At 70.2% G+C, this 52,743-nt stretch carries 57 protein-coding genes; 14 read left to right on the forward strand and 43 right to left on the reverse strand.

What is annotated here, in order from left to right; all coding sequences use genetic code 11:
• Positions 1–17: 17 nt before the first annotated feature.
• From ACIBK6_RS38000 to ACIBK6_RS38055, 12 genes are all read right to left on the reverse strand, one after another.
• The gene (locus tag ACIBK6_RS38000; protein ID WP_399057338.1) at positions 18–236 is read right to left on the reverse strand and encodes a hypothetical protein; all 219 of its coding nucleotides are present in this window, start codon (positions 234–236) and stop codon (positions 18–20) included.
• A 42-nt stretch (positions 237–278) separates the two neighbouring features.
• The gene (locus tag ACIBK6_RS38005) at positions 279–932 is read right to left on the reverse strand and encodes a M15 family metallopeptidase (RefSeq protein ID WP_399057340.1); all 654 of its coding nucleotides are present in this window, start codon (positions 930–932) and stop codon (positions 279–281) included.
• On the reverse strand, positions 929–1,894 hold the full coding sequence (locus ACIBK6_RS38010; protein WP_399057447.1) for a GNAT family N-acetyltransferase: 966 nt from the start codon (positions 1,892–1,894) through the stop codon (positions 929–931). The genes ACIBK6_RS38005 and ACIBK6_RS38010 overlap by 4 nt, the downstream gene beginning before the upstream one ends.
• A gap of 58 nt (positions 1,895–1,952) precedes the next feature.
• The gene (locus ACIBK6_RS38015; RefSeq protein ID WP_399057342.1) at positions 1,953–3,431 is read right to left on the reverse strand and encodes a phosphotransferase; all 1,479 of its coding nucleotides are present in this window, start codon (positions 3,429–3,431) and stop codon (positions 1,953–1,955) included.
• Positions 3,428–3,931, reverse strand: coding sequence for an NUDIX domain-containing protein (locus ACIBK6_RS38020; RefSeq protein ID WP_399057344.1), 504 nt, complete (start codon positions 3,929–3,931; stop codon positions 3,428–3,430). Before ACIBK6_RS38020 ends, ACIBK6_RS38015 begins: the two co-directional genes overlap by 4 nt.
• A 75-nt stretch (positions 3,932–4,006) precedes the next feature.
• On the reverse strand, positions 4,007–5,326 hold the full coding sequence (locus ACIBK6_RS38025) for an MFS transporter (protein WP_399057346.1): 1,320 nt from the start codon (positions 5,324–5,326) through the stop codon (positions 4,007–4,009).
• The gene (locus ACIBK6_RS38030) at positions 5,310–6,365 is read right to left on the reverse strand and encodes a phosphotransferase enzyme family protein (protein WP_399057348.1); all 1,056 of its coding nucleotides are present in this window, start codon (positions 6,363–6,365) and stop codon (positions 5,310–5,312) included. Before ACIBK6_RS38030 ends, ACIBK6_RS38025 begins: the two co-directional genes overlap by 17 nt.
• 92 nt (positions 6,366–6,457) lie before the next feature.
• Entirely contained in the window at positions 6,458–8,476 is a 2,019-nt protein-coding gene (locus tag ACIBK6_RS38035; RefSeq protein WP_399057350.1) for an ABC transporter ATP-binding protein, read from the reverse strand.
• On the reverse strand, positions 8,473–9,768 hold the full coding sequence (locus ACIBK6_RS38040) for a protein-L-isoaspartate O-methyltransferase (protein WP_399057352.1): 1,296 nt from the start codon (positions 9,766–9,768) through the stop codon (positions 8,473–8,475). Before ACIBK6_RS38040 ends, ACIBK6_RS38035 begins: the two co-directional genes overlap by 4 nt.
• A gap of 158 nt (positions 9,769–9,926) precedes the next feature.
• A complete protein-coding gene (locus ACIBK6_RS38045; RefSeq protein WP_399057354.1) occupies positions 9,927–10,391 on the reverse strand; it encodes an NUDIX domain-containing protein in 465 nt (154 codons plus the stop codon).
• Between the two features lie 697 nt (positions 10,392–11,088).
• Entirely contained in the window at positions 11,089–11,865 is a 777-nt protein-coding gene (locus ACIBK6_RS38050; protein ID WP_399057356.1) for a coenzyme F420-0:L-glutamate ligase, read from the reverse strand.
• A 380-nt stretch (positions 11,866–12,245) separates the two neighbouring features.
• Positions 12,246–12,473, reverse strand: coding sequence for a hypothetical protein (locus ACIBK6_RS38055; RefSeq protein ID WP_399057358.1), 228 nt, complete (start codon positions 12,471–12,473; stop codon positions 12,246–12,248).
• Positions 12,474–13,159: 686 nt separating this feature from the next.
• Between ACIBK6_RS38055 and ACIBK6_RS38060 the strand changes: the two genes are divergently transcribed.
• From ACIBK6_RS38060 to ACIBK6_RS38095, 8 genes are all read left to right on the forward strand, one after another.
• The gene (locus ACIBK6_RS38060; protein WP_399057360.1) at positions 13,160–14,176 is read left to right on the forward strand and encodes an aldo/keto reductase; all 1,017 of its coding nucleotides are present in this window, start codon (positions 13,160–13,162) and stop codon (positions 14,174–14,176) included.
• A 32-nt stretch (positions 14,177–14,208) separates the two neighbouring features.
• Positions 14,209–15,456, forward strand: coding sequence for a class I SAM-dependent methyltransferase (locus ACIBK6_RS38065; protein WP_399057362.1), 1,248 nt, complete (start codon positions 14,209–14,211; stop codon positions 15,454–15,456).
• A 127-nt stretch (positions 15,457–15,583) separates the two neighbouring features.
• Positions 15,584–16,303: a uracil-DNA glycosylase family protein gene (locus ACIBK6_RS38070; protein WP_399057364.1), complete on the forward strand. Its 720-nt coding sequence runs from the start codon at positions 15,584–15,586 to the stop codon at positions 16,301–16,303.
• Positions 16,304–16,397: 94 nt separating this feature from the next.
• Entirely contained in the window at positions 16,398–17,174 is a 777-nt protein-coding gene (locus ACIBK6_RS38075; protein ID WP_399057366.1) for a nucleoside 2-deoxyribosyltransferase, read from the forward strand.
• A 148-nt stretch (positions 17,175–17,322) separates the two neighbouring features.
• Positions 17,323–19,107: an AMP-binding protein gene (locus ACIBK6_RS38080; RefSeq protein ID WP_399057368.1), complete on the forward strand. Its 1,785-nt coding sequence runs from the start codon at positions 17,323–17,325 to the stop codon at positions 19,105–19,107.
• On the forward strand, positions 19,104–20,237 hold the full coding sequence (locus tag ACIBK6_RS38085) for a beta-ketoacyl synthase N-terminal-like domain-containing protein (protein ID WP_399057370.1): 1,134 nt from the start codon (positions 19,104–19,106) through the stop codon (positions 20,235–20,237). Before ACIBK6_RS38080 ends, ACIBK6_RS38085 begins: the two co-directional genes overlap by 4 nt.
• Positions 20,234–21,238, forward strand: coding sequence for a beta-ketoacyl synthase N-terminal-like domain-containing protein (locus ACIBK6_RS38090; RefSeq protein WP_399057372.1), 1,005 nt, complete (start codon positions 20,234–20,236; stop codon positions 21,236–21,238). Before ACIBK6_RS38085 ends, ACIBK6_RS38090 begins: the two co-directional genes overlap by 4 nt.
• Before the next feature lie 11 nt (positions 21,239–21,249).
• A complete protein-coding gene (locus tag ACIBK6_RS38095; RefSeq protein ID WP_399057374.1) occupies positions 21,250–22,251 on the forward strand; it encodes a thioesterase domain-containing protein in 1,002 nt (333 codons plus the stop codon).
• A gap of 77 nt (positions 22,252–22,328) precedes the next feature.
• Here ACIBK6_RS38095 and ACIBK6_RS38100 read toward each other — a convergent pair whose 3' ends face one another.
• Positions 22,329–22,724: a hypothetical protein gene (locus ACIBK6_RS38100; RefSeq protein WP_399057376.1), complete on the reverse strand. Its 396-nt coding sequence runs from the start codon at positions 22,722–22,724 to the stop codon at positions 22,329–22,331.
• 544 nt (positions 22,725–23,268) lie between these two features.
• Here ACIBK6_RS38100 and ACIBK6_RS38105 point away from each other — a divergent pair.
• Complete coding sequence (locus tag ACIBK6_RS38105) at positions 23,269–24,369, forward strand: phosphotransferase enzyme family protein (RefSeq protein WP_399057378.1); 1,101 nt, start codon at positions 23,269–23,271, stop codon at positions 24,367–24,369.
• Between the two features lie 181 nt (positions 24,370–24,550).
• Here the strand turns inward: ACIBK6_RS38105 and ACIBK6_RS38110 are convergent, their stop codons facing one another.
• The 6 genes from ACIBK6_RS38110 to ACIBK6_RS38135 form a co-directional block, all read right to left on the reverse strand.
• Positions 24,551–25,078: an NUDIX domain-containing protein gene (locus ACIBK6_RS38110; RefSeq protein ID WP_399057380.1), complete on the reverse strand. Its 528-nt coding sequence runs from the start codon at positions 25,076–25,078 to the stop codon at positions 24,551–24,553.
• 85 nt (positions 25,079–25,163) lie between these two features.
• The gene (locus tag ACIBK6_RS38115) at positions 25,164–25,643 is read right to left on the reverse strand and encodes a PPC domain-containing DNA-binding protein (protein WP_399057382.1); all 480 of its coding nucleotides are present in this window, start codon (positions 25,641–25,643) and stop codon (positions 25,164–25,166) included.
• On the reverse strand, positions 25,643–26,671 hold the full coding sequence (locus tag ACIBK6_RS38120) for an asparaginase (RefSeq protein ID WP_399057384.1): 1,029 nt from the start codon (positions 26,669–26,671) through the stop codon (positions 25,643–25,645). Before ACIBK6_RS38120 ends, ACIBK6_RS38115 begins: the two co-directional genes overlap by 1 nt.
• A 42-nt stretch (positions 26,672–26,713) precedes the next feature.
• The gene (locus ACIBK6_RS38125; RefSeq protein WP_399057386.1) at positions 26,714–28,225 is read right to left on the reverse strand and encodes a transcriptional regulator, XRE family protein; all 1,512 of its coding nucleotides are present in this window, start codon (positions 28,223–28,225) and stop codon (positions 26,714–26,716) included.
• Positions 28,226–28,449: 224 nt separating this feature from the next.
• On the reverse strand, positions 28,450–29,175 hold the full coding sequence (locus tag ACIBK6_RS38130; protein ID WP_399057388.1) for a dTDP-glucose 4,6-dehydratase: 726 nt from the start codon (positions 29,173–29,175) through the stop codon (positions 28,450–28,452).
• 310 nt (positions 29,176–29,485) lie between these two features.
• Complete coding sequence (locus ACIBK6_RS38135) at positions 29,486–29,689, reverse strand: hypothetical protein (protein WP_399057390.1); 204 nt, start codon at positions 29,687–29,689, stop codon at positions 29,486–29,488.
• A 142-nt stretch (positions 29,690–29,831) separates the two neighbouring features.
• Here ACIBK6_RS38135 and ACIBK6_RS38140 point away from each other — a divergent pair, with 142 nt between their 5' ends.
• A complete protein-coding gene (locus ACIBK6_RS38140; protein ID WP_399057392.1) occupies positions 29,832–31,172 on the forward strand; it encodes a tetratricopeptide repeat protein in 1,341 nt (446 codons plus the stop codon).
• 217 nt (positions 31,173–31,389) lie between these two features.
• Here ACIBK6_RS38140 and ACIBK6_RS38145 read toward each other — a convergent pair whose 3' ends face one another.
• From ACIBK6_RS38145 to ACIBK6_RS38165, 5 genes are all read right to left on the reverse strand, one after another.
• Positions 31,390–32,535, reverse strand: coding sequence for a protein-L-isoaspartate(D-aspartate) O-methyltransferase (locus tag ACIBK6_RS38145; protein ID WP_399057394.1), 1,146 nt, complete (start codon positions 32,533–32,535; stop codon positions 31,390–31,392).
• Between the two features lie 32 nt (positions 32,536–32,567).
• Complete coding sequence (locus ACIBK6_RS38150) at positions 32,568–32,708, reverse strand: hypothetical protein (protein ID WP_399057396.1); 141 nt, start codon at positions 32,706–32,708, stop codon at positions 32,568–32,570.
• 243 nt (positions 32,709–32,951) lie between these two features.
• A complete protein-coding gene (locus ACIBK6_RS38155; RefSeq protein ID WP_399057398.1) occupies positions 32,952–33,449 on the reverse strand; it encodes an ATP-binding protein in 498 nt (165 codons plus the stop codon).
• A gap of 22 nt (positions 33,450–33,471) precedes the next feature.
• A complete protein-coding gene (locus ACIBK6_RS38160) occupies positions 33,472–34,533 on the reverse strand; it encodes a threonine/serine dehydratase (RefSeq protein ID WP_399057400.1) in 1,062 nt (353 codons plus the stop codon).
• A gap of 27 nt (positions 34,534–34,560) precedes the next feature.
• Complete coding sequence (locus ACIBK6_RS38165; RefSeq protein WP_399057401.1) at positions 34,561–35,361, reverse strand: proline hydroxylase; 801 nt, start codon at positions 35,359–35,361, stop codon at positions 34,561–34,563.
• A gap of 66 nt (positions 35,362–35,427) precedes the next feature.
• Between ACIBK6_RS38165 and ACIBK6_RS38170 the strand changes: the two genes are divergently transcribed.
• Positions 35,428–36,075: a TetR/AcrR family transcriptional regulator gene (locus tag ACIBK6_RS38170; protein ID WP_399057403.1), complete on the forward strand. Its 648-nt coding sequence runs from the start codon at positions 35,428–35,430 to the stop codon at positions 36,073–36,075.
• A 99-nt stretch (positions 36,076–36,174) separates the two neighbouring features.
• A complete protein-coding gene (locus tag ACIBK6_RS38175) occupies positions 36,175–36,642 on the forward strand; it encodes an NUDIX domain-containing protein (RefSeq protein ID WP_399057405.1) in 468 nt (155 codons plus the stop codon).
• A gap of 272 nt (positions 36,643–36,914) precedes the next feature.
• On the opposite strand, the gene ACIBK6_RS38180 is transcribed toward ACIBK6_RS38175, so the two are convergent.
• From ACIBK6_RS38180 to ACIBK6_RS38255, 16 genes are all read right to left on the reverse strand, one after another.
• The gene (locus ACIBK6_RS38180; protein ID WP_399057407.1) at positions 36,915–37,796 is read right to left on the reverse strand and encodes an SAM-dependent methyltransferase; all 882 of its coding nucleotides are present in this window, start codon (positions 37,794–37,796) and stop codon (positions 36,915–36,917) included.
• Positions 37,790–38,131, reverse strand: a complete 342-nt coding sequence (locus tag ACIBK6_RS38185) for a helix-turn-helix domain-containing protein (RefSeq protein WP_399057409.1) — start codon at positions 38,129–38,131, stop codon at positions 37,790–37,792. Before ACIBK6_RS38185 ends, ACIBK6_RS38180 begins: the two co-directional genes overlap by 7 nt.
• Before the next feature lie 14 nt (positions 38,132–38,145).
• Positions 38,146–38,598 carry a hypothetical protein gene (locus ACIBK6_RS38190; RefSeq protein WP_399057411.1) on the reverse strand — a complete coding sequence of 151 codons (453 nt, stop codon included), beginning with the start codon at positions 38,596–38,598 and terminating at the stop codon, positions 38,146–38,148.
• Positions 38,595–38,795: a hypothetical protein gene (locus ACIBK6_RS38195; RefSeq protein WP_399057413.1), complete on the reverse strand. Its 201-nt coding sequence runs from the start codon at positions 38,793–38,795 to the stop codon at positions 38,595–38,597. Before ACIBK6_RS38195 ends, ACIBK6_RS38190 begins: the two co-directional genes overlap by 4 nt.
• Positions 38,792–40,615 (reverse strand): glycoside hydrolase family 15 protein, encoded by a 1,824-nt coding sequence (locus ACIBK6_RS38200; protein WP_399057415.1) that lies wholly within the window; start codon positions 40,613–40,615, stop codon positions 38,792–38,794. Before ACIBK6_RS38200 ends, ACIBK6_RS38195 begins: the two co-directional genes overlap by 4 nt.
• Positions 40,616–40,762: 147 nt before the next feature.
• Positions 40,763–40,918, reverse strand: a complete 156-nt coding sequence (locus ACIBK6_RS38205) for a hypothetical protein (RefSeq protein WP_399057417.1) — start codon at positions 40,916–40,918, stop codon at positions 40,763–40,765.
• On the reverse strand, positions 40,881–41,579 hold the full coding sequence (locus tag ACIBK6_RS38210) for an HAD family hydrolase (protein ID WP_399057419.1): 699 nt from the start codon (positions 41,577–41,579) through the stop codon (positions 40,881–40,883). The genes ACIBK6_RS38205 and ACIBK6_RS38210 overlap by 38 nt, the downstream gene beginning before the upstream one ends.
• A gap of 70 nt (positions 41,580–41,649) precedes the next feature.
• The gene (locus tag ACIBK6_RS38215; protein ID WP_399057421.1) at positions 41,650–42,081 is read right to left on the reverse strand and encodes a hypothetical protein; all 432 of its coding nucleotides are present in this window, start codon (positions 42,079–42,081) and stop codon (positions 41,650–41,652) included.
• On the reverse strand, positions 42,078–43,340 hold the full coding sequence (locus tag ACIBK6_RS38220; RefSeq protein ID WP_399057423.1) for a cytochrome P450: 1,263 nt from the start codon (positions 43,338–43,340) through the stop codon (positions 42,078–42,080). Before ACIBK6_RS38220 ends, ACIBK6_RS38215 begins: the two co-directional genes overlap by 4 nt.
• Before the next feature lie 26 nt (positions 43,341–43,366).
• Entirely contained in the window at positions 43,367–44,575 is a 1,209-nt protein-coding gene (locus tag ACIBK6_RS38225) for an acyl-CoA dehydrogenase family protein (protein ID WP_399057425.1), read from the reverse strand.
• Positions 44,576–44,631: 56 nt separating this feature from the next.
• The gene (locus ACIBK6_RS38230) at positions 44,632–45,177 is read right to left on the reverse strand and encodes a GAF domain-containing protein (RefSeq protein WP_399057427.1); all 546 of its coding nucleotides are present in this window, start codon (positions 45,175–45,177) and stop codon (positions 44,632–44,634) included.
• Positions 45,174–45,779 (reverse strand): GTP-binding protein, encoded by a 606-nt coding sequence (locus tag ACIBK6_RS38235; RefSeq protein ID WP_399057429.1) that lies wholly within the window; start codon positions 45,777–45,779, stop codon positions 45,174–45,176. The genes ACIBK6_RS38230 and ACIBK6_RS38235 overlap by 4 nt, the downstream gene beginning before the upstream one ends.
• Positions 45,757–46,128, reverse strand: a complete 372-nt coding sequence (locus ACIBK6_RS38240; RefSeq protein WP_399057431.1) for a DUF742 domain-containing protein — start codon at positions 46,126–46,128, stop codon at positions 45,757–45,759. The genes ACIBK6_RS38235 and ACIBK6_RS38240 overlap by 23 nt, the downstream gene beginning before the upstream one ends.
• Complete coding sequence (locus tag ACIBK6_RS38245) at positions 46,125–46,556, reverse strand: roadblock/LC7 domain-containing protein (protein WP_399057433.1); 432 nt, start codon at positions 46,554–46,556, stop codon at positions 46,125–46,127. The genes ACIBK6_RS38240 and ACIBK6_RS38245 overlap by 4 nt, the downstream gene beginning before the upstream one ends.
• A 48-nt stretch (positions 46,557–46,604) precedes the next feature.
• Positions 46,605–48,146, reverse strand: coding sequence for a sensor histidine kinase (locus ACIBK6_RS38250; RefSeq protein ID WP_399057435.1), 1,542 nt, complete (start codon positions 48,144–48,146; stop codon positions 46,605–46,607).
• Positions 48,139–48,753, reverse strand: a complete 615-nt coding sequence (locus ACIBK6_RS38255; protein WP_399057437.1) for a hypothetical protein — start codon at positions 48,751–48,753, stop codon at positions 48,139–48,141. The genes ACIBK6_RS38250 and ACIBK6_RS38255 overlap by 8 nt, the downstream gene beginning before the upstream one ends.
• 570 nt (positions 48,754–49,323) lie before the next feature.
• Between ACIBK6_RS38255 and ACIBK6_RS38260 the strand changes: the two genes are divergently transcribed.
• Positions 49,324–50,361 carry a Tat pathway signal protein gene (locus ACIBK6_RS38260; RefSeq protein WP_399057439.1) on the forward strand — a complete coding sequence of 346 codons (1,038 nt, stop codon included), beginning with the start codon at positions 49,324–49,326 and terminating at the stop codon, positions 50,359–50,361.
• 63 nt (positions 50,362–50,424) lie between these two features.
• Positions 50,425–50,931 carry a TrmO family methyltransferase gene (locus ACIBK6_RS38265; RefSeq protein ID WP_399057441.1) on the forward strand — a complete coding sequence of 169 codons (507 nt, stop codon included), beginning with the start codon at positions 50,425–50,427 and terminating at the stop codon, positions 50,929–50,931.
• A 101-nt stretch (positions 50,932–51,032) separates the two neighbouring features.
• Here ACIBK6_RS38265 and ACIBK6_RS38270 read toward each other — a convergent pair whose 3' ends face one another.
• The 3 genes from ACIBK6_RS38270 to ACIBK6_RS38280 all read right to left on the reverse strand — a co-directional run bounded on the left by ACIBK6_RS38270 (position 51,033) and on the right by ACIBK6_RS38280 (position 52,719).
• Positions 51,033–51,713 (reverse strand): Scr1 family TA system antitoxin-like transcriptional regulator, encoded by a 681-nt coding sequence (locus ACIBK6_RS38270; RefSeq protein ID WP_399057443.1) that lies wholly within the window; start codon positions 51,711–51,713, stop codon positions 51,033–51,035.
• A 151-nt stretch (positions 51,714–51,864) separates the two neighbouring features.
• Positions 51,865–52,044 carry a hypothetical protein gene (locus ACIBK6_RS38275; RefSeq protein WP_399057445.1) on the reverse strand — a complete coding sequence of 60 codons (180 nt, stop codon included), beginning with the start codon at positions 52,042–52,044 and terminating at the stop codon, positions 51,865–51,867.
• A 171-nt stretch (positions 52,045–52,215) separates the two neighbouring features.
• Positions 52,216–52,719, reverse strand: a complete 504-nt coding sequence (locus ACIBK6_RS38280) for a class I SAM-dependent methyltransferase (RefSeq protein WP_399057449.1) — start codon at positions 52,717–52,719, stop codon at positions 52,216–52,218.
• Positions 52,720–52,743 lie beyond the last annotated feature (24 nt).

A 52,743-nucleotide genomic window follows, 5' to 3' on the forward strand; every position in this document is an offset into this window, starting at 1 on the left:
GGACGGGTTGTTGAGCACTAACCCGGGATCGCGATACCGGCTTCAACCGGCCTCCGTAATCGGATCCACTCACCACGTGCGACTTCGTGTCGCACTCCGCAGCCTACGTCCAGTGCACGGCCGCCGTCGGGCGGCGGGGCGTGGACGGCGAGCAGGTCCTTCTCCTCGTCCCCGAGCCCCCGGAAGTCTTGCCCGCTGGTGTAGTGCTCGGACCAGTCGGTAGGGGTGATTGCCACGGATTGCTCCTCGTTCGTGAAAGGCAGGGTCGTGGTGGGGTGTCAGGCCAGGTCGACGGGGCCGTAGAGGGCGACCGGCTGCTTGGTCCGTAGCGCCCAGTACCGATCGCCGTACGACCAGTGCCTCTGGGTCCCGTAGTTGATCAGGCCTGCGACGGACAGCGCGTTGCTCAACGTGGCCCGGTTCGTGCGTGCCCGGTCGCTGAGATCGGGGGCATCGGTGTAGCAGGCGCCGTGGGACTCCTCCGGGGAGGGGTTGACCGGGGTGCCCATGTCCAACTCGTGGCCTAGGTAGTCGATCAGCGTCACGTCGACGGCCGCGCCGGCGGAGTGCGGCGCGATCTCCGGAGGCGAAACGAAGCGGCTGGCTGCCTCCCGGAGCTTGTCGGTATCCCAGTCCGGATGTGCGCGGGCCAGTTCCCCGGAGTAGTCCTCGAAGTTCCGCCTCTGCAGGACCGGCGGCCGAAAGCCCTCCATGAACAGCAGAAGCACACCGGTGGGCAGCAGCGACTGTGCATGCAAGAGCCGGGTAAGGACTCCCTGCCGGACGTGGGCCCAGGCCCCGGCCTCGTCGCGTTTGCGGTCATCGACCCGCAGGCCGTGCGCGCGGACATCGACCAGGCCCTCGCCGCAGTCCTGAAGGGGGATCTCGGCCATCCTCCGATCGGACATCAACACGATGCTGCTGGTGGTCATGCGTCACCCCAGGTGTCGACGTATGCGGCCACGCCGGTGCGGCGGGCTTCCTCCACGGCGCGCAGCCGCGCGAATTCGCGGGCCGGCATCAGGGCCTGCCACTGCTCAAGCGGCAGGACGCGGGCCTCGTCGTGCTCGCGCGCGTTGAGGGTGAGGCCCCGGATTTGCGCATCGGTGAGGCGCCCGCCGTCGAAGACGAGCTGCAGAGTGCTGTACGGACGCTGTGCCCGGGGCTGTCCGTACACGGTGGCCAGCAGCCGGGGCGGCCCCACAGCCGTCAGGCCGCTCTCTTCACGGCACTCACGTACCACCGCGCCCCAGGGCCGCTCACCCAGATCCATTGCGCCGCCGATCATGTGCCAGGGGTGGCCGGGGGAGTAGACGGAGTGCAGCTGGAGCGGCCGGTCGTCCTCGTCGGTGACGTAGAGGCACACGAACGCGGCCGCCCGGGGCAGTGAGTCGGCGTACTGCTGCGGCGGCACCCACGTCGAGTCCGGCTGCGCACCGCCCGCGGCAACGGCGGGTTGGCTGTGGCGGGTCATCCGCATCAGTGCCGGGTTGCCGCTGAAGCCGAACTCCCGGTACAGGGGCGCGGCTTCCGTGCTGGTGTGCAGTTCGAACAGAGTCACGTGCTCGATGACAGCGAGGTGGTCGAGGAGGGTGTCCAGGACGGCTCGGGCGTAGCCGCGGCGCCGGTACTCGGGCTGGGTGGCGACCATTTGCACGCGGGCGGCCAGGCCGTGAGGGTAGGCCGGCGCCGCCAGGACGGGGTGGATGAGGCCGAGAGCGCAGGCGGCCAGCGCGCCGGTGGGGGAGTCGATGACGAACGCGCGCGCGTCGCCGTCGGGCACCAGCCGGGCAGCCAGCTCGTCCGCGCACCGCCGGATCCACTCGCCGCTGAGAGGCGTGGACAGGATGTGCTCGGAGCGCAGCTGGATGATGGCGCCGGCGTCCTCGGGCATGGCCGCACGCACCGGTGATGCCTCGACGGCGGTCTGCGATCCCTGCTGTGCGGCGGAATCAGTGTTCACCGGGTTCCTCCTGCGTCAAGCGCGGTGTCTCGTGTTCGGCCCGCAGCCGGGCCAGCGTGCGGTGGCCGCGTTCCACGAGCTCGGGATCACAGTGGGCCGTGCCGAACGCGACTGCGCTCACCGCGTCCAGGGCGGAGTCGATGACCAGCCGGGTTTCCTCCGCTCCGGTCAAGGGCCTGCCGTAGCCAGCCATGAATGCCTCGTACAGGTCCGCGCGGCCGTTCCAGGCGTCGGACAGGCGCACCAAGTCTCTGACCGCCGGACCGGGTTCGCTGCGTTCGAGGTCGATGACGGCCAGGTGGCTGCCTGCGTCGCCCCGGCCTCCTGTGGGCTGGCCGCTGAAGAGGATGTTGCGGAGCTGGAAGTCGCCGTGGGTCTCCACCCAGGGCAGCGGGTCCAGGCGCTCGGCCTGCCGGACCAGAGCGCGCACGAATTCCGCGTCGCCCGCCGCCAGTTGCTGGCGGGCGGCAGCCAGGTGCCGGTCCGCCTTGTGGACGGCCGGGCCGCTCCCGTTGGGGGCAGGCCGTGCGGGGAAGGACTGATGGATCCGGCGGGCCAGGGCAACGATCTGGTGGAAGCAGGCGCGCTCCTGTTCGGGATCAAGGACGTGACCGTGCAGTGGACGGCCAGGCACTGCGGTGGTGATCACCGCGCGCAGTGCCTCGTCGGCCGCCAACAGGCGTGGTGCGGCCGCACCGAGGACTGGGGCCCACGTCCTCAGCCCTCGTACCTCTCTTTGATGGAATCTGTCGTTCTGGTGTTGCTTGAGGTACCAGGTGCCGCCCGTGACTCCCTTCACCCGCCAGACGCGACTGGTGGCCCGCGGCCTGGACGTGTCGGTGATCTCGGCGAGCGAGCCGACGGTCTGCTCGGCGAAAGCACGCAGCTCCGGGTCGAGGGCGAGGACACCGGAGCGGGCCTCCGTACCGGGCAGCAGCCGCAGGCGGCCGGGCGCGTCAGGCCGGTAGACGATGGTGTCCTCGGGCTCCTGGAAGTGGAGCGCAAGGCGGCAGCCGGCCCGGTAGGCCTCCAACCCGGCCCAGCAGTAGGCGACCATGTCGGTGGGCAGCGCATCGAGGAGAAACCAGTCCATCTGGCTGCACAGGCCGCGCTCGCGCCGGTACGGCGTGCCGGCGTACCGGGTCACCGGGAAAAACGCGCCGATCCGGGCCCGCCCCTGGGGGTTGCGGTGGTGGACGACGACGGCATCCCATACGTCTTTCGGGTCGATCCGGACGCCGGTCTCCTCGTCCGCTTCGCGGATCAGGGCCGTGACCAAGTCCTCGTGCGGACCGTCCAGGTGGCCCGAGGGCAGGTGGAGCAGGCCGGTGGCGTAGACGTCACCGGCCCGGCGGGACAGCAGGACCTCGCGCCCCGCGGGTGTGGAGCGAAGGAGGATGAGGTGGACGTCGATGGGCACCTCATACCGCGGTGCGGTCGGCGAAGGAATGGCGGCGGTGCTGGTCACGGTCGGGCGCCCTCCGCACTATCGTGCCCCGCCGCGCCCTGACTGGGTGGCAATCTCTCTTCTGTATGGGCGAGTTGTTGCTGATGAAGGCGGACGGCCTCGGCCGCCCAGGGGGAGGTGCGCAGCACGCCGAGGGTCTCGGCGGGGAAGAATCGCAGCAGGACACCCTCGGTCAGGCGCAGCGCCTCCGGATCTCCGTCCCAGTGGGCGAGGAAAATCTGGATGCGCCCCTTGCCGGTGAGGCCGCCGTCGGGTCCGGTGCCCGGCAGCAGCGCGAACGGCGTCACCTGATCGAAGACGAGGCCGGCTTCCTCGGCCAGCTCTCGCAGCAGCGTCTCGCGAGGGCTTTCCCCTTCCTCGGGTGTGCCGCTGAGCAGGGAGAACACGCCGGGGTCGCAGATGAGGCCCGGCTTGTAGTCGCGGAGATGGAGCAGATAGTCGCCCGCAGAATTGACGATGAGCGCTGCGGCACCGGTCGGACGGGCAGCCTGGTCAGTCATGACGTCACCACCAACGAATCGGGGAACAAGGAAGCCGGGGAGTAGCAGCCGTTTGCTGCGCATGGTCGGAACGGATCACGGACCGGCCTCCCTGGGGCGGTCGTCAGGGAGCGGGGCCGGAATCGGCAGGGTCCGCACGGTGCGCAGCGGGGAGCGAGCGAACACGGCGACCGGGACGATCAGCAGGAGTGCACCGATCGTGAGGGTGGTGCGGAGCCCGAGCCAGGTGCCCAGGACACCCGCGACGGCAGCGGCAAGTGGACGCGAACCACCAGTGAGCCAGGTGGAGACGGCCTGCATCCGGGATTGGAGGCCAGCCTGGGTGATCATCTGCCGGATCGAGCGCTGGGTGGTGCCGGCCGCGCTCGCACACGCCAGCTGGACCACCAACGCCGCACCGATGAACAGCTGCCAGCCCAGGCCCGGGCCCGCGAGGAGCAGCGGCACTTGGACCAGCGGCGTCACGGCGAGCGCGGTCACCATCATCGGGCCGGGGCCGAACCGGCGGGACCAACGTGGCGCGAGAAGCGCCCCGGCGCAGCTGCCGATCCCGCCCATGCCCATGACCCCGCCGAGCGCGGTGGCGCTCATGTGAAGTTCGCGCAGCAGGAACAGGGCCCACAGGGTGTTCATCACGGCCAGGGCGACGCTCATGGTCGCGTTGGTCAGGGTCAGGGTGCGCAGCGTCGGATTGCCGAACACGTAGGTGAGACCTTCGCGAATCTGGGAGGTGGTGGAGCCTTGGGGCGGGGACGGTTCTGGTTCGGGCAGCCGGATCCGGGCGATGCACCAGGCGCTCACCAGGTAGGACAGCGCGTCGGCGGTCAGCGCCCGGGCGGCGCCGAGTGCCCCGACAAGCATTGCTCCGAGGTTGGCGCCGGCGGTGGCGGCGACCGAGAAGAGCCCGCCGATCCGGGAGTTGCTCTGCTGGATCAGTGACCGGTCCACCAGAGACGGCAGGTAGCTGATGGCGGCCGCGTCGTGGAGCAGCGCCGCGACCGCGTCCACCATCACCACGGCCATCAGCTGCCCCATGGTCAGGACATGGAGTGCGGCGGCGACGGGGAGGGTGGCCAGGGCCAGGGCGCACACCAGATCGCCGGTGATCATGAGGGGTCGTTTGCGGAGCCGGTCGCCGAGCGCGCCCGCGTGCAGCGCGAACAGCGCAGTGGGCAGTTGTGCGAGCACGGCCAGGGCCGCGACCTGACCAGTGGTGGCGTCCAGTTCCACCACCGCGAGGAGGGGGACGGCGACGCCGCTCACCGAGGTGCCGGCCACGCTCGCGGTCTCGCCCAGGAGATAGAGACGGAATGGCCGGTGGCGCCACAGCAGCCCCCCGGACGCGGTAGCCACTTCCGCCCGCGCCATCGGGACAGGGCTATTCGAAGCAGTCACGCAGCACCCCCTCCGCCTCGTCGAGCCGGCCGATGAGCTGGCCGACGGCCCGGTAGCGGGCGTGCGCGTAGGCCTCAAGGCCCGGCGTGAACGTGTCCGGCGCCTCCAGCGGCACCGACAGCGGATAGGTACTGCATGCCGTGTAGACGGCGGCGAGCCGCGGCACGCTGATCAACTCGGCGGTGGGCAACGCCGGATACGCCGCGCGGTAGGCGGACAGCAGTCGGGCCAGACCCTGCGGCCACTGCGGGTCGCCGAGCACGGTGCGCGGGTCGCAGCCGATCCGCGAGAGTTCCCACGCCGCCGACCTGGGCCGCGGTGGCCGGAAGTCGACCAGCGCCGCCACCCGGGGCCGGGTGGCGTGCAGCAGGACATTCGGTGCGGCGAGGTCCCCGTGGACCACCTGTGCGGTCATCTCCGGGGGCAGGCCCGAGGCCACGGCCGCGATCTGCGGCAGCGCCGCCAGCCGCTCCCGGGCCGTCTCCAGCGCCCACCGCTCGAACACGCCACCACCGGGGCGGGTCTCGTAGGCATCCACGAGGGCCCGTAGCCCGTGCTCGGCGGCGCCCATGCCGCACACCTCGGCGGTCGGCACCAGATGAGGGACGGTCTCAGGGTGCTGGGCGAGCGCGTGGTGCAGCCGTCCGACGGCGGTGCCCACTGCCGGCCAGAGCGGTCCGGCCAGGCAGCCCTCGGCCGTGCGGACGCCGGCCACGTACTGCTGCACCGACAGCGCGGCCCCGTTCTCACGGGCGAGCAGGTCACCGTCGAGTGTGGGGCGGACGGCGGGAACGGGCAGGCGGGCAGCGCGGGCGAACTCCGCCAGCTCCAGTGCTGTCCGCTCCCGCTCCAACTCCCGCTCCCCGGCGTTGGGGTAGACCTTGACGAACCAGTCCATGCCCGTCTCGTCGGTGACCAGGAGATTGCGGGTGACGGTGCCGCACGGGCCGTTGGCGACGCGGCGTGGCACAAGGCCGTAGGCACGGGCGAGGAGCGCGGCGGTCAGCGGAGCCGCCGCCTCGGCCGCGCGACGGCTCACCGCTCCTCCCTCTCCTGAGGACGCCAGAGACATCGACGGGGGCCTTTCGTCGGGGAGCGACCACAACGGCGGGGTACAAGCTGGACGGCGGGTCATCCGACCTCCGCCTGGGCCGGATCGGATGCGGGGGAGCTGCGGTAGCCCTGGGCCTGCAACTCGAACATTTCTGCGTACTCGCCTCGCAGGGCGATGAGCTCGTGATGCGTGCCCGACTCGATGATCTTGCCTTTGCGGAAGACATAGATCTGATCGCATTCGATGACGCTGGCCAGCCGGTGGGAGATCAGCACAGTGATCCGGCCGGGCCGCTTCTCGCCACGCACCACAGCCTGGTAGACGGCGTGTTCGGCGCGGGCGTCCATGCTGGCGGTCGGCTCGTCCAGCAGCAGTACCGGCGCGTCCTTGTAGATGCCGCGGCCGACCGCGATCTTCGCCCACTGCCCGGCGGACAGCTCCTGCCCGTCGCGGAACCTCTTGGACAGCAGCGCCTGCCAGCGGGACGGCAATTCGGCGATCACCTGGTCGGCGCCGGACGCGCGGGCGGCGGCCAGCGCCTGGGCAGGCTCAGCCTCGGTGAGGGTGCCCCGGGAGATCGTCAGGTTCGCGAGCGCGGAGAACGGGAACCGGACCGGCTCCTGCAGCACCATGCCTACCTGTCGCTGGAGCGACTCCCCGTCCAGCTCGCGGACGTCCACCCCGTCCCAGCAGATGCTCCCCTCACTCGGGTCGTACAGCCCGGCCAGCAGCTTCGAACAGGTGGACTTTCCGCTTCCGTTGGCGCCGACCAGGGCCACCGTGGTCCCGGCGCGCAGCGTCATCGTGACCCCGTCCAGGGCCGGGGCGTCCTTGCCCGGGTAGGTGTAGGACACGTTGTGCAGCGTGATCTCCTCAACGCCGTCCGGCGCCGGCTGCCCGGTGCGGCGCGGCAGCAGGTCCCGGCAACGCTGCTGAAACTTCAGCAAATCGTCGACCCACATGGCGTGCTCGTACACCAGATGCGCGACGTCGACGACGCGGGTCATCGCGCCGTGACCGGACTGGATGGCGAGTACCGCGCCAGCGCCGGTGGCCAGCGGGACCCAGCCGCGGATCAGCATCCACCCCAGCACGACATAGGTGATCGCGGTGCCGACGCCGCCCGCCGCCCGCCCGAACAGCGACAGTCGGGCCGAGGACAGGCTGAGCCGGGTGTCCTCGTCCGCGATCTTCTGAGTGAGCCGGTGGTGCTCCTCCAGCAGCGGGCGCTGCGCGGTGTCCGAGCGCAGTTCGGCGGCGGCATCGCGGTCCAGCAGCAGCCAGGAGAACACATTCACCCGGCGCTGCAGCGCGTTCCACCGCTGATAGGAGTGGAAGCGGGCGCGGGCGGAGCGCACGGCGGCGATCCCGACCGGCACCACCGACAACGGCATCAGCAGCAGAAGGACAGGGTGGAGCACGGTCAGCACACCAGCCGTGCCCACCAGCCCGAGCACCGCGGACGCCAGCGAGATCACCTGGGCGACAATTTGCCGCGCGTAAAAGAGGCCGCGATCCCGCCCGCGATAGGCGTCGTCGTGCCAGTCCGCGTTGTCCACGACCTCCAAGCGCACATGAGAGGTGAGATGGAGGAACTCGGTCTCCAGCGCGGTGCGGATGCGCGGGGTGAGATGAGCCTGGGTGATGGATACCCCGTATTCGAGGACCGCTCGAACCGACAGCAGGGCAACGACGATAAGGAGTTGGGGGACGGCGGCGCGGACCCGGTCGGGCGTGGGAGCCTGGGCGAACATCTCACGGGCCACGCCGACCGTCGCGATCAGTCCGAACGCCTGCATGGCCGCCGAGGCGAGCTGCAGCATGACCGTCAGGCACGTCGCCCACGGGCTGACCTGCCAAGCCAGTCGGCCGACCTGCCGCATGATCTGGGGCAGGCGCGCCAGGATCTGGCGCACCGTGGCCTGGGCGGCGGCGCCGTCGTAGATCGACCAGTACGCCTCCTCGAGCTGGGCGGCGATGTCCCCGTCGCCGTCCAGGTCGGAGGCGATGACCGCGGGCGGCAGCCCGAGCTCCTCCTCGCGCGGATGCGGCACCCTGGCGGGAGAGTCCTGCGGGGGCGGGGTGGTCTCGCTCATGACCACCTCCCGCGGGCGAGTCCGCCGGGGGTCAGGGCGCCGGTCGGCAGATGCCACTCCAGTACGGCACCGCCCAGGCCGGACAGCACGTGCTGGGCACCGCTCGTGGAGATGTCCAGGCGATAGGAGGACGGCTGGCCCGCCCACACCCAACGGGCGTGCGCGGCCTCCACCTCGGCCCAGATCTCGCGCGGACCGCCCGACTCGGTGCGCCAGGTGCCCGACGGCCCCGGCCGCACCACCACCCACGACTCCTCGTCCGGCGCCAGCAGTGTCAACTGGCCCTGCCCGCCCGTGCGCACCAGCCCGGGGACGAGGTAGTTCGCAGCCGTCCAGAAGCCGTACGCAGTGCGTGGCGGCGGCGCCAGCGTCGTCACGCCCTCCCGGCCGTGCGCGCCGCTGATCTGCGCGCGCAGTATCCGGGCGTTGAGCCACTCCAGTCCGTGCACGGGACGATGCCCCTCGGCCACGCCGTGCAGCAGGGCCTCGATCCTGCCGCCCGGTGTCCGGGTCACCTCGGCCAGCGCGGGCCAGCTCGGCGTGCTCGTGCTGATCGTCACCAACAGCCGCCCGCCGGGCGCCAGATGCTCCAGCCACGCGGTGGGCACACATGGCAGGGCGAACCCGCCCAGGGCCCGGTCGACCGGCTCGTCGAGCGGCCACGGGGCCAGCGCATCCCCGGCCACCACGCGCGGCTGGTAGCCGAGATCGCCGAGCCGTTCCTCCAGCCCCGCACACAAGTGGGGGTCATGTTCGAGGAGGGTGACCTGCTCGGGGCCGCACACGGCGCACGCCAGCGCCCCGGTGACTCCCGCTCCCGCCCCCAGGTCCAAGAACCGCAGCCCCGGTGCCAGGCCGAGCCGGCCGAGCATCGCGGTGGTCATGGACAGGGTGCTGGACAGGCCCGTGATCCGGCCCCCGGTGACCGTCCCCCGCCGTTGCGCACTCAGCGTCTCGCCGTTGCGCTGGATGCGGATGCTGCCGCCACCGTAGAGGGTGGCCAGCCACTCCTCGCGGTCGTCCGGATGGGAGCCGTCCAGCAGCTGCCAGGTGCCCGGCTCCTCCCCGTCCGGGTTGCGCCGCACATAGCCGCGCGGGATCAGCACCTCCAACGGCAGCGCCAGCAGCGCGTTACGGACCTCGGGGGCCAGCGGGGCACCGGTGTCGAGGGCGGCGACCATCGCCCGGCGCGCGGCAACGGTCTCAGCATCGTGCGGGTCGGCGGCCTGAGCAGGGGGAGCGGAGCAGGGAGGGGCCTCGGCGCAGCGGGCGGGGGTGGCGGGGTGGTGCACGGGGAGCCTCCAGTGGAACGGGATCGTCAAACGGGCCGGGCCAGCAGGTGGTTCAGAAGGTCAGGCGCTCACCCCCGGCAGCACGGCGCCCTGACCGACGGCCGGCGACTTGGGACGGTGGAGTGCGCCGGCCGCCGCCGGTTTCGCTCTGCGGCACCTCATGGCCGCGGCTGCTCGCTCATCGGCGGGACGCTGATCCGCGCGGAGAGCGAGCCGGTGACGAAATGCTGCAGCAGCGCCGCAGTGGCCGGGTGGCAGTCGGCAGGCGGCTCGCCCGGATCCGCCCACACCAGTGCGGTGTGCCGGTCGGGCTCCGCGTTGTACGGCTCGCCGCGCCAGCGCTGCGCGGTGAACAGCAGCACGATGCTTCGCTCAAAGCTGCCGACCTGCAGCTGCCCGGACCAGCACGGCTGAAGGTCGTCCGGCTCGATCTGCACGCCGACTTCTTCCAACACCTCGCGGCGCGCGCCGTCGTCGTACCACTCGCCGTATTCCAGGCGACCACCGACCAGAGTGAGCTGCCCGTGGTACTTGGGCGCCGCCCGGCGCAGTAGCAGCACCCGGCCGTCCGGCCTGTGCAGCGCGGTCACGAGATCCACTTCGCTCCGGTAGATCCCGCTCATGCGTTGGCCCCCAACCGGCCCCCGTAGACGTCCGCCCCGTCGCGGCCCGGCCTGCCAATGTGTGGGCGGGCAGCACTCCGAGACTGCAGCTCGCCGGGAAGGACACCGACGGGCTGTGCGAGGAGCACCTGCTGCTGTTCGGATTTCCGCTGCGTGGTGGTGTGGTGCGCGCGCAGATGCATGACGCCTCCTCGTTGACGCAATTCTCGGACAGGTGCTCGGGATAACGGCCCTCGTCGGCACGCGTTCGGGTTGGGAGCGGGCGAACTCTTCGAGCGGATGTACGGATGTCGTCTCCGGGGCGTGTGTGGCCTTGGGCGCGGGCTGTTCGATCACACGGATGGGTATCCGGGCAGGCATCACACACGATCTGGGGATTGCCCGGCACCGTGTACGGGTGCTGTGACGACTGGTGTGCCGGCGCGGCGCACTTAAAGCCCGCGGGTCACAACGGCGGGCTTGCCACCGGGCCGTTCTCCGCCCGGCGGCTCGGCTCGGGTCATATGGGGAGCCCGATTCCGCGCCTTGAGTACCGGGGCCGGGGCTCTTGTCGGCCCTCGTTGGAGGGGCGAGGGGAAGCCTGGTCATCGTGATCTCCGCACATGAGGGATGGCGGTGGAGCACTGCGCGCCAGCGCATCGATGAGCGTGAGGCGTATACGAGCGTTCATCGGCGCATCCGAGTCAGGTCAAGGGCGTCAGCCAGCGGTCTCGCTAGAACAACTTCCGGCTGCTCCCTGCGGGGATGAGGGATTGGCAGGGTGGTGCAGGATCGAGCCGACGCCGTCATCGCTGCTGCCGTACGTGACGCCGCGGACGATGGCGACCGGTACTCCCCGGCCGCGCTGGCCGAGCACGATTCCCGCCGTCGCGGCCACCATGTCGGTGAAGGTCTCTTCCTGCCGTTTGCCGTTGGGGGCTTCGGTGATGCGGAGTGGGCTGATCCCGGCTGAGCCGATCGCGATGACGGTGGCGCCGCGCCGGTCGGGTCGACCGTCGCTATCGGCGATGACGACGGCGACGGGTACACCGGCTGTGGCAGTGAGTTCGTCGCGGAGTCGGCGGGCTGAGGCGTCGGGGTCGGCGGGCAGTAGCCAGGCGCCTCCGGGTTCGGCGCGGTCGACTCCGGCGCTGGTGAGCTGGTGGCCGAGCCGATGGCGGGCGATGATCGGCCCCCGGTCGGTGGTCAGGAAGTGGCTGGTGGATTCATCGAGGATGAGCTGGACCAGTTCGGCGGGCTTGCCGGTCTTGGCGGACAAGTCGACAGCTTCGCTGCTGGGGGTCACGGTGGCGAGGTCGACGTGTTGGCTCTCGCTGATGGAGACGACCTTGGATGCGATCACCAGGATGTCGCCGGGTTGGAGCTGGGTGTTCTGTTCGCTGAGGGTGCGGATGATGGTATCGGCTAGGGGCGCGCCTTCCTTGATCTCGGGGAAGGGTTCGATGGAGTGGACGCTGAACGCGCTGGTGGTCATGGATTCGGCTCCTGGCGGTGGAGGGTGCGTGCGATGCAGCGGTCGGTAGTGGCGTGAGCCTGGGCCAGTTGGCCGGGGCGGCCGGGCAGGGGCTGGGGGCGGGCTTTGATGACAACGTGGCTGGGCCTGCGAGATCGGGCTCCGGAGACTTGGCGAGGAGGCGGGCGTTCACCACACGACCATCGGCCGCATCCTCCCGAGGCCAAGTCCTCCCCGACATCGGCACGTTGGCTCGTCTTGAGGTAGCCCTCGGCACCACTCTCTGGCCCGTGTAAATCGAGGCCCAGCAGCTGAGGTGATCGCTGCGCTGTAGCTGATACCGCCCCACGCTCGTCTGCACCCACCGGACGTTCCTCAAGACACCTCCACGCGTTCCCCGGTCAATTCCTGCACCCTGCTTGACCAGCGAGAACTGAATTCTCCTCAAGGCCCGCTGGGGGCCGGTGGCCAGCCAGGTAGCGATCCCGAGCGCGGTAGACCTTGGCGAAGTACCGACGGCCCGTCTGGTCCACGATGGCGTAGTTGTCCGTCGAGGTGCCCTGCGGGATTCGCGTTACTTCTTCCGGGTGCAGTCCGTACGCGAGCACCAGCGTGCCGGTGACCGCCATGATCTGCTCCTGCGCAACCGGCTCACGCGCTGATGGCTCCACGTCACACCCCTTCCGGCACTGCATCGGTCGCACGCTGCTCAACAGGGCATTCCGGCAAGGCGTCACGTCCGGGCCACCGGACAACCCCCGGTGGCTAGGGGCGAATGAGGACAGGGACGACGCCCTGGCACGTCGAACTGCCGGTATCTCTTGACCACTTGGGAGCTGATCACCAGCCTGCCCTGCCGTCATCTGTTCGGGCCAGATGCATGGGGGCTCATAGCGAGGGTCATTCAGTTCCGCCTTCCACCACGCGGCAGGCAGCCTCAAATCCGGGCATATCTGGGCTAATTTCTTGTAGGCGGGTCGTCTCTTCTTGGAAATGACCCCCGATATGAGCCCGTGGGCAGCTGGACTTCCCGTTCGGACAAATGTGACGGTGAGAGCGGGGCTGACGAGAGCCGTGCTTCCGCCCCACTTCTCTCCAGATTCCCCCGGGCCCGCTGCCTCGTCGCTGTGCTGCCACCACGGCGAGCCGAGCCGGCACCCTGTCCTTCGCGATGAGAGCGAGCCCCGTCGTGACCGCTTCACACCTGCCCCGGCGACGCCTGGTCGCCGGATGGGACGAACACCCTCTCGGCGTTGGTTGCCGGCCCATCGGGGGGCCGGCAACCAACCTGGGCCACGCCGCAGGATGGGCCTCCGTGGACGACGACTGCGCGGTCGATGCCCTCCTGCGCGCCCGCGAAGAGGGAGCAACTGTCTTCGACACCTCGGACGTCTACGGTCTCGGGCACTCCCAGAGGCTGTTGGGCCGCATGCTTGCCCAGGTGCCCCGCGAGAGCGTCAGCATCACTAGCACGGTCGGAGCCTTCAGGGGCACCAGCGTCAACGCCTACAGCTCCCTGAACCTGCACGGACAAGTGGAGCAGAGCCTTGAGAACCTCGGCGTGGAATCGCTGGATGTCCTGACGCTGCACCACACCGACTTCGGCCCTCGCGACCAGTACCTCCAAGAGGCACGGGAGACACTGGAGGCCCTGCGTGACCTCGGCAGGGTCAAGGCGCTCGGGATGAGGGCGCCGAACCGGCTGGCGGCAGGTACCGCAGCCTCGGGCGACCGCAACCAGGTAAGCGCGGCTCGGTTCGCTTTGCTCGTCCAACAGTTCAGCCCCAAGGTCATCACCACCCCCTTCAACCCCCTCAGCCAGCCACCCGAACCCGAGGCCGCCGACAGCGAAGAGGACGAGGACATCTTCAGCTTCGCCCGTCGCCACGGCGTCGTCACCATGATCACCGAGCCTCTGAGCCTGGGCCTGCTCGCCGGCAAGTACAGTCCGGGCACGGCCTTCGGCCCCGGAGACGTCCGCTCCCGCCTCACCGCGCCGGTCCTGGACGCCGTCCACCGAGGCCTACAGCCCCTGCGAGACAGGTTCGGACCCACCCCGCAAGACCTCGCCCGGGTCGCCCTCCACTACTGCCTCCGACGCTGCCCAGACTCGATCGTTCTGACCGGATTCACCAGTCCACAGCAGGTGGCCCTGAACTACCAGGGCCTCAAGACCGCGCTGAGCGAACCGGACTACGAGTTCGTCGACGCCGCCTACGCGGGCATACGCACCGAGCTGGAGGAGGTCGGCCAGCCCCGCTCCAGCGAGGCGGCGTCCGTGCCGTGCATCCCCGGGGCAGGCCAGCCTGCCCACGTCCCCGAGGAGCGATGACGCCTCGTGCGCGCCGCAAAGGGGGAGACCCCATGAACCCAGACAGCACCTACTGGATGAAATACGCCATCGGCCTCGCACAACAGACGCCACAGCCAGGCCGGCGGGTCGGCGCCGCGCTCGTCTCCGAACACGGCCGGCTGATCTGCTCCGCCTTCGAGGGCGAAGTGCACGGCGCGTCCTGGATCCGCATTCTGCGGCGCAGGGTCCACGAACTGGGAGTATCCAGCGCACACGGCGTCTACCTGACGATCAACACCCTGTCGGCGGACCGGTCGTTCGAGCTGGCCGAGCTCCTGGAGGACGTGCGGATCGGCAAGGTGTACATCGGTCTGCCGGACCCCGCGCTGACGAGCTACCTCGGTGGCGATCCCGTCACCGAGCGAGGCCGCGTACTCCGCTTCCCCGACGATCTGCAGCGCGAGATCCTGGAGCAGAACCGAGACCTCTACGCGGCGAGCGAGCAGAGCATCGAGTGCAACCCCCACTACTCCACCCATCGCATCAGCGAAGCCGTCGCCACCAGGCTGAGGTCGATGGGATTCGAGCTGACCAGGGGGGATGTCAACGCGAACAGGGGGAGGGCTGCGCTCGCCTCTCGCATCTGCCAGAGGTACGGGATCGAGTACGAAGAGGCCGATCGCGCCGTGGGCGACGCACTGGCCGAAGCGTTCGAGGCGAAGTACGGCACCTATGACTACGCGTACGACGCTCGCGCCGCCAACGTGGGCTGGGCCGACGACTTCATGTCGGTGTATCGGAGGTCGTCCACAAGGACTCTGCCCGCCGTCAACATCCTCAACGTCGGCGTCGGTGCCGGCCACGAAGCAGCAGTTCTGTTCTCCGGCTGCCCGCGGATCACCTTTGCCGATATCGCGGAGAGCGGCCTTGCAAACATAAGCGGACGCATTCCTTCGGCGAGAACTGTCGTCTCCAGCGCTGAAAATCTGTCCGTCCTGCCGGATGACAGTTTCGATCTGTATGTCTCATTGAGGACGTACAACTCGTCGTTCTTCGACACGTCCGCAGCCGCCTCGGAGGCGCACAGAGTTCTGAAGCCCGGTGCGGTGACTATCATCTCTGTGGCCAACGGATTTCTGTATACTCAGCGGGGCTTCGTCGTGCCGGGACTGATCATTCCCGGCACTGAATTCGTCGACCTCTACCGTGGGATGGAAACAGCGAACCTGATCGGCGAGGGGCTCGAGTCTGCTGGATTTAAGGATCCCCGCATGTTTCCAACAAGTACCGAGATTTACCTGTCGGCTGTCGCCGTCTAACGCTCCCACTGGCCTCCGGCCGGCTGCGGTCGCGGCGCCCCGTCAGTGCTGCGGGAAGGCTGGATCGCAGACCGCCGGGGGCGACCGGACGGCCCAGAGGGACCAGCGCGAAGGAAGGACTTCTGCAATGAACGGGCGAACGACTGTTGCCGATCGGATCCTGCAGTTCAACGAGGGACTCGCGGAGACGACACTCGAACTGCCTCCCGGATTCAGGGTCGTCAACCCGTTCAACGGCCCCCAGCAGGAGCGCGTCCGCGAGGTGACGGCCGGGTTCTACCACAAGTACTACGACGACGACAGGCCCCGCCGTCTGGTCCTGGGGAGCTCGCCTGCCCGGCGGGGCACAGCCGTGACCGGGGTCCCGTTCGAAGACGCCAAACTCCTCGAAAGCGACACGGGAGTCGACGTCGCCGACGGCTATGCGGTGAGCAGGCCCTCCGCCGGGTTCCTGCACGACGTCATCGCGCGCTACGGGGGCCGGACAAGGTTCTACGCCGACTTCATCATGAGCTTTGTGTGCCCTCTCGGCCTGGTGAGAACGAACCCTCAGGGACGAGAGGTCAACTGCAACTTCTATGAGAATAAGAAGCTGCTGGAGTACCTCGACTCCTTCCTCGTGGACACCCTGGAGCGCCAGCTGGCATTCGGAATTGACACGTCGGTGTGCTGCTGCATCGGTAGCGGTGAGAACTTCAAATTCCTCACGAAGGTGAACGAGGGCCAGCGCTTCTTCAAAAAGATCGTGCCCTTGGAGCACCCGCGCTTCATCACGCAATACAACGGCGGGAGAAGGGAAGAATTCGCCGAGAAGTACCTCAGCGCTCTGCGCGAAGAAGGCGATTAGCCGCGGCGCCCTCCGCAGTACATTCCTCGGCTGACTTCCCGAAGGCCGAGGGCTCCCAACGCGCTGGATCGAGAAGAAGGAGAACAGCACAGTGGTGACAGAAGGCAGGGTCTTGGTCCACTTCGGCTCGGAACGCGTCAGCGTCTACCGCTTCCAGAGCGGAGAGCTGAGGCTGCTCACCAGGGAGCGGCTTCCGTTCGGAGCCAGCCTGGCCGGCGAGACGCTGGCGGACAGCGTTGGCGAGTTCTGCGCCGGGCTCAAGGAGTTCACCGAGGTCGTTGACAACAAGAGCACGCGAGTGCACGCCACCGGGGTCTTCCAGCAGCTCCCGCAGCCGGAAGCGGCCGCGCTGGTCAACAGCGTCTACGTCGACACGGGCCTCTACTTCAACATCGTGGGGCCCGAGCTGGAGCGGTTCTACCTGGACACAGGCATGTCCGCAGGCGGTTCGAACGACATGGTGGAAGGCCTGATCCGGCGGGAGTTCCGGACGGCTGTCGTCTGCGGCAGCTTCCAGCAGTCCCTGGGGTACATCGAGGGCACCATCGCCCAGCTGCGCGAAACCGGCACCGAGGTGCTCAGCCCCCGCAGCACCAGGATCAAGCCGGAAACCGCGGGCACCGACTTCATCCTCTTCGACTACCAGGACTTGCTGAAGAACGAACGCGACACGTGGCGGCACAAGTACGTGCACATGGACGCGTTCCGGCAAGCCGACGCTGTCGTCGTGTGCAACCCGGGCGGTCGCGTCGGAAGCGGGACCATCTTCGAGCTCGGCTTCATGGCCGCGCTTTCCAAGAGGGTCATCTTCACGGAGGAGCCCCTGGGCGTGTCTGTCTCCTTCCCCTGCGAGGTGGGCCTGGGTTCCTGAGCCCACCCGCTGGGGGCTGCCGCATCCCCGACCGCATCGCGTCTCGGTGAACGGCGCAGTCCCCGGAAGCAGGTCGCCTGCTCGTCCTCTCTTCTGTCCACCCCGATCCCGCTTCTCGGCTACGAAGATACGGAAAGGACCCTCGCCGGTGGAACACATCGACATAGTGCGCGACAGGCTGCGAGAGATCGTGGCGTCTGTCCTTGAGGTGGACAAGGAAGCCATCGAGCCCGGCGCCCTGTTCTACGAGGAGCTCGGCATGAGCTCCTTGGAGAAGGTCGAGGTCGCGGCCGCGGCCGAGCGCGAGTTCGGGGCCCTGTCCGCGCAGGAAGCGGCAGCTCTCACCAGCCTGGATGCCGCGGTGGCCGTGCTCGGCGAGCGGGCGAGGAGCCTGCAGGGTGTCGACCTGATCGACCGCCTGGTGGCGGGCCATGTCTCTGCCGGCCGGGGTGACCGGGCCAGCTATCTCGACCCCCAGGCCGGGGAGATCACCTACGCGGGCCTCCTGGAGGCGGCCCGCGGGTACGCGGGCGCCCTGCGGGCAGCAGGGGTACCCGAGGGCGCCCGTGGCCTGCTGGTCGCCGACGACTCCGTGGCGACCGTGGTCGCCGTCCTCGGCCTGTGGTGGCACGGCTGCGTCCCCGTGGTGATCAGCCCGGTGCTCACGGACGACGAAGTCCGCTACATCGCCGCAGACTGCGCCGCCGCGATGGTGCACCTGGACACGGCCTCCGTGCGGCAACGCGCCCTGGAGGAGCTGTTCGCCACGACCACCCGGTTCGCCGGCGCTGACGTCCGCGCTGCTCTGGCCACGGCCGAGACCGGCCCCGCGCACCGCCCGCAGGAAGCCGGGCCCCCGGTCGCGTGGAGCGCGGGGCGTGAGGCGCTCGTGCAGTACACCTCCGGAAGCACTGGCATGCCCAAGGGGGTGCGGCACTCGGCGGGCGCGATCGCGGCCATGGCCGACGGCATCGGCACGGTCCTGGGTCTGACGCCCGAGGACACCGTGCTGTCCAGCGCCCGGATGTCCTTCGGCTACGGCTTCGGCAGCTCCGTCCTGTGCCCCCTGGCGGCCGGCTCCCGCGTCGCACTCATCCGCGGCACCGTCGACGTCCACTCACTCGCCGCCGCGATGCAACGCCACCGGCCCACCGTGCTGTTCTCCGTCCCACGGCTGTACGCGGCGCTGCTGAACGCCTCCGGGACCATGTTCGCCACCGACTGCGTCGACTCCGTGCGGCTGTGCGTAGTGGCGGGCGAGAATCTCCCGGGCCGGCTCAGCGAGAGGATCCGCACCGCCTTCCAGGCCGAGCTGCTCAATGGCCTCGGCGCTACCGAGGTCCTCTACATCGTCGTCGGCACACCACCGGGGAAGGAGCGGCCGGGCACCTTCGGCATCCCGGTGCCCGGGATCACGGCCACCGTCCGCGCCTCGGACGGCACGCCCGTTGCCGACGGCCAGGAGGGTCGGCTGCACATCGCCGGCCCGACGGTTGCCCTTGGCTACATCGGTCGCCCGGAGGCCGCAGCGGTCACCTTCGCCGACGGCGGTGCCTACACCGGCGACGTGGTGCGCCGTGCGCCGCACGGCACGTTCACCCATCTCTGCCGCGTCGATGACGTGCTCAACCTGGGCGGGTACAAGGTCGTGCCGAGCGAGATCGAGGGCGTCCTGCGCCACGTGGAAGGGGTTCAGGACTGCGTGGTGGTCGGCGGCCGCGACGCCGACGGCCTGGAGCAGGCCGTGGCGTACCTGGTGGCCCAGCCGGGATCCGACGAGGCCGTGGTGCGGCGCGCGGTGACCGCCGCGATCCGTGGCGGCCTCGCCACCTACAAGCGCCCCGCCCGTCTGGAGTTCCTCGACGAGCTCCCCACCACGTCGACCGGCAAGCTGGCCGCCTTCGAGCTGAGGAAGGCGGCAGCCCAACCATGACCTGGGACATCACGGGCATGGCCGCCGTCGCCAACATCGGAGCCAGCCCCCAGGAGATCTTCACCGCGCTGTGCGCGGGCCAGGAGAGCCGCCAGCCCCTGAAGGCGTTCGACCCGGACAAGTACCGGGCGGCCTACGCCTACGAGATCGACGACCGGCCCGAGGGCGGCGACGTACCGCGGCGCGCCACCCGCTGGCTGACCACCGTCGTCCGCCAGGCGGCCGCCGACGCGGGACTGGGCGAGGACCTGTCACAGGTACCCGTGCTGGTCGGGACCACCATGCGTGAGCAGCGCAGCCTCGAACTGTGGTGGCGTGACGACGCGGAAGTCTCCCTCGAAGACCTGCACTTCGGCACCGCCCTGAAGGAGACCTTCGGCGCGTCCACCACGTACACCTTCGCCAACGCCTGCTCAGCCACGCTGTACGCGCTCGGCATGGCCACCGACATGATCGACCTCGGCATGGCCGACACAGTGATCGTCGCGGGCACCGACGCCGCCACCGAGAGCGGCTTCGGCACGCTCGACCGGGTACAGAACGACCTGCCCGACGCGCTGCGCCCCTTCGACGCCACCCACAAGGGCATGTTGATGGGCGAGGGCGCGGTCGCTGTCGTCGTCCAGCGCGCCGGCACCGGGAACAGGTCCGTGCATGCCCGGGTGCGCGGTGTGGGCATGAACTGCGACGCCCTCCACGCCACCGCGCCCGACCCCGACGGCATCACCCGCGCCGTGCGGGAGGCCTACAGCAGGGCGCGGGTGCGGGCCCGCGACATCGACCTGGTGATGCTGCACGGCAGCGGCACCGTCCGCAACGATCAGACGGAGGCGAGCGTCCTGCGTCACGTCTTCCAGGGCGCCGGAGAAGGTCCGCGGATGACCGCCGTCAAGGCGATGACCGGCCACACCCTGGGTGGCTCGGGACTGCTCAGCCTCGTCATGGCGGTGCTCGCCATGAACAACGGGACGGTGCCCCCGATCCTTGGGCTGACCGATCCGATCCCCGAGGCCGCAGGGCTGGGCCTGGTGCAAGGCAGCTCCGCCGACGGTGTCCTGACCATTGCTCAGGTCGACGCGTTCGGCTTCGGAGGGATCAACGCCGTCGCGATCGTGGAGGCAGCCCGGTGAACGCGATCAGCACCGCGCACGCAAGGAACCCGAGCGCCCGGCAGGTCGTCGTCACGGGCATCGGGCTGGCTCTCCCCGGAGTCGCCACGTACGGAGACCTCCTTGGACCGCTGCCGGCGGAGGGCGGCTTCGACCCTGCCACCGGACTCATAAGACGCGAGCTGCGCCACAAGGACCGTGCCTCGCGGCTGGCCCTGCGGGCCGCCGAATTCGCCCTCCACAACGCCGGTTTGGCCGACACCGACAACGCGTTCACGGGCGCGGGTGACGCGACCGCCGTCGTGGTCAGCACCAACCTGGGCAACGCGGACAGCATCTGCGAAGCCACCGACACCATCGCCACAGCAGGCGTCATGGGGCTCAGCCCCCTGGGCCTGCCCCAGACGTCAAGCAATGTCATCGCCGGCTGGGTGGCTATCCGCTACGGGTTGCGCGGCCCCAACCTCACCGTCTGCAACGGCGTCACGAGCGGTCTGGACGCCCTGGCCTGGGCCCGGAACCTCATCGTGGCCGGACGCGCCGAAGCCGCCGTCGTCGTCGGTGTCGAACCAGCCAACGACGTGGTGACGAAGGTCCTCGGCGAGCAGTCCACCGACGTGGCGGTCGCGGTCGTACTGGAACCGGCGGACACCGCTGCTTCCCGCGGCGCACGGCCCCGCGCCACGATCACCGGCTACGCACGGGCCCGGAACCTCACCGCGGCACTGGCCCTCGCCGGGGTGACCGAAGAGGCATCCGTCGGACTGTGGCTCGCGGACGAGGCGGGTGCCGCGAGCGCCGCGGAGGCCCATCTGCTCACAGCCACGCGCCGGATCGACCTGGAATCCCAGCTGGGCCCGCTGTCCGGGGCGCTCGGTGTCCTGCAGTGTGCTGTCGCGGCTGCCCATCTGGAGGGTGGCGCCAGCGGGGACGTCCTCGCCACGGCCGGAGGCCCTCGCCACGACGCGACGGCCGTCCTGCTGCTGACCGTGCCGGTCACTCGCCCATCCACGCAGGAATGAGGACAACGCCCATGAGCACCACGAGCGTGACCATCGAGGATCTCCGCGCCCTGATAGCCGGCGTGCTGGAGACCGAGCCGGAGCAGGTCACCGACGGGGCGCACTTCGCCCACGAGCTCGACATCGACTCGCTGCTGATGCTGGAGATCTCGACCCGTGTGGAGAGCGCGTACGGCGTCCCGGTGAACGCCGTGGCAGCCAGCGGCGCCACCACGCTCACGGAGATGCACGCCTTCCTCGCCTCGAAACTCACCAGCCAGACGCCGGCTTCCCCGCTCATCCGGCCCAGGCCGCTGAGCGACCCGGCGGCGCGTCTGTTCCTGCTCCACCATGCCGGCGGCTCGCACCTGCTCTACCGGGGCTGGGCGGAGCACTTCCCGGAGGACTGGGAACTGTGCCTCCTGGAGGCCCCCGGCCGAGGCCATCTGCAGGCCCTGCCGCTGATCGACGACTGCGACCGGCTGGTCGACTACTTCCACACCGCTATCGCACCACTGCTCGACCGGCCCTTCGGGTTCTTCGGCCACAGCATGGGCGCACTGATCGCCTACCAGCTCAGTCGCCGACTCCTCCGCGAGGCGAAACCGCTCCCCACCTGGCTGGGGGTGTCCTCCTACGCCGCCCCGCAGGGCGAAGCCGGCGCCGACAGCCGCCCTCACCTGATGGCCGACGGCGAACTGCGCGCGTGGCTGCGGAACGGCGGCGGCAGCCCACCGCAGCTCCTCGACAACGACGACGTCTGGCACAAGTTCGCCCCGGTGTTCCGCAGCGACTTCAAACTCGTGGACACCTGGACTCCTCCCCGCAGCCCGGAGCCGCTGCCCGTCCCGCTGTCGGTATTCGCGGGCGTGCACGACAAGCTGATCGACGAGGACCGGCTCCTTGCCTGGCGAGCATTCACGACGCTCTTCCGCGGAGTCGAGAGGTACGACGGCGACCACTTCTACCTGACGACCCACCAGCAGCCTCTCGCCGCCGCCATCACGGCCGCGATGCGCTCCGCAGCTCCGTGAGCCCACTCTCACCACCACGCCACCCACCGGGCGATCAACTCCAACGGCCTGCTGGCGGAGGGGGCGGGGGCGAGCCCTCAGGCGTCGGGGTCGACTGCTGGATGCGTGAACCGGACGGGCCTGCCCAGCGACCGGGCGTAGGCGATCTCGGCTCGGGTGCTGTCTCCGATGTAGTCGCCGACAACGAGCACCTCATCAGCGAGCAAGATCTTCGACCGGTGCAGTTCGTCGAGGCGGGCCTTCAGCGCCTTCGCCTCAACAGGATCGGACCAAAGATCGTGCGACGACTTCATGTCGCAACCCGGCTTGACGACAATCTTCCCGGGCCGAGCGGTGGTCTCCCGCAGCTCGGCCTCAGCCATCTCAGCCATGAAACGGGTGGAGCCGCAGATTGCGACAATACGCGGGAAGTTCAGCTGCTTCTTCGCCTCGGCGAGCTTGTCCGCGGGGGTGATCACTTGCGGGGACGACACTGTTCCTCCTGGTGGTGCTGCCCAAGGGATGCTTGTGAAGGCGAGAACGAAGGCATCCAAGCTCGCCCCACGGCGAACACCGTGCACGCCTGCGCGCCCGCACTCTATGCGACGAGCATCCCCACCCGGTGCCGCGGCGCCCGCCGGTCGGCCCTACGCCCCACCTGTGCGACGCCGAACAGGTCGCTTTCGCCACGAGAAGCCGGCCTCGGTTACCCGCTTCACTGCCTCGATCAGCCGCGTCACGCGGCAGGGGGCCGCGGTATCGGCTTGGTCGGCCGGTCCCCTGCCAGCAGGCTGGTGGCGGTTCCGGGTCGGGTTCGAGTGCAGGGACAACCCGAACGAGGGAGGCGCGATCAGATGACCGCATTGACGGAGCGTTGTCAGGCGGCGATCTTGCAGCCCCGCTGCACCCGGCGCGGCTGGCCGCGGAACGCTGAGCACTTGGCGGCCACGGTCCGTGCCTGCGCGTCCTGATCGACCCGACCACCTGGCGCCCGCCCGTCATCTGACCGCTATCACTGTGCGCTTCGACGAGGAGACCATGTCCACCGCATCTCACCAGCCCGCCCCCAAGCCTGCCTCCTCTTCCGCACCCGGCCGCACCGCGGAGGAGGAGCTGATCACGGCGGTCGCCGCCGCGCTGGTGCTCGCGTACGGGCTGCACCCGGCCGACATAACGCGTATCCCGGAAGGGACCGCGACGGACAACTACGCCGTCGTGGACCAGGCGGGCCGGCTGCACTTCGCCAAGGTCTACCGGACTCGAGATCGCCTGGATCTGGAGCTGGCGTCGGTCGAACTGTCCGAGTACTGCGCCGACGGAGGTGTCGCGACCGCGCGGGTAACCCGCACGCGCGAGCATGAACTCATCGAGACCCACGGTCGCCTGCCGATGTCCCTGTGGTCGTACGTACCGCACACCGCGACCGCCGAAGGCGGCCTGACGGGTGCACGGTGGGCAGCGGTCGGCACGGCGATGGGCCAACTCCACAGCCGGCTCGCCACTCACCCTGCCGCCGCACCCACCCTGGAACCTGGTGCCGCGGTGTGCGACGTGGCCGCCTCATGGGACCGCTTCGAGCGCCTGATTCATGCGTACCAGCAGAAACCCAGGCTTGGGGAGTTCGAGACGTGGGCGCTGCAGGCGGCGCGTGAGCGACAAGCCATCCTGGGGGAGGTCGAGCGTGCCCTCGCTTTGCTTCCACAGCTGACCGTCCAGGTCCTGCACGGCGACATGGCCGGCCCCAACGTCCTGTTCAAGGACAACAACGAGGTAGCCGCGATCGTGGACTTTCGACCGCCCGCACCCGGGTACCTCGCCTGGGAGATCGCGCGTCTTGGCTGCGACCCCAAGAGCGTGTTGGACAACAGTGCGGAGAGCTGGCTCACCGGATACATCGATCTCACCCTGGCCTACCGGGACGCCAACCCGAAGGCGTCCGCGGGCGACCTCGTGTCCTCGCTTCGTGTCGGCTGTGCAGCCATGCTCTGCTCGGCCTTTCCGCTGTCGGTACCAGTGGAACGACCGCACATCGTCGACGCCGCTATGGAGGCCTACGGGCGGGTGCGGCACGAGGCAGCGCTGATGCTGCTGGACCGGCTCCCTGTGATCGAGGAGGCCCTGCATGACGCTCTTCGCTGAGTTCATGACCCCCATGGCTGACGTAACTCACGCAAGCCGCAACCCCGGACAGTGAACTCGCCTGTCCGGGCCCGCGGTAGCAGCAGGGCACTTAAGGGCCGGCCGAGGGCGCAGGGCCCGCGCGCCGAGCTCGGGATGGAGCCGGGCGGCGGCCGCGGTAGGTCAGGAGAGCGGACGGCGATCACCTGGTGAGCTGCTCCACCCGGCGCAGGTCGTCGGGGCTGGTGTTGATCGCGGCGATGTTGGCGAGCCACTGCATCCACACTGGCTCGATGCCGGGCGCGGCCTCGAACTCGGCGTCCGTGATGCGTCCCTGGGCGTAGGCGACCGTCCGGTCTGCCAACTCCTGCAGAGCATCGGGAGCGATCCAGCGGACGTTCTTCGTTTCCTGGGCGCTCGGGGTGAGGTCGCCGGTGACGGTGGCCCGGTAGACGGTCCATTCATGGCGGTGGCCGGTGCTGCGTGCGCCGGGATGGCGGCGGCATGGGTTGTCCCGCCAGCCGCCGGTGACGTGGGTGAGGCCGGTTACGGTGAGGCCAAGCTCTTCCTCGACCTCGACGCGGCCTGCGTCCTCGGCGCTCCCGTGGTCGTCGATATGGCCGGCGGCAGGTGCCGTGCCGGGCGGGAAGGTGGCGCGGTCGAACATCAGGTATCGGCCCTGGTGATCGGTGATGACGATGCCGACCGAGGTGTTGTCGCAGGTCTTCATGGCCTCGCTCCTCGTGGGCGCTGAACGTCACCGGCGCACGGTGGTACGCCCGGCTTCACGGAAGTCCTGGCGGAGCCGGGTGGCGTCACAGGGGCCCGGCCTCGGGTTGCGGGGCGAAGGACAGGGTCGGGACGGCGTGCGGTCCGCACAGGGGTCGCAGCATCCGGGGGGAGAGGACCTCCTGAACGAACATCTCCTGGATGAACTGCACCTCCGCCCGCAGCAGATGAGACACGCTCCCTGCGGCGGCGAGGTCCTTGCGTCCGACCGCGACATGGAGGTGCGGGGCGAGGACGTCGTTCTCCGGGCTCCAGGCGAGGGTGGCGGAGCCGACGGCCTCCACCGTGTGCAGGACCGTCTCCTCCCACACAGGAGCTTCCGGGTCCTCCAGCGGGCCGTTCGTCCCTACCAGCGTCACCTGCCGGAACCCGCCGAGGAACATCGGGATGATCGCCTGCCGGATCCCCATCTCGGCGCAGAAGCCGGTCAGCTCCGCGACGAAGTCGTCGCCGTCATCGAAGGCCAGCGCGAAGCTGCGCCCCATCGTCAGTTCTGCGTGCCGCATCAGCCACGTCCCTCCGGGGTCGTCCCGGAGGGAGCGAAGCTGGCGAGGATCGAGTCGCGGTCGGCGCCGCTGCGCAGCAGGACCGTCAGCAGAAGACGGGCCTTGTACGGGTCAAGGTGCCCGGCCCCGATCAGACCCCGGGACAGCAGGTCCTTCTCCGAGCCGTCGAATCCGTACGCGTGTGTGAGGGTCGTGCCGCCACCGGTGCGGGAGGCGAGGACGACCGGGATCCGCTCCGCGGCGTCCTGGAGGATGCGGACCCAGGTCGCCGGCACGTGACCGACTCCGAAGCCAGCGATGACCAGTCCGTCGACCTGGTCGAGGAGCGGCGCCAGCAGCGTGCCGTCGTCACCGAGGGACGCGGAGTACACGCCGACGCGGGCCGGGCGCGTCATCGCTGCGGAGAGGGGGAGGGGCTTGTGCGCGGGGACGGCAAGGAGCCGAAGGCGGCCTTCGGCCACGGTGCCCAGGGGGCCGGTGTCGGGTGCGGTGAACGCGTTCGTGCTGGTGCTGTGGGTCTTGCGAACCCTCGCGGCGTCGAAGACCTGGTCGTTGAAGACGACCAGGACGCCAAGGCCGCGGGCCTGGGGGCTCGCCGCGACGGTGACAGAGGCGAGCAGGTTCGCCGGCCCGTCGGCTCCGGCCAGGTAGGGGGCGCGCATCGCGCCCGTGACGATCAGAGGCGTCTCGCCCGCGTACAGCAGGCTCAGCAGGTAGGACGTCTCCTCCAGGGTGTCGGTCCCCTGGGCCACGACGAAGCCGTCGAAGGTGCCCTGCCCGTCCATGGCCCGCAGCTGGCCGGCGAGGTCCTCGATCTCGTCGAGCGTCAGGGAGGCGCCCGGCTTGGTCGTGAACGACTGCGTCTTGACGACGATGCCGGTGGCGGCCAGTTGCGGCACGGCCGCGAGCAGGTCCTCCGCGCTCAGCGTGGGTTTCGCCGCGCCCTCCGCGGTGGTGGGGGTCATCGTGATGGTGCCGCCGAGGCTGATCACGAGCACCGTGGGAGGCGGGGAGCTTGGCTTCGTCAACGCGCAGTCCTCGGATCGCGGGTGGAGCAGGGCGAGTTGAGCCTATCGACCGTCAGCGGGGCTGCCCAGCCTGCCAATGAAGCGCAGGGTCTGGTCGAGTGCCTGGAGCGTGAGGAGGCGGCTGCGGGGACGCAGCATGCTGGTGATCCCCTCCTCGGCGAGGCCCCGGCACCGGCCGGTCAGCCAGGCCCAGTCCAGGTCGAGGTAGTCGGCCAGGGCCGCCAGCCGTGCCGCCGGGGTTGGCCCGTCGACCAGGCTGTGGGCTCGTACGTGGCCGATCACCTCCTGGTAGGGAGCCACCTCCCGTCGCGCGCTGGTGGTAGCGACCCGCCAGACGGATTCCCCGCGTACCCAGTTCGCCAGGATGGCCTGGTTGCGTGCCAGGACGAACCCCTCGACCTCCTGGTACTCCTGCTCCGCGGTCAGCCACACCTTGACCCCGTACATCTCCATCATGGCGATCGTGAGGAACAGGAGAATTCGCTCATAGCTCTCGCTTGACCGGACGACAGGCTCGGGGACGCAGAACGCGCGACCGAGCGCGCTCCCTGGTCCCGCGAAGCGATCGGCGACGTTCTGCAGGTAGTCGTGCTTGTGCCTGAAGAGCAGCCAGGGTGCGCATTCCTCCCCGGTGGCTTCGCGGGTCCAGAACGCCGGCACCTCGGGAAGGTCACCGAGATGGCGGACGATGTACTGGGCGCAGAGGCTGGAGCCCAGCCACGCGGCGCCGATGGGGGACAGGTCGGGCATCTCGGATCGTGGCGGCGCCGAATTGCTGATCCTGACGTAGTGCCGAAGCTGTTCGGCACGGTCAAAGAGCGGGTTGTCGTCCGCCAGCAGGCCGTCGTCCATGACGTGCAGAGCCCAGATGATCGCGTAGACCAGGTCGTCCAGCTGGTAGGCGAGCGGTACACGCGGGTCCTGGCCCACAATGAGGTTCTGGCGGGCGAGCGCGGCGTCCATCACGTACAGGCCCGAGCCGCCCGCCCCGCCCGGGGACGCGAGGAGCACGCCGCGCCGGGAGGAACGGACGAACGCCTGCAGATGCGGCAGGTCCTGGGCGCCGAGCTCCACCACGTCGCCGCACGGCTGGGCCTCATAGAGCTGTACCCCGACCGCGGTTCCTTCGAAGTACCGTCCGCCGGACAGCTCCCAGGTGCCGAAGATCCCCGCATCCGGATCCCCGGGCACGTGGCGAGAGGTGGGCCAGGTGTAGTCCAGGGTCCGCGATGCGGTGCGTGTCCTGCGGTCCAGCGGGCGCGGCCGCACGATGGTCCGGGCCGGCACCAGATGACGCAGCGCTTCGACACTCTTGCCGAAGTAGAACTCCAGGATGACCTGCATGTCGCCGCGGGCGACGTGCGTCCCGGCCAGCCACCGTTTGTATGTGGCCTGCGAGACACGGATCTTGCCAAGGCGTGGATCCTGTAATTCTCGGGCGGCCTCGTGGGCCATGTACGTCCACAAGACCCGGAACTTCGGCCAGGCAGCGCAGTTGAGCTCCGGGGCATCCAAGAGATGATGGAGGAGTGTTCGAAGCTGTGATTGCGTCATGGTGCCCTCCTAGATGACCACGGTGGTGCCACGGACAGTCGTGAGACGGACGCCGTTGTGCAAGCCGCACGTGGCGGCGGCCACGTGCGGCTGGGGCCCGCGGATGATCGACGGGCGCCGGCGCGGTGGTCTGCACTGCTAGTGCACCGTCCAAGCCCGTCGGCCTGGTCCAGGTCGCTGAGGGCGATCTGGACAACGATCCTGCACCGGTTCCGGCGCTGGGGCTATCCGCCGGGGCCGCGCAGGACGAGTTCGATCCCGGCGCAGTTGTCCTCGACGTGGAGCCAATTGCGGACATGCTCGCCCCGGCCGTGGAGGGTGACCTGTTCGCCCTTGAACAGGCGGGTCATGAACAGGGGGATGACCTTCTCCGGGTGCTGGGCGGTGCCGTAGTTGTTGCTGGACCGGGTGATGCACACGGGGACGCCGTAGGTCTGGAAGTACGACAGGGCGATGACGTCGCCTGCGGCCTTGGATGCCGCGTACGGCACGGACGGCCGCAGCCGGAACTGTTCGGTGGCCGAGCCAGTCACCAGCGGCCCGTAGACCTCGTCGGTGGAGACGTGCACGAACCGGCTGATGCCGTGCCGGTGGGCGGCGGCCAGGAGCGTGTGGGTGCCCAGCACGTTCGTCGCGAGGAAGTTGCCCGCCTCGAAGAATGACCGGTCCACGTGCGACTCGGCCGCGAAGTGCACCACGGCCGTGTGCTGCCCCACGAGCGTGTCCACCAGGTCGGCGTCCAGGATGTTGCCCTCGACGAATGTCAGCTTCGGCGACAGGAACGCCACGCCCAGGTTCTCCTTGTGGCCGGCGTAGGTGAGCGCGTCAAGGACCGTGACGGCCGCGACGTCGTCAGCCTTGAGGAGCCGCTTGACGAAGTGCGAGCCGATGAATCCCGCGCCACCCGTCACCAGGATCTTCTCCATGGGCGGCCTGTTGGTCTGGTTCACGTAGACCTCCGGGGCAACATCGCAGTCACGATGGTCTCCTTCGGGTGAAGGCCCATCCGCTGACGGCGGACGGACCGGTGCGTGGTGCGCGAGACGAGCTGGCGCCGGGGTCTGTGACCGCGGGTCGTGGTGTGCCGTCCCTCGTGCGGGACCGAGCCGATGGGCACTTCCGGCGCGGGGGACGGCCTTCCCTTGATGCGGCGGCGGGTTCCGTAGCAGCCGCCTCCGCCGCCGACGCCGCCCGCAAGGACGGCGGTATCGGGAGCTCCGGCACCCGGAACGGACCAACGTGCGGGTGCCGGAGCGCTTTTCACGTGCCGGGCGTCACCGCGTTCGGCACGGTCACCGGGATGGCCTCCCGCACGACCCCGGTGACCAGTTCGGCGGCCTGGTCTCGCAAGATCCACGCGGGGGAGGCCAGGCCGAGCAGAAGAAGCACGACCAGCGGGAGGCCGCTCCCGTCGGCGTCCTGAGCTGGGCTGGCGGTGCGGGCGTGCCGGTGCTTGGCGGTCATGGTCCACTCCGTTTCCCGGTCCAAAGGGCCGACGGTCGGCATGGAATCCACTCAACTCCCTGGCCCAGTAAGGGAATAGGACCCAAGATGTAACCCCGTGTAGTCCCGTGTAACCCTGGGCGGAGGGAGGAGCGGACCGGCCATGGACCCCGGCGGCGAGCGGATCACCAGACTGATCAGGCAGGCATGCGACGAGCGCGGCTGGGGGCCGACCAAGCTCGCCCGGGAACTCGGCATCGCCGCAGCCCGGGGGCCCACCGGCATGTCCCGCCAGTACGCCCGCAAGCTTCTGGAGGGCGAGCGCCAGCCGGGCGAGCTGTGGATGCCCGCCGTCGCCAAAGTCCTGGGCCTGCACACCGATCAAGTAGCCGAGATCCCCGGCCCCGGGCCGCTCTTCGTGGATACCGTGGAATCCGTTCTGGCCCTGGGAAGGAGTGAAGGTGTGGACCGTCGGATCTTCCTGACCGCCTCGGGCGGTACCGCCCTCGCCTTCCTCGGCGTGCCCGACGCCGAAGCGATCACCCGGCGCGTCCGTACCGCAGCCCCCACCGCCGTCCGGGTCGGCGCCGGCGAGGTCGCCGCGATCGAGACGATGGTCTCCACACTCGGCGACCTGGCGGCCGAGTACGGCGGTGGCCATGTCAAGCGCCTCGCCGTCAACTACCTGATCGACAACGCAGGTCCCTGGCTGGAGGGCCGCTACACCGAGGCCACCGGCCGCAAGCTGTACGCCGCCACGTCCCAACTGGCGCACCTGGTCGGCTGGATGACCCAGGACGAGGGCGACGACAGGCAACACCAGGACACGGCCCAGCACTACTACGGGCACGCCTGGCGGCTCGCCGCCGAAGCAGGCGAGCCGGAGCTGGCCGCGACTGCCCTGCGGGGGGCAGCCGTCCAGTCCATCGCTCGGGGGCCGCGCCATCGTGCCGAGGCGTTCGCGCTGGCCGAGAAAGCCATGACGTACGCGAAGGACCTCGATGATCCGAGGGCCCTCGCCTACTACCAGTCCACGCTCGCCGAGGCCGCCGCCCTGGACGGTAACTATCGGCTGGCCACGCAAGCCCTCGCCGCTTCCCAGACCGAGATCGAGCGCACTGCCAGCGCACCGCCCGGCCAGTCCTGGGCATCCCACTTCACGATCGGCCGTTGGGCGTACGCGTCGGGGATGATTCTCGCGAAAATGGGTGATCTGCCCGCCGCCCGCGAACACCTCCACCAGGCCCTCGAAACGTACGGGCTGGACCGCCGCCGCACCCGCGCGAGTGTGCTGGGCAACCTTGGCGGCCTCCATCTCCAGCAGGGCGACCTGGACGGTGCGCTCGCCGTGTGGAGCGAGTTCCTGGACTGCGCCGACGGCATCCAGTCCATCAAGGTCCGCGACGCCGCCGAGGACCTGCGGATGCGGCTCGCCCGGTACGAGAACGTCACCGCGGCCCGCGAGTTGTCCCAGCGAGCGGCCGTCCTCCTCGCCCGCGCATGACGACGCGGTCCCGTTGGGCGTGCGGCATAACACCGACCCGCACTCGCCCGGGATTTGGCCGCTTACCGCAGGGCTCTGGCGCCTCTTGTTAGAGCAGCCGCTACCCACGGCACCGGTGGCCACCAGGACGAGGGTGGCGGCGCCAGCTATGGGTAGTAGGCGGTGTATGCGCGCGTTCACGGGGCCTCCGGGAAAGAGTGCGGAAGGGGGCCGGGGGTCAGTTCGGCGGAAGAGTGAGGGTGGTCGGCGAGTCGGGGCTGCCGGTCCAGAGGGTGTGGGTGCCGTCGGCGGTGACGGACATGCCGATTTGGTCAAGGCGGGGTTGCTGGAGAGCGACCCAGTCGGCGAGGTGCGGTTCAACCACGTCATGCCAGAGGGAGCGGGGGCCGCGTTCGTACACGGTGTACGGGGGGTTGGCCAGGGCGATGGCCTTGCTGCCGTCGGCGGCCCACAGGCGGATGCGGCTGGTCTCCCACTGGTCTGGCGGGTTCCAGGCCAGTCTGTAGTGCACGCCGGGGGTGCGGAGACCGATGTAGAGGCGGGCGGCGCGGCGGTTGGAGAGGTAGGAGGGCAGGGTGCGGGCGGTGGTGACGCGGGGCTCGTCGTCACTGGCCGGTGTGTCGGGGGTGCCCGGGGGCCGCTGCTGGCGCAGCCACATGAAAGAGACCGTCCCGGCGAAGGTCCCGGAGGCGGACTGCCCGTCGTCGGCGACGGTCAGCTTGAGTAGCCCGAAGTCGGCGAGGCTGGTGTGGAACGGGGTGGTGATCAGGCCGCCGGGCCGGGTCTGAGCGATCCACGCTGCGGGGACACGCTGAACGGCCGCGGTGGAGCAGGTGCGGTCATACGGTCCGAGGTCGGGGTGGCCGGCGGCGCCGTCGGCGTGCAGGACGGTGACGTCTGCGCCGTGCCGGGCGAGGTTGGCCGCGCACGTCTTGGCGAGGTGCGGGTCGGTCTCGGTGGTGACGACGAGCCCGGTGGGGCCGACCCGCTTCTTGCGCAGGGCAGCTGTCCACCCGCCGCCTCCGCCGATCTCGAACACTCGCTGTCCGGGCTGGAGGTCGTCGGCGGCCAGCATGGTAGCGACGACCTCGGGCATGGAGGAGGACGAGGTGGCGAGGCCGGGGCCGTCGTCCTGGCCGTCGTCGAGCTGGGTGACCACCACCTCGCGGGAGTTGACCAGGCGGGCCCAGCGGCGAGGGTTCTTGTTCCGGTCGGTGCGGCGGTAGCGGGCTTGTTGGGCGTCCCAGGTCCAGATCACGTCGGGTACGAACGTGGCGCGGGGCGTCGAGGCGAAGAGGGCCTCCCAGTCCTCGGGCAGGAGTATCTCCTCGGCCAGCCCGTTGAGCAGTGCTGTGTACGACATCCCGCGCTTCCTCTCCTCAGTGATGGTTGTTGCTATCCCGGGTGGCCCGGGGGTGGCGGGTCCTTGATGGGCGGGCCGCCGATGTCCTTGTCCTGGTGGCCGTTGTCGGACGGCTTCACCGGGTCGGGCGGTTCCTGCGGATCGGGGTCAGGTGTTTTGCCGTTGCCACTCATGTGTCTTCCTCCTTGGGGGCAGAAGTGGTCGGGTAGCCAGGATTTGAGGTCCGTGGTGGCGCGCACGAGCTGGGTGGCTGGCGCTGGCAGGCAGGTGGGGCGCCGACCGGCTTCGTGGGAAACCGGCCGGCACCCCCCTTGGTGTCCGCCGCGGCCGACTGCCTGGGATGTACGCGGCGGAACCGGGGGCCCGGTACGGGGGAGCCTCCGCCCGTACCGGGCCGTCTCAGGGGTGGCGCCTGGTCAGCGGATGCCCATACGGGCAATGCCCGGGGGCGCGCTCAGCAGATGCGGGCGGTGGCCGACAGCCCGCCACCGCCGCCGTAGCCGTTCACTCAGGGACGTCTTGGCGAGCGGGGGGACCTCGAACTTGGCCCACACCTTCTTGCCGGTGTCGGTGGGTTCCCAGCCGATCTCATCGGCGAACTCGGCGACCAGGGCCAGACCCCGCCCCGTCTCCTGCTCGTCGTCCGGGTGCTGGAGGGTGGGCAGGTCCTGGCTGTGGTCATGGACGACGAGGAGCAGCCGTTCGTCATCGAGGTAGAGGCCGACCGAGACCATGCCGCCGACGTGCACGACGGCGTTGGTGATGAGCTCCGAGATGACGAGCCTGACCGCGTCCTGCCGGTCATTGTCCAGACCCACGCCCCATGCGCCGACCTGGGCGACGACGCGGTCGCGGGCGAAAGCGACAGCGGACGGGTCCCCTGGGACGGCGATACGGGTTCGGCGCGATGTCATCGGGACTGCTCCTCGGCGTGGGTTACTTCTGCGGGCCGGGGTCGGTGTGCGGGGTGAGGAGCGAGGTGGGGTCGGTGTTGGCGCCGCAGAGCACGACGGCGACGCGCTCGCCGGGGCTGGGGGTGTAGGAGGTCCAGGTCTGCCGGAACTCGGGTGTGTCGTCGGAGAGGTGCCGGGGCTGGGTGGTGAGGGCCGCGAGCGCGGTGGCCGCACCGTGCTCGACGGCGAGGCGGCGGTGGTCCCACAGCGCCTGGCGGGCGTTGATGATGTCCGTGTCGGGGACGATCACCGAGTGCGTGCGGTCCTGGCGCACGGCGTGCAGCGCCATGGCGGAGGTGCGGCGAGCGCCGAGGGAGTCGGCCGCGATGGAGTCCACGCTCACGTCGACCGGCTCGCCGGCTTCGAGGGCGGCGTTCAGGGCCCGGCAGTTCTCGGGTTCGACGGCGATGGTGCGGATGTTGTGGTGCTGGGCGGCGGTGGCCACGCCGGCGAACAGGCCGCCGCCGCCGACCGCGACGACCACGGTGTCCAGGCCGGGGATCTGCTGGCGGATCTCATCGAGGAGGGTCCCGGCACCGGCGGCGATCAGCGGGTGATCGTAGGCATGGGAGGCCAGTGCGCCCGTGCTCGCGGCAAAGCTCTCGCAGGCGGCCAGGGCCTCGGCGTACTGCTCGCCGACCAGGTGCACGGTCGCGCCGTAGGAACGCAACTTGTTCACCTTCACCACGGGCGCGTTGGCGGGCAGGAACACCGTCGCGGTCACGCCCTGCCGTCCGGCGGCCCAGGCACAGGCCATGCCCGCGTTACCGCCCGAGGCGATGGTCACCCCGGCGTCGGGCAGGGTGCCCGCGTCCTGGTGGGCGCGCAGGAAATTCACTGCGCCGCGGGCCTTGAAACTGCCGGTGTGCTGCATGAACTCCATCGCGATCCAGACCTCGCACGGCTCGCTGCTGCGGTCGTCGAGGGGGTCGCGGTGCGCGGTGCGGATGGCGCCGGGGTCCAGGGGGGCAACGGCGACCGGGCGGATGTGCCCGGCGATGCGGTCGGCGGCGGTCTTGATATCGCCGTAGGTGAGCTGAGGCATGACGAGGCTCCTGTCAGGGGGTGTGGGTCAGGACCAGTTGATGAGCTGGCCAGTTGAGGTGATGGCGAGGAAGAGCGCGAAGGCGATGCGTCGCTCGCCGGGATTGGGGTCGACAGCGTGGAAGTTGGCCGGGTTGAACAGCAGCGCGTCCCCGGGCCGGGGCGTGAGGGTGACGTGCTGGCAGCCCTCGACCGCCTCGCGCCGGTACCCGTACGCCTCGCGGTGCTGTTCGTCGGCGGGTTCCCAGCGGTGGCGCCATACCGTGGTCGCACCGCCCATCACCGGGGCCTGGGCCCACAGGTTGAAGGCGAGCTGTGCGATGACGGTCTGGTCGAACAGCCCGGCGGGGTACTCGCGGCTGGCCTCGTCGTAGTGGACGAGGGCGCCCTCGTTCATCTCCCGCAGCGTGCCGCCGAAGACGCAGCGTCCGCCGATGGTGGCGGGGGTGACGGCCGTGCCCCAGGCGTCCCCCAGGCGTGCCAGGGCGACGGTGATCGGGTCGGGCTGCATCCTGGCCCGGTGCCACGCGCTGCGGGCGGCGTCGGCGTCTTTCCAGTACCGGCTGGTGTCAAGGGTGTTGGCCAGGGTGCGGTAGTCGTTGAGCGAGGGACCGACGTGGAGGATCGAGGTGGGGACGCGCAGCGGGTCGTAGCCCGCGGTGGGCATGCGGTCGAACGCGGTGGTGGCGGCCTGGCACTGCTCTGGGGTGAGGAAGCCCGGGACACGGACGGCCGCGAGGGTTCCCGTGGCGAGTCTGGCCAGGTGGGATTCGGTGAATGCCGGGGCGTCCACGGCGGTGAATAAGGGGTCGAGCATCGTGCGGGGCATGGCCCGCCTCCCGGTGATGGGTTTGAAACCTACCGTGACGATACGGTGTACCGTACGCTGTCTCACATGCCTAGGCAATCCGCTTCACTCGACCTCGCGACACCTGAACGCATCGCCGAAACGGCCCTGTTGATCGTCGATAAGGAAGGCCCTGGCGCCCTCAGCTTCCGCAGTCTCGCCGCGCGGCTGGACATCGCTCATGCCAGCCTCCAGCGCCGCTGCACGGACCTCGCCGGCCTCCTGGACCTGGTCACCGATCACCTCGCCCGTGGGATCCCGGACACCGAACCCGGAGTCGACTGGGCCACCGCCAGCGAGGCCCGCTTCCGGGCGCTGTATGAACTCCTCACCGCCCACCCCGGACTCGTCTCCCTGCGCGGCAGCCGCCCCTGGCTCGGCCCCATCCTCCTCAAGCGGCTCGTCGAGCCCCAGCTCGCCGACAGCATCGCCGCGGGCATGACCCCGCATGAGTCGATCACCGCCTACCGGCGCATGTACCTGCTCACCCTGGGCAGCGCCACCTTCGTCGACCACCGCAACCCCAAAGCCGCACAGGCCGCCACCCGCACCGCGCTCGCCGCCCTCGACCCGGACGACTTCCCGACGCTGACGTGCCATCTCAGCGAGATCCTGCCCGTGGTCGTCGACCACGACGTCTACTACGGAGCGCTCCGGCAGCTCATCGAAGCCGCTACTCCGTCCCCTGGCGTCTGATCGCGCCGCGTCGGACAAGTCCGGTAGTTCAACCGGGAGTTGAACGTGGCGTGGTACGTTCCGGCCGCCCCTTGAACGTGCTGCTGGACGAGGAACTTCATGTCGTACACGCCGCCGCTGTGGCCCGTCTCCGTCAAAGGGGTGGCCCTGGACGCACACGACCGGGTCCTGCTGCTGCGCAACGAGAGAGACGAGTGGGAACTGCCGGGCGGCCGTCTGGAGATCGGCAGCCCCGACGGCGCCCAGGTCCCCGACGAGAGCCCCGAGGCCGCGCTGGAGCGCGAGATCGCCGAGGAAACGGGCTGGACGGTGACGGCCAGCCAGCTCCTCGACGGCGGGGTGTGGATCTATGAGCCCATCCCCGGGCGGCGGGTCCTGATTGTCACGTACGGGTGCAGCAACCTGACGCCGGAGGTCGAGCCGGTGATCAGCCACGAGCACAAGCAGCTCGGCATGTTCACCGCCGACGAGGTGCCCGCGTTGAACATGCCCGACGGGTACAAGCAGTCGATCGCAACCTGGTTCTGGCTTCGGGAAGCCGGGCTGGACGACTGCGAGCGGATGTAGCGGCACGCGGAGGCGGTCGATGAGGCGACGGCGCAGCGGCTTCCCCACCAGCTTCAGAGGATCATGCGGACCGCCGCAACCCGTCTCCCCGACGTCCAGGGCACTGCGGCGCAGGCCCTGGGGCGGCTGCGCGGCGAGATGGCCGCCTAGTCGGCTCGGCCGTTGCGGCCCTGCTTGCCCACCGAGCGGTCGTTGGGTGCCCGCTCGGTGGGCACGAGGCAGCCGAGCAGGTTGCCGCCTGTGGCCATCCCTCAGACATGAGCGCCGGGTGGTCACGAACAACTCCGTTCGGACGGGCCGGGTTTGATCGCCACGGCGGCAAAGGCGCCGGAGTGCGCCTCGGGGGCGCGCGCATCGGGGTGGTCGGGGTGCCAGTGCGCGGTCGGGACGAGGCCGGGGTCCATCAGGGGCCAGTCGCCGAACAGGGCGGCGATCGCCGCGCGGGTGCGTGGCCGGAACGCGACTGCTTCTTCGTCCCAGAGGGAGGTGAGCTTGGTTTGCGCGTCTGGCGTGAGCGACAGGTCGTTGGTGGCGTGGGTGATCGAGAGGGCGCTGCCGGAAGGTAGCCACTGCCGCAGTACCGCTAGGGCGGAGGCAACGGCCTGGTCGTCCTCGATCCACGGCAGCACTTCGTGCAGCAGGACGGCGATCGGTCGGTCCCGGTCGAACCGGGGCGCGACCTGGGGGTGGGCGAGTATCTCCGCCATGCAACGGATGTCGGCTTGGAGGACGCTGGGGTTGCCACTGGCTCCGGCCATGATGCTCTGGGCGCAGCCGGCGACGATGCCGTCGATATCGACGTGCACGATCGTGGCGTCGGGCAGCACCTCTCGGAGCAGGGGCGGGTCGTGCCGCTGAAGCGGCTTTGACCAGTCGTACGCGTAACCGCAGCCCAGGTCGAGGACTTGCTCGAACCCCCGCTTGACGAGGAGCCGCGCCGTCAGCGTGCTGTGGTCGCGGTTGATGTGGGCGGCCGAGACGATCGTGTTGTCCGCGTCGAAGAGGGCCTGTGCGAAGTCCCGGTCGACCTGGAACGAATCCCGGCCCCCGCTGAGCAAGTGGTGGACGCGGGCGGGGTTGGGGCGGCGGAAGGTTTCGTTGCCCGTGTCTGCGAGAGCTCCCGGCCCCTTCCACGACCGTTCGTCGTTCAGCATGGCGCGCTCTCCATCCCGTGATCTGCCAGCGCGATGGTGGGCGCCGGGGCGGGACGGGCGCTGATGGGCTGTGCCGTGGATGCGCGCCGGGCGCCACCCCGGCCGCGCATCGAGACGCCGGCTTCGCTCAGGAGCTGGTGTATCGCGCCGTAGGACCGGTTGGTTGCTGCGCAGATCTTCTTGATGGAGAGCTGCCGGTCATCGGTGTAGGCACGGACGACCTGGTTCATGAACGTTTCGCGCTGGAGGCCGGTCATTTTGGTGCCCTTGGCGATGGTGGGAAGGTCCAGCGGCGACGGTGGCGGGGCGGTCTGCTGTCTGTCGGAGGCGGACATGTGATCTCCAGGGGTCAGGGTGTGGTTTCGGGATGGGCAAGGGCGAGGAACCCACCGTTGTGGTGGATGAGGTCGAGTACTTCGCCGTAGAGGTCATCGAAGGCGGTGATGTCCGTGCGGGAGACCATGACGAGGCCGTGGATCTCGTCGCGGGCCAGGCGACGGAGCGCTTGGCTGAGTCCGGGGCGCAGCACCGGGTCGGTCATGCCGGTGGTGTCGTGGAGCGTGGTGGCGACGTCCCAGCGATGGTGAGCGGCCAGGGCGGTGGCCGCTGCGCTGCGGATGCTCGGGTTGTGGCCGGGATTGGCCAGGGCGTACACCCCCACGCGCGGAGCCGTGTCCAACGATTGGAGTACAGCGGCGAGTTGGCGTTCGCGGCGTCCCCGCAGGCGGCGGGCGCTCTCGGCGCGGTGGTAGCACTGGCGTGCCAGGCGGGACAGGCGCGTCGGAGCGGATTCGGCCTTCATCCGGCGCCTCCGGTCAGAGCAGCCCCGCTCGCGCCCGGCCGGCGGTCGGGGCGGTCCAGGGCGGCATCGGTGCGGAAGCCGGCCGCGGGAGCACGGAGCGCGATCCGCTCCACATGCAGAGCCGCCAGGAGCTGGGGGAGGGCGGGCGCCGCCAGGTACGCCGCACAGAGCAGGTCGGCCATCGAGCCGGGCATCATGCTGCCTCCCGGCCGGCCGCCAGGGCCTCAAGTGTCAAGGCAGTCTCGATCATCGCGACATGGGAGAAGGCTTGGGGTACGTTTCCGGCCTGGCGCTTGAGGCGGGGGTCCCATTCCTCGGACAGGAGCCCCAGGTCGTTGCGCAGGCTGAGCAGCCTTTCCATCAGAGTGTGCGCCTCCTCGTTGCGTCCGGTCATTGCCAGGGCGTCGGCAAGCCAGAACGAGCAGGCCAGGAAGGCACCCTCGTCGCCGGTCAGGCCATCCGAACCGGTCGCCTCGCCGATGGTGGGGTAGCGCAGCAGGAACCCGTCGGGTGTGGAAAGTTCGCGCTGGACCGCGGCGATCGTGCCGGTGATCCGCGGGTCGGTGACGGGCAGGAACCCGGTCTGCGCGATCAGCAGCAGCGAGGCATCCAGCTCTTGTGACCCGTAGGACTGGGTGAACGTGTTGCGGGACGGGTCGTAGCCCTTGGTACACACGTCGGTGTGGATGGTGGCACGCAGGGTCCGCCACCGCTCCAGGACACCGGGTTTGACGGTGGCACCGCCCGACTCGATCAGTGCGATGGTGCGGTCCACGGCCGTCCAGGCCATGACCTTGGAGTGGACGAAGTGACGGCGCGGGCCGCGGATCTCCCAGATCCCCTCATCCGGCTGGTCCCAGACCGTCTCCAGATACTCGATGAGTTTCACCTGGAGGTGGGCGGCGGTCTCGCCCGGCCCCAGGCCGGCCGTACGGGCGGTGTGCAGGGTCTGTGTGACCTCGCCGTAGACGTCCAGCTGCAGCTGGTCCGCGGCGCCGTTGCCGACCCGGACCGGCACCGAGTTCTCGTAGCCGGGCAGCCAGTCCAACTCGGCCTCGCCCAGCTCGCGTTCGCCCGCGATGCCGTACATGATCTGGAGGTTCTCGGCGTCCCCGGCCACCGCGCGGATCAGCCAGGCGCACCAGGCGCGGGCTTCCTCGCGGTAGCCGGTGCGCAGCAGCGAGGACAGTGTGATGGCGGCGTCGCGCAGCCAGGTGTAGCGGTAGTCCCAGTTCCGGGAGCCGCCGATGTCCTCGGGCAGGGAGGTGGTGGGCGCGGCGACGATCCCGCCGGTGGGCTCGTAGGTGAGCGCCTTGAGCGTGATGAGGGAGCGCAGGACGGCCTCGCGGTAGGGCCCGTCATAGGTGCAGTGGCCGGCCCAGGCTGTCCAGAACTTCTCGGTCGTTTCCAGCGCAGTGGCCGGGTCGGGGACGAGGGGCGGGGGCAGGTGGGAGGGCTGCCAGCTGAGGGCGAAGGCGACCTGCTGCCCGGCGTGGAGGGTGAGGTCGGCGTAGGTGGTCTGGTCCTTGCCGTAGGTCGGGGCGTCGGTGTCCAGCCACAGGGAGTCGGGGCCGGCCACCGCCTGGAGGCGGCCGTCACCGGTCGTGGTGACCCAGGGCACGACACGGCCGTAGCCGAACCGCATCCGCAGGGCGCTGCGGACCTCCACGGTCCCGGCGAGGCCTTCGACGATCCGGATCAGTTGCGGTGCCGCCCCGCCGCGCGGCGGCATGAAGTCGGTGACGCGGAAGGTTCCGGTGGGGGTGTCCCATTCGGACTCGAGGATGAGGGTGTCGCTCCGGTAGCGGCGCCGGGTCGCGGGCGGAGCCGGGTCGTCCGTGCGGTGGGCGGGGCCGATGCGCCAGTAGCCGTGCTCCTCGCCGCCCAGGAGGTGGGTGAAGACGGCATCGGAGTCGAAGCGGGGCAGGCATGTCCAGTCGACCGCGCCGTCGCGGCAGACGAGCGCCGCGGTCTGCATGTCGCCGATCAGTGCGTAGTCCTCGATACGCGCGGGCATGACGATCCGTCCTTCTGGGCGCCGCCACGTCGGTGTGGGGCGCGGGTGGATGTGCGGATGGTGGTGTCGTGACTGCTGGCTGGGGCGGGGCCCGGGAGTCCGGCGTGGTGGGGGTCATCGGGGCTGTCCTGGTCGAAGGGGAGTGGGTCAGCGGGGTGTTGACTCGGCGGCGGCGATGACGACCACGAAGGTGAGCAGGAACGCGGCGATGCGCCACCGGTTCAGCACGGAGATCCGGGCCAGAGCGCGCGCGGTGCGCCGCGCGCTAGGCCGGAGCCGTGGCCAGTACATCGTCGTGGGCACGGAGCCAGTGGACGGCGTCCAGGACGGTGCGCACCGCCTGGTGGGGCGTGGGGTCGTGGGCTTGGCGCAGCCGGCCGTTGGTGACCCACACCGTGGTCAGACCGCACGCCCTTCCCCCGGCGACGTCGGTGTACAGGTCGTCGCCCACGACGACTGCGGACTGGGTGCGCAGGTCGCCGAGTGCGAGGCGGAACAGTTCCGGGTCCGGTTTGCGCAGGCCGTAGGCGCCGGACACCACCACGGTGCTGAAGTACTCCTCCAGGCGGCTGGTGCGGAGCTTGAGGCGCTGTGTGGTGGGGTCTCCGTTGGTGACCACACCCAGCCGCCAGTCCGCCTCGGCCAGCGCCATGATGGCCGCGCAGAGGCGGGGCCGGTGAGGGACGAGTTCGGCGGAGCGGCGCCGGTACTGGGTGTGCAGGGCGGCGACGGACGCATCCAGGCCGAAGGACGTCTTGAGGGAGGTGAAGAACGCGTGCCGCCGTCCGGCGTACCAGCGTTCGGCGAGGTGGAGTTCCAACTCCGGGATGCCGGAGCGGACGGAGAACTCCGTAGCCCATCGGCGGAAGGCCTCGTCATGATCCGTCAGGGTGTTGTCCAGGTCGAACAGCACGGTTGCGGGCGCCGTGACGGGCAGTTCCGCAGCGGGGGCGTCGGGGGGCATTGCTACTCCTGGGGGCGGCGGGGCGGGAGGTACGGGCGGCCATCGGGCACGGTGCTCAGGCAGTGCACGGCTATTGCCGGGCGGACGATGCGCGGGCCCGGTCGCTGATGGCGGCAAGGACGGGCAGGAGCAGCAGGGGCGCGGTCAGGATGCGCCCGGTGGGGAGCCAGCGGATCCATCCGGCCACGGGCCAGGCCCGCGGCGCCGGGGGGAGGGTGAGGCGGGCCCCGGCGGCGAGGTAGAGCGTGCCCGGCGGCCAGGGCGGATCGTGGGATTCCTCGGGGACGAAGAATGCCCAGCGGTCCTCGACGGCAGCAATCGCCCCGACGGGATCGAGCGGCAGCGCGTCGAGCAGGGCGACGGCCTGGCGGGCGTGATGCGCGGGCACGAGCACCACCTCGAAGCCGTCCCCCACCTGCACCGCAGCCGGTGCGGTCAGCAGCAAGGTGTCCGCGAGGAGGTGGGGGCCGTCCGCGATCGGCCGGTCCGGGGGGCGGCTCACCGGACAGCAACCGTGCCGGAGGCAGCCGGCTGTTCCCACCGGGGCGCGCGGCACCGGCGGGAGGAGGCTTTGGCCTCCACGGCGAGGGGGGAACTCACCAGGCCGCGCACGACGCTGGTGCTGGAGCGGACCGGCTCGCCGGAAAGGCTCAGGCCCGCACAGTGGTCGATGAGCGCGCGCAACAAGCACCCGGCCTGCAACACCGCCAGCGGCGCCCCGGCGCACTGGTGCACTTGCGACCCGAACGCCAAGTGGTGTTCGACAAAAGGGCGGTGGACGTTGAAGACATCGGCCGTGGGCCCCCACCGGAACGGATCACGCCCGGCCGACCCGTACAACAGCCACACGGCCTCGCCCGCGTCGATCCGTACGCCATCCAGGTCGACGTCCCGCACCGCCCGCCGTGCGGCGGCCAGGACCGGGGCCTCCAGGCGGAGCGCCTCGTGGAAGGCCCACTCGGCCAGGCTCGGGTCACCGCGGAGCTCGGCCCACTGCCCAGGGTGGCGGGCGAGCTGGGTCATCGCCTCCGCCAGGCCCAGGATCGTCGTGTCCAGACCAGCCGTCAGGAAGGCGCAGGCGAACGGGATCGCCTCCGCCTCGGCAAGCCGGCCCGCGTCGACGGCCCGGAGGACCACCCCCAGCCAGGAACGGGGCTGCACGTGGCCGCGGCTGACGTTCTGCCGGAGGAGGGGCACCAGTGCGGCACTGCCCGGCAGGCCGTGCGGACCACGGTGGGGGAAGGGCCCGGAGATGTCGGCGCTCGCGCTCGCCTGGGCGAGGATCTGCGAGCGGATGCCCTCGGGCAGTCCCATCAACTCCATGACGGTGCCGGCGACCAGCTCACGGGCCAGCACGATCGCGTCGAACGTGCCGGAGGCCGTGTGCTCGCCCACCAAACGGTCTGCGCGGCCCTGGACCTGCTCCGCCAGCTTGGCAACGGCCCGGCGGCCCAGCTGCCGGGCCAGTAGGGGGAGCAGCTGTGACCGCGCCTCCCTGTCGACGGCCGGCATGGCGCCGGGCTGGATGCCGGGATCGGCCGGGCCGGGCAGCGTGATCCCGCGGTCCGCGGTGAACTCGCCGTTCTCGTCGCGCAGGATGCGGCGTATCCCGCCATGGCGGGGGATGGCCCAGACGCGGTGCGGCGTCAGGTACACGGCGGGCCCCATCCGGCGCAGGGCCTCCTGGACGGGGTGCGGGTCGGCGAGGAACCGGGCGTCGCACAGGTTCATCGAGCTGACGGGCGCGGCGGACAACGACATGACGGGGACTCCGGAAGGACAAAGGGTCACAGGGCAGCGGGAACCGGGGACGTGGTGTGCGGGCGGGCGGGAAAACGCTCGGACCACTGCCCGCGTGCAGTGCCCAGCGCGGTCTCGGCCAGCCGCAGCAGCTGGACGTCCGAGGTGCCGGCCGGGGCGTAGATGTGCTGGGCATCGCGCAGGTACCGCTCGATGGGGCGGTCGGTGAACAGCCCGGCTGCGGCGTGGATCTCCATCGCCGCGCGGGCGGAATCCAGTACGGTCTCGACGTTGACGACTTTCGCGTTCATCAGCTCGTCGTCACAGGAGAGACCGCGGTCCAGGAGGTGGGCTGCGTGGTAGGCCGCGAGGCGGGCCGTCATCAGCCGGGACTGCAACTGCCCCAACTTGATTTTGATGTTGGCCAGTTCATGGAGCGGCTTGCCGTAGCGGGTGCGGCCGGCGCAGAACCGGGTGGTCTCCTCCAGGATCGCCTGGTGGATCCCGAGCGCGACGGCGGTCAGGTTCGGCCGCCCGTACAGCACGCTGGAGGAGTAGGCCACCTTGAGGCCGTCGCCCTCGGCGCCGAGCCGGTTGGCCGCGGGGATACGGCAGCCGTCGAAGTGCAGCTCGCCGAAACTGAAGCCGTGCAGGCCCAGGGCCTGTTGGTGACGGCCGAGGGTGAGGCCCGGCCGGTCGCTCTCCACCAGGAACGCGGACAGTCCGGTCGCGCCGGGGCCGGTGCGGGCCACGACGCCGTGCAGGTCCCCGATGTGGCTGTTGCCGACATACACCTTGTGCCCGGTCAGGACGTAGTCGTCGCAGTCGCGTACGGCCCGGGCGGCCATGCCCAGGACGTGCCCGCCGGATCCGGGTTCGGTGACCGCGATGGTCGGCAGGCAGGTCCCGGCCGCGATCCGGGGCAGCCAGGCTTCCTGCTGCTCCTGGCTGCCGAAGTGGAGGATCTTGGCGACGCCGAGCTGGGAGGCCTGGGCCATGGCGCCGGTGGCGCCGCTGATGCGGGAGAGTTCCTCGATGATGAGGGTCTTGGCGAGGTGTCCTGCTTCCATTCCGCCGTGGTCGGCCGGGATGGTGACCCCGATCCACCCCTGCTGGGCGATCTGCCGGGCCAGTCCTTCCTCGACCCCGCGGGCCGCCTCCATGTCCGCGACGCGCGGTGCCACGACGCTTTCGGCGAACTCCCGTACGTGTGAGCGCAGTTCCTTGTGGTGCGGCGTCAACAGCCAGTCGGACATCCCGTGTTTCCCCTTCGCTTCAAGACGGCCGCGGTGGCCCGCCGGTGGAGTCGGTGCTACTGCGGTATGCGGGCGGCACGCTGGTGCAGGATCTGCATGACCTCGTCGCGGTAGGCCTTGATCAGCGCCAGTGACCGCTGGCCGGTGGACTGCTCCATTGCTTCCGGCCCGACGAAACACACCGTGCCCAGGACCGTCTGCGTCTCCTCGTGGATCAGTGGCGCGCCGGTATAGGTACGGATGCCGAGACGGTCGACCACCGGGTTCCCGGCGAACCGCGGCTTGGCGTACACGTCGGGCAGTGGCAGCGGCTTGGTGCGGGTGCGGGCGACCTCGGGGCAAAAGCCCCAGTCGGGCGCCATGGTGCGCGTCATGGTCGGCAGGTCGCCGTCGGTGGGTGAGGCGAGCCCCATGAAGTGCTGGACGCCGGTGGCCGGGTCGAAAATGTTGATCATGGCGTAGGGGACCTGGGCGTCCTCGGCGAGCCGGGCGGCCACCGCGTCCAGTTCGGGGTCGGGCCCGCCCAGTCCCAACTGGTGCAGCAGGCGCAGGTGTTCCTCCAGCGCGGTGGCGCTGGGGGCGGGGCGGGGGTCGGTGGTCATGGGCGGGCTCCCGGGGCGGTGGTCAGGGCATGGCGCACGAGCGCGATCAGGACGTTGACTGCGGACTGGCGGCTGCGGGCATCGCACGGCACGACCGGCACCCCCGGGTCGAGGTCGAGGGAGTCACGGACCTCGTCGAGGGGGTAGCGGTCGGAGCCGTCGAACTGGTTGACGGCGATGACGAAGGGCACCGCCCGCTGCTCGAAGTGGCTGACGGCCTCGAAGCTGTCGGCCAGGCGGCGGGTGTCGGCCAGCACGACGGCGCCGACCGCTCCGTAGGACAAGTCGTCCCACAGGGTCTTGAAGCGGTTCTGCCCCGGTGTGCCGAACAGCATCAGCTGCAGGTTGGTCGGGGCGGTGAAGGTGATCCGGCCGAAGTCCATGGCGACGGTGGTCGTGGTCTTGGCGCCCACCCCGGTCAGGCTGTCGATGTCCTGGCCGGCCTCGGTCAGCTGCTCCTCGGTCGTCAGCGGCGGGATCTCGCTGACGGCACCGACCAGGGTGGTCTTGCCCGCGCCGAAGCCGCCCGCGATCACGACTTTCAGGGTCGCGGGGCGGTGGGCGCGTGGTGGGTCCTGGTCACAGGCGGCGTAGGCCTGCAAGGCATGCCTCCAGCAGTTCGGTGTCGGGACGAGGGGAGCGTGCGGTGGGTGTGACCAGGACCAGCGCGTGCTGATCGAGGAGATCCGACACGAGGATCTTGGTGACCTGGACGGGCTGGGCGAGGCGGCCGGAGAGTTCCGCGAGGGAGCACGGCGATGCGCACAGCAGCTGGATCTGCTCGCCGTCCCGGCCCACGTCGCCAAACGGCTCTTGCGGCCTGGCCGCCAGGAGGGAGTCCCGGTTCAGCGGGTGCCGTGCTCGGGTGCGACCGCCGGTGAGGGTGTACGGCCTGAGCCGGCGCGCCGGGGCACCGGGGGGCGCGCCCGGGGGCGGAGTGGCCCGGCTCACTGGCTGGAGGCCGCGGTGGCCCGCAGCGCGCTCTGCAGATGGGCGTCGATGCCGGCGATCCACCGACTCATCTCGAAGCCCACCACCTGCGGATCCGCGCCCGGCTCGGTCCGCACGGCCAGCAGCGCCCCGGCGGCGGCCGGGTCGGTGGCGTCGGCCCTCATCAGGTACAGCGAGCCGGCGTCGTGCTCAATGACGACCTGGCGGACGCTGCCTGCTGAGGCTCGGAACTGAGCACGGGCCAGGCTCTGCAGACCGGCGATCAGCGCGGCCATGCCGTCGGCGTCGTCCGTGTCCATCCCCGCCTTCGCTTGACGCAGTCCGTCGGGGGTGGCCAGCAGCGCCGCCGTCACTCCCGGGATCCGGGCGACGAACTCCTCCAGCAGCGGGGTCAGATCGTGCAACGAGGCCTTGTAGGTGTGCGACATGAGCATCTCCAGGCAAGCGGAAGGGATGGTGCGGGACGGGGTGCGGCCTCAGCCGTCGTGCCCGGCAGTGCGCCGGGCCGCCTCCTGGGCGCCCGCAGCAAACCGGGCCATGAGCGACGGCGTGGGCCCTGCGGGAGCCGGGGCGGACACGGCCGGGGGCACGGAGCCCACGCCGCGAGACTGCGGCTGGGGCCTGGTACGGCGCGGCAGGGGTATCCGGCCCTCGCTCCCCGCCTGGTCCAGCGGCTGCGGTGGGTGGGGCGACGCCGGGGACGGGTGCGGAACGGGACCGGCCTGCGGCCCGGACATCGCCGCCGGCGTGGGAACCACGTCCTTGGGGACCGCGCCGTGAGCCTCAGGTCGGCTGTGGGTGGCGGCGTCCGCAGCAGGATTTCTCGGCGCAAGAAGGAGCCGTGCCGGGACGAGGACCAGGGCTTCGGTGCCGCCCAGGACGCTGGGCCGCAGTTCGACATGAAGGCCCAGGCGCTGGGCGAGCCGTCCGGTGACGAGGAGACCGATCCGTCCCTCCGCCAGGCGGGCCCGAGGGTCTGCGGTGTCCGGCGCGGTCAGCAGCTGGTTGAGCTGAGCGAGCCGGCCGTGGCCGATCCCCAGCCCGCGGTCTTCCACTTCGATCACCAGCCCGGCCGGTACCACCGAGGCGCGGACCAGGACCTGGGTGGCGGGCTCGGAGAACTGCGCGGCGTTCTCGACCAGTTCGGCCAGCAGATGCACGACGCTCGGACCCGCCTGCCCGGGCAGGGACAGGTCCGGCGCGGGGGCGATCTTCACCCGGGGATACTGCTCAATCTCCTCGGCCGCCTGCCGCAGCACGGTGGAGACGGACAGCGGCTCGTGACTGGCAGTCAGGGCCCGTCCGCCCAGGACCGCCAGGCCCTGCGCCTGCCGCCGGACCCGGGTCACCAGGTTGTCGATCCGGAAGAGGTCGCGCAGCACATCGGGATCCTCGATGTCCCGCTCGGCGGCTTCCAGTGCCTCCAGGGTCCGCCCCACCAGCGAGCTCAGCCGCATCGCAATGGCCAGCACCATGTCCATCTGCGCCCGCTCGGCATCCACCAGGCGATGCTGGTCGCGGGCCGCCGCGAGGACGGCCTGGCCGGCCTCCGCATGCGCCAGGGCAAGCAACTGCCCGACAGCCACCGGCAGTTCCCCGTCCAGGCCCGCCGGAAGGTGGTGCGGCATGGACCGGGACGCCGACAGGTCTCCCCGGCGCGTCTGCTCCAGGACGTCGCTGATGGCCTTCCGGCCGTGTTCGATCTGGTCCAGCAGCGCGTTCAGCACGGCGGCGTTCCCATCGCCGTGCTGCTGGTACGCGGCGGCCGCCGCCCGGCCGGCGCGGCGTGCACGCCACCAGATGCCGACGCCGAGCGCGGCGGCCGCCGGAGCAGTCAGGACAACGGGCACCTGCCCGGCATCGTGAAGTGTCCACGCCACGGCGACGGCCGTGCCGGCGGCCAGGGTGGGGCGGCTGGCCAGGGACTGCAGCCGCTGCGGGCTCAGCAGGGAGCTGCTTTCGGTGTCGGACCGTCGGCGGCCATTCCCGGTGCGGGAGGGCAGCGCGTGATCAGGCATGGACGGCCTCGCCCTCTGGAACCTGGTGGATGTCGGATCCGAGACCGCTGCCCGACCGCCCGGCCCAGGCGTCCCGGGCAGTCGTCCCGGCCGGGCCGATATCCGCCTTCCGGACAATGGACGGGCCGTCAGCTCGGCTGCCCATGGGGCCGAGAGGTCTGGTGATCGTGTCGATCAGCTCTTGAGTGATCTCCGCGAGCTGGATCAGGTGGATCACCAGCGGCATGTGGTCGGGCGGGGCCCGGAGAGCGCCGAGCTGCCGGGCCCGTGCGACCAGAGCAGGTCCGCCCGAGCCCGCGGGGCCGCCCCCAGCAGCCTTGATGAGGGTGGGGAGGTGGTGCCGTAGACCAGCGACGAGGAGGGTCAGCTCGGCATCATTGCGGGGAAGCGGATCCTGCGTGACCAGCACCTGGGCCACGAGGCCGCCCGCGCCGTCGATGGCGGACAGGGCCCGCGCCAGCCCCGCCGGACCGCGCACCCCTGTGGCCGCACGGCCTGCCGCTTTGCTGCGGCGCGGTCGGCCGCCCCACGGCGCCCGCGCCGCAGCGAAACGGAAGGCACCAATGCGCGGCCTGGCCGGACCGAGTGCCACAGAGGTGGATAACACGACGTCGTCTCCATGAGGTGATAGGCGGACCAACAGCACCAGGAGGACCCGGGCGGGCCCCCGCGACGGACTCACGCCCGGCTGGAAGTCGCCGATTCGCGTGCTGCCAGGGCGAGTTGAGGAATATCGTCTGGACGAGAGAACCGCGATTCGCGGCCTGCCGGTATCCCCGCACCGGCACGCATGCGTGTAACGCGTGTAAAGATCAATTCGGGACAGGGGCCGACCGTGGCGCGAACCCGCAATGACCGTCTGCGTGCGGTGATCAGCGACCTGGGCTGGTCGTATGAACAGCTCGCGGGCCGCTTCCGGCGCGTGGCCCAGGAGCACGGAGCCACCGACTGCCTCACCGTGGGCAAGTCGCACATCAACCAGTGGGTCCGGGGCAGCCGTCCAGGACCGGTCGCTCTGGATATGTTGGTCGAAACGCTCTCGCGAGGACTCGGGCGAGTCGTCACCCTGTCGCAGATCGGGTTCCCACCCGATGCGCCGGAGGTAACGCCGGCTGCCGGATGGGACGTTGACACAGTGGCCGCGCTGGTAGATCTCGGGGGCGACAGCATGGTGGACATGACCCGTCGGCAAGTTCTGACGTACACGGCGGCCGGCGCCGCGGTACCCCCGGAACGCTGGTGGGAACAGACCCTCCACCAGGCCCAGGCCCGGCCCTCCTTCTCCCGGCTCACCGTCACCGCCGCCCAGGTCGAGGCCGTCCGCGACGCCATGCAGTACCACTCGCGCCAAGACCAGCGCCTCGGCGGCCGAGCCGGACACGCAGCCCTCCTCGCCTACCTCCGCACCGACGTCGCCGACTACCTCTCCCGCCGCATCCCGAGCGAGGACATACGGCGCCAGCTGTTCTCCGCCGCCTCCGAACTCGTCTACCTCGCCGGATGGATGGCCTTCGACGCCGGCGACCACGGACCCGCCCAGCGCAGCTTCCACCTCGCGCTGCGCACGGCCGCCGAGGCCGGCGACGAACCACTCGCCGGGCACATCCTGCGCGCCGCAGCCCACCAGGCCGTCGACCTCCACCACCCCCAGCGAGCCCTCGAACTCGCCGAGGGCTCCCTCGCCCAGCACCGGTACAGCCTGGCCACCCCGCGCGAACGCGCCCTCCTCGGCGTCGTCCACGCCCGGGCCCTCGCCCTGGCCCGCCGCAAACCCGAAGCCCGCCAGGCCCTGCACCGCGCCGCCGACGACCTCAGCAAAGCCGCCCCCCACGACAACGAACCGGCCCGCGTCGCCTTCTTCAGCGACGCCAGCCTCGCCCACGAGACCGCATGCACCCTGCGCGACCTGGGCGAACTCGCCCCAGCCGAGAAAGAGTTCGAGCACAGCGTCCGCACCCGCGCCCTGCCCTACGCCCGCACCCACGCCGTCACCCTGGGCTACCTCGGCGACGTCCAAGTCCGCCAAGGACAGGTCGAAGCCGCCTGCGCCACCTGGTCCCGCGCCCTGGACTCCATGACCGGCATCCAGTCCGGCCGGGTCAGCGACACCGTCGTCCAGATGCGGCGCGCACTGTCCCCGGTCCGCGCCCGCGGCGGCCGCGCAGCAGCCGAACTCGACCAGCGCGCAGCCGCGTTCCTGCGCACCGTAGGCTGACCGCGCCACGACAGCGAACCCCCGCCGCGCCGCCGGCCGCCCCGGGGGAGCGAGGGGACCACCATGTCCGAGACCTTTGAGACACCCGAGACCTACACCCTGCCCGTCATCGGTCACGTGGTCGGCGGCCACATGATGAAACACGACGACTACCAGGGCGGCGTGGAGTCGATCATCCGGCTGCACCAGACGTACCCCCTCGAAGCCGTCCAGGGCCTCGCCGAGTTCAGCCACGTCCAGGTCGTCTGGCGCATGCACCTGGCGGCCCCGGAAGACGTCGAGCTCCACGCTCGCAGCCCCCGCGGCAACCCGGAGTGGCCGCCCACCGGCACCTTCGTCCACCGCAACCATCGCAGGCCCGACCAGGTCGGCATCTCCCACCCCAACCTCGTCCGTGTCGACGGCCGGGACGTCCACGTCACCCATCTCGACGCGGTCCACGGCACCCCCGTCCTCGTCCTCGCCCCCTGGTTCCCACAGATGGGCCCTCAAGGACCCATCCATGTACCGAAATGGGTCGACGAAATGCTTGAGCGGTACTGGGCTCCTTCCATCGAGCGCGCAAACTGACCCTGTCGGCCATTTCGATTGATTTGTCTTCACTGGTCATGGGGCTCCCTTCTGGGAAGTCAAACGGGCCGACTTGGCAACAGGCCTCGGTGGCGGGGAGATCACGGACGTCGGATTGCCCTGCCGCGGAGTTCGTCTCGGGCTTGGCGCAGTCGGTCAAGGCTCTGCCGTATCGGCAGGGCAGCGGCGAGCGCAGCCTCCAGAAGGCGCTGCCGCTTGGCGCCTTCGATCGGGCCCGTGGAGTAGGTCGCGCCGTTGCTCTCCTCGGTGTACAAGTACCCCTCCACCAAGCCGAGTTGGCTGACTGCCTCGGTCGGGAGGATCACGGGGCTCGTCAGCGGAACGATCTGCACGAGGACGTGGCCCGACTCGGTCAGCTCTGCCAGATGACCAAGCTGCTCGGCCGCGACCTGCGCACCACCGATCCACCGGGTCAGGATCGTCTCGTCGAGCACGACGGTGACGGGCCGGGCGCATGGCACTGGCACGGACCGGTCGGGGCACGTCGCGATCTCAGCCTGATACTTGGGGAAATGTGGCCCGTCGCAGATAGCGGCCGCATACGCCGGGGTCCGCACGAGCGCGGGGACGGCCCACCCCGACCACACGAGGACCGAAGCCGCCCGACGCTCGCACAGCGCAAGTCGGCTCATCCATCCAGACAGTTCGTCGCGGACGAGGTAGCTTCCTTGGGCTGCACTCACCAGATACTGAAGCCCGGCAAGGCTCCGCAGATCAGTACAGAGAAGCGGGTGATCAGCGTGGTCGGGCTCCGTGTTCATGGCCTTTCCGATGAGTGGCGGAGACGGGAAACTTGGGCGGCGAGCTGGACCATGACGGGTAGGTGACCGCGATACCGCGGAGAGTCTCCAGGCGTAGTCGTCCGAGCGGCCGCGCCGGTCGGCCACAGGCCCCCGGACGGCTAGGCCCGGTTCAGAGCGCGGACTGGAACGCCGAGGCTGACGGCACGGTGAGGGCCGTTTCCGTGATGCGGTCGAGGGTGGCGGGCACATGCCCTGCGTGCTGGGCAGCGGCTCGCGCGGCGAGCGGCACCCGTCGCGCGGACGGGGCGGGTGCGGGGCGGTAGGCGGCGGCGGAGACGAGACCGTTCATGGCATATCCCTCACTGGCTGGCGGTACAGCTGGGCTCGGCGCAGCGCGGCCGCCGAAGAATGACGACCGCAGAGGTCCGGCGGCCGTGCCGCGCCGAGGTGGAATCCGCCTTCCAGCCGGGCCCCGTCACAGGCATCTGGCCCCGGCATCCGGTCCGGAAGGCGGACGTTTCTACGCGTAGTGCTGGAGCACGATGGCTTCGATTGCCTTGTCGGCGGTCACCGCGTACCGGTGCACGTCCTTCCAGCCCGCGCCAAGCTTCGCGATCTGCCGCTCCATCAAGCCGCGGTGCTTCTGGGCGGGGTCCAGCCGTTCACGGACAGGGGTGACGATGTGCACGACGCCGTCGGGCTTGAGCCAGCCGGGCGCACGCACAAGGAACCGCTGCATGGGGAGGACATCGGCGACCAGGCGGCAGGTGACGATGTCGACACTGTGGGGCTCAAGGAACGACGGGGCCGCATCGCTGTTCACGTCCCACTCGATGAACCGCGCGGTGCCCTGGCCACTGCTCAGCCCGCGCGCCTCCGCCACGGCCACGGCAGAAAAGTCGATGCCCGTGACGGACAACCCCATGGAGGCTAGCTCCCGTGACCAGTCGCCCGTGTCGGGTAGGACCACCGCATTGCTGCGGCGGTCCCCCCTCAGAACCGTGCGTGCCACTCGTCGCGGCACACGGCTCAAGCAAGTCCTAAAGGC

The sequence above is a fragment of the Streptomyces sp. NPDC050485 genome (genome assembly GCF_044458185.1).
Classification (GTDB): domain Bacteria; phylum Actinomycetota; class Actinomycetes; order Streptomycetales; family Streptomycetaceae; genus Streptomyces.

Excerpts from the sequence above, each read along its gene's own strand:
- ACIBK6_RS38115 (WP_399057382.1), bottom strand. The coding sequence starts at position 25,643 with ATGCGGCACGCAGAACTGACGATGGGGCGCAGCTTCGCGCTGGCCTTC.
- ACIBK6_RS38275 (WP_399057445.1), bottom strand. The coding sequence starts at position 52,044 with ATGAACGGTCTCGTCTCCGCCGCCGCCTACCGCCCCGCACCCGCCCCG.
- ACIBK6_RS38155 (WP_399057398.1), bottom strand. The coding sequence starts at position 33,449 with ATGACATCGCGCCGAACCCGTATCGCCGTCCCAGGGGACCCGTCCGCT.
- ACIBK6_RS38175 (WP_399057405.1), top strand. The coding sequence starts at position 36,175 with ATGTCGTACACGCCGCCGCTGTGGCCCGTCTCCGTCAAAGGGGTGGCC.
- ACIBK6_RS38035 (WP_399057350.1), bottom strand. The coding sequence starts at position 8,476 with ATGAGCGAGACCACCCCGCCCCCGCAGGACTCTCCCGCCAGGGTGCCG.
- ACIBK6_RS38145 (WP_399057394.1), bottom strand. The coding sequence starts at position 32,535 with ATGTCGTACACAGCACTGCTCAACGGGCTGGCCGAGGAGATACTCCTG.
- ACIBK6_RS38195 (WP_399057413.1), bottom strand. The coding sequence starts at position 38,795 with ATGATGCCCGGCTCGATGGCCGACCTGCTCTGTGCGGCGTACCTGGCG.
- ACIBK6_RS38050 (WP_399057356.1), bottom strand. The coding sequence starts at position 11,865 with ATGACCACCAGCGCGTTCAGCGTCCACTCCATCGAACCCTTCCCCGAG.
- ACIBK6_RS38250 (WP_399057435.1), bottom strand. The coding sequence starts at position 48,146 with ATGCCTGATCACGCGCTGCCCTCCCGCACCGGGAATGGCCGCCGACGG.
- ACIBK6_RS38045 (WP_399057354.1), bottom strand. The coding sequence starts at position 10,391 with ATGAGCGGGATCTACCGGAGCGAAGTGGATCTCGTGACCGCGCTGCAC.
- ACIBK6_RS38170 (WP_399057403.1), top strand. The coding sequence starts at position 35,428 with ATGCCTAGGCAATCCGCTTCACTCGACCTCGCGACACCTGAACGCATC.
- ACIBK6_RS38230 (WP_399057427.1), bottom strand. The coding sequence starts at position 45,177 with ATGACCACCGACCCCCGCCCCGCCCCCAGCGCCACCGCGCTGGAGGAA.
- ACIBK6_RS38110 (WP_399057380.1), bottom strand. The coding sequence starts at position 25,078 with ATGAAGACCTGCGACAACACCTCGGTCGGCATCGTCATCACCGATCAC.
- ACIBK6_RS38220 (WP_399057423.1), bottom strand. The coding sequence starts at position 43,340 with ATGTCGTTGTCCGCCGCGCCCGTCAGCTCGATGAACCTGTGCGACGCC.
- ACIBK6_RS38095 (WP_399057374.1), top strand. The coding sequence starts at position 21,250 with ATGAGCACCACGAGCGTGACCATCGAGGATCTCCGCGCCCTGATAGCC.
- ACIBK6_RS38085 (WP_399057370.1), top strand. The coding sequence starts at position 19,104 with ATGACCTGGGACATCACGGGCATGGCCGCCGTCGCCAACATCGGAGCC.
- ACIBK6_RS38210 (WP_399057419.1), bottom strand. The coding sequence starts at position 41,579 with ATGCCCCCCGACGCCCCCGCTGCGGAACTGCCCGTCACGGCGCCCGCA.
- ACIBK6_RS38135 (WP_399057390.1), bottom strand. The coding sequence starts at position 29,689 with ATGACCGCCAAGCACCGGCACGCCCGCACCGCCAGCCCAGCTCAGGAC.
- ACIBK6_RS38190 (WP_399057411.1), bottom strand. The coding sequence starts at position 38,598 with ATGAAGGCCGAATCCGCTCCGACGCGCCTGTCCCGCCTGGCACGCCAG.
- ACIBK6_RS38160 (WP_399057400.1), bottom strand. The coding sequence starts at position 34,533 with ATGCCTCAGCTCACCTACGGCGATATCAAGACCGCCGCCGACCGCATC.
- ACIBK6_RS38200 (WP_399057415.1), bottom strand. The coding sequence starts at position 40,615 with ATGCCCGCGCGTATCGAGGACTACGCACTGATCGGCGACATGCAGACC.
- ACIBK6_RS38105 (WP_399057378.1), top strand. The coding sequence starts at position 23,269 with ATGTCCACCGCATCTCACCAGCCCGCCCCCAAGCCTGCCTCCTCTTCC.
- ACIBK6_RS38065 (WP_399057362.1), top strand. The coding sequence starts at position 14,209 with ATGAACCCAGACAGCACCTACTGGATGAAATACGCCATCGGCCTCGCA.
- ACIBK6_RS38125 (WP_399057386.1), bottom strand. The coding sequence starts at position 28,225 with ATGACGCAATCACAGCTTCGAACACTCCTCCATCATCTCTTGGATGCC.
- ACIBK6_RS38055 (WP_399057358.1), bottom strand. The coding sequence starts at position 12,473 with ATGGCGGTCACCGGCACGCTGGTGCTCGCGTACGGACTGCACCCGGAA.
- ACIBK6_RS38260 (WP_399057439.1), top strand. The coding sequence starts at position 49,324 with ATGACCCGTCGGCAAGTTCTGACGTACACGGCGGCCGGCGCCGCGGTA.
- ACIBK6_RS38180 (WP_399057407.1), bottom strand. The coding sequence starts at position 37,796 with ATGCTGAACGACGAACGGTCGTGGAAGGGGCCGGGAGCTCTCGCAGAC.
- ACIBK6_RS38165 (WP_399057401.1), bottom strand. The coding sequence starts at position 35,361 with ATGCCCCGCACGATGCTCGACCCCTTATTCACCGCCGTGGACGCCCCG.
- ACIBK6_RS38265 (WP_399057441.1), top strand. The coding sequence starts at position 50,425 with ATGTCCGAGACCTTTGAGACACCCGAGACCTACACCCTGCCCGTCATC.
- ACIBK6_RS38245 (WP_399057433.1), bottom strand. The coding sequence starts at position 46,556 with ATGTCGCACACCTACAAGGCCTCGTTGCACGATCTGACCCCGCTGCTG.
- ACIBK6_RS38225 (WP_399057425.1), bottom strand. The coding sequence starts at position 44,575 with ATGTCCGACTGGCTGTTGACGCCGCACCACAAGGAACTGCGCTCACAC.
- ACIBK6_RS38185 (WP_399057409.1), bottom strand. The coding sequence starts at position 38,131 with ATGTCCGCCTCCGACAGACAGCAGACCGCCCCGCCACCGTCGCCGCTG.
- ACIBK6_RS38150 (WP_399057396.1), bottom strand. The coding sequence starts at position 32,708 with ATGAGTGGCAACGGCAAAACACCTGACCCCGATCCGCAGGAACCGCCC.
- ACIBK6_RS38005 (WP_399057340.1), bottom strand. The coding sequence starts at position 932 with ATGACCACCAGCAGCATCGTGTTGATGTCCGATCGGAGGATGGCCGAG.
- ACIBK6_RS38010 (WP_399057447.1), bottom strand. The coding sequence starts at position 1,894 with ATGCCCGAGGACGCCGGCGCCATCATCCAGCTGCGCTCCGAGCACATC.
- ACIBK6_RS38270 (WP_399057443.1), bottom strand. The coding sequence starts at position 51,713 with ATGAACACGGAGCCCGACCACGCTGATCACCCGCTTCTCTGTACTGAT.
- ACIBK6_RS38020 (WP_399057344.1), bottom strand. The coding sequence starts at position 3,931 with ATGACTGACCAGGCTGCCCGTCCGACCGGTGCCGCAGCGCTCATCGTC.
- ACIBK6_RS38140 (WP_399057392.1), top strand. The coding sequence starts at position 29,832 with ATGGACCCCGGCGGCGAGCGGATCACCAGACTGATCAGGCAGGCATGC.
- ACIBK6_RS38070 (WP_399057364.1), top strand. The coding sequence starts at position 15,584 with ATGAACGGGCGAACGACTGTTGCCGATCGGATCCTGCAGTTCAACGAG.